This is a genomic window from Halopenitus persicus, from assembly GCF_900107205.1.
Classification (GTDB): Archaea; Halobacteriota; Halobacteria; order Halobacteriales; family Haloferacaceae; genus Halopenitus; species Halopenitus persicus.
Genome location: NZ_FNPC01000002.1, coordinates 335649 through 390434, shown reverse-complemented (window position 1 = coordinate 390434; position 54786 = coordinate 335649). Strand labels below are relative to the sequence as shown.

Here is a 54786-nt window from a genome sequence, read left to right as displayed (position 1 = left end):
CGAGGTGGTGCTCATCCGACCGCTCCGGGACCGCGAGGAGTTCGGGATCCCCTCGATGGTCGTCACGCTCGGGCTCGCGTTCTTCCTCGAGAACGCCTTCATCGTCTGGATCGGGACACAGCGCCAGTCGTTCCCGCGGTTCACCGACGTGATCTGGAACGTCGCCGGGATCACGCTGAGCGCACAGCGCGTGCTGATCTTCGTCATCTCGCTCGTCGCGCTCGGGCTACTCTTCGTCGTCATCTCGCGAACCGAGCTCGGACTCGCCATCCGCGCCGTCTCACAGGACCACGACACGGCCCTGTTGATGGGCGTCCGACCGAACCGGGTGTACGCGATCACCTTCGGGATCAGCGCCGCGCTCGCGGGGCTCGCCGGCGTCCTGTTGGCCCCGCTGTTCGCGGTCTATCCCTCGGTGGGATGGTACCCGTTCCTCCTCTCGTTCGTCGTCGTGATGGTCGGCGGACTCGGGAGCGTTCGCGGAACGCTGCTGGCGGCGATGGGACTGGCGGTCGTTCGCAGCATCAGCATCATCTGGGTGTCAAGCCAGATGGCGATGGTCATTCTCTTCGCAATCATGATAGTCGTGCTCGTTGCGTATCCTGACGGCATCGGGGGGTATCTCGAATGACCGTGCTCGAGACGCTCCGGTCCGGGATCGCCCGGACCGGCGACCGGCTCGTCGAGGACGCCCGGTCACGAAACGGGATCGTCTTCGCGGTGCTGGCGCTGCTGGCGCTGCTGGCGCCGCAACTGGTCGGCGGCTACACCCTCGACCTGCTGACGCAGCTCATCATCGCGATCCTCGTGGTCACGAGCTGGATCTTCATCGCCGGCTACTTCGGGATGTTCAGCTTCGCACACGCAGCCCTCTACGGGATCGGGGCGTACGCGACGGCCCTGCTCGCCGGCAAGGCGGGCGTGCATCCGGTTCTTGCGGTGCTGCTCGGCGGCGTCGTCGCCGGGATCTTCGCGATCCCGATCGCCCTTCCGGTGTTGCGCCTCTCCGGCGCCTACGTCGGGATGGCGACGCTCGCGTTCGCGGAGATCGTCTACCGGCTGGCGATCCATTTCCGCGGTCTCACCGGCGGACCGACCGGATACACGGGATTCCCGCCGCTGCTCGGCGGGAGCCGACTCGCGCTGTATTACTTCGTGTTCGCGCTCGTGGTCGTCCTATTGGTCGTCCAGTACGGGCTGTTGGTCAACCGGTTCGGCCTCGTCGCGCGGGCGATCCGGGAAGCCCCCGACGCGGCACGGATGCTGGGGAACAACGTCCCCCGATACAAGCTCGTCGGCTTCGTCGTCGGATCCGCCATCGCCGGCGTCGCCGGCGGACTGCAGATATACACCGTCCTGATCATCTCGCCGCCGATGATCGAGGTCAATCGGATGATCGAGTTCATGGCGATGGGCATCATCGGCGGCCTCCGGACGATCGGCGGCGGGATCTTCGGGGCCGTGATCGTCTTCGGGCTCAACGAGGGGCTCCGTGACCTCGGCGAGCTCCGGCTCGTCATCTGGGGCGCGATGCTCATCCTCGTGACGATCTACTTCCCGGACGGGCTCGCGGACAGCTCGCTGGACCCGCGCGACCGGCTCCGTGAACTGCTCAACCGGGAGTGATCGCCCGGGGACGGAGCATCCGGCCGAAGACGGAGCGTCCGGCCGGGAACGGCCGACCGGGACCGGACCTCCCGACCGAAAGCGGTCGGTCGGGACGGAACTCCCGCCCGAAACGCGAGACGCATCGGCGACCGACCGCGATGCCGGGACGGCATCACTCGAAATCCGGACCACACCGAACACACGCAATGACGACCCGAGACACGCTCACCGACGCGATCGAATCGAACGAATCCGACCTCGTCGACCTGGTCGGCGACCTCGTGGAGGCGCCGACCGTCACCGGCGACGAGGCACCGGCCCAGGAGGTCATCATCGACCGGCTCGAGGCGATGGGGCTCGAGCCCGACGTCTTCGAGCCGTCGGCCGACGAGCTGGCGGACCACGAGGCGTACTTCGAGACCTCCTCCTACGAGGAGTACGGCTACGAGGGACGGCCGAACGTCGTCGCCCGCCGCGAGGGCGGCGACGGCCCGACGCTCACGCTGGGCGGCCACATCGACGTCGTCGACGTGACCGAGGCGGAGTGGAACCGCGAGCCGTGGTCGCTGACGCAGGAGGGGGAGACCCTCTACGGCCGCGGAGTCGCGGACATGAAGGGCGGGCTCGCGGCGACCCTGATCGCGATGGAGACGCTCGACGAGCTCGGGGTCGAGCTCGGCGGCGACCTCCTCTTCCAGTCGGTCATCGAGGAGGAGGACGGCGGCGTCGGCGGGACGCTGGCGGTCCTCGAGCGGGGATACGTGCCCGACGCGGCGGTCATCGCCGAACCCTACGACGTACCCAACGTCGGGGTCGCAAGCGCCGGCGTGATGTACTTCCGCGTGGTCGTGCCGGGCAAGAGCGTCCACGCGGCGTGGGGCCACGAGGGCGTCAACGCCATCGGCAACGCCGCCACGGTCTACCGCGCCCTCGAGGAGCTCGACGCCGAACGGAAGGCACGGATCGACTACGAGCCGGCCTACCGGTCGAACCCGTCCCTCGAGGGGAACGTCACGAACCTCAACATCGGGACGATCGAGGCCGGCGACTGGCCCTCGACGCTCCCCTCGCGGGCGGTCCTGCAGGGGCGGATCGGCTGGCCGCCGGGCGAGACCCGCGCCGAGGTCCGCGCACAGGTCGAGGACGCCGTCGCCGAGGCGGCCGCCAACGACGAGTGGCTCGCCGAGCACCCGCCCGAGGTCGAGTGGTTCGGCTGGCAGGCCGAACCCCACGAGGTCGACCCGAGTTGCGAGATCGCGACGCTCGCGAAGGACGTGGGCGAGGACGTCACCGGCCGCTCCGGATCGTTCGTCGGCGGCAACGCCGGCCTCGACGAGCGGTTCTACCCGCTCTATTACGACGTGAACGCCGTCTCGGTCGGCCCCGACGGGGCGAACCTCCACGGGGCGGACGAGCACACCACGGTCCCCTCGTTGCTCGAGGCCGCGGCGACGATCGCCGCGATCGCCGTCGAGTACTGCGGGGTCGAGGAGTAAGCCCGACGGCGGGCGGTCCGACCACGTCACGGTGACCGACCCGACCACGTCACGGTGACCGACCCGACCGCGTCGCATCGACGGAACGAATATCGCCCGCGACACACGACACCATAGCCACCGATGACAGCCGACATCACCGTCTACTGGGACGACCGCATGCTCGACCACGAACCGCCGAGGGGCGCCTTCAAGTTCCCCGACACGCCCATCGTCGCGACCCCCGAGGTCCACCCGGACCGCCGGGAGCGCGTCGAGAACGTTCGGGCGATGATCGACCACGCCTTCGGCGACGTCACGGAGACCGTCTCGCCGGCGCGGGCGAGCCGGACCGCGCTCGAGCGCGTGCACGACCCCGACTACCTCGACTGGCTCGAGGCGTTCTGCGCCGACGGCGGCGGCCGGATCGAGGACACGACGACCGGGATGAACGAGCACACCTACGACGCCGCCCGGGTGTCGGCCGGCGCCGCCATCGCCGCCGCCGGGCACGCGCTCGATGCACCGAGCTCCGAATCCGGGCCCGAATCCCCCCTCCCGTACGCGCTGTGCCGCCCGAGCGGCCACCACGCCCAGCCCGACCGCGCCGACGGGTTCTGCTTCCTCAACAACGCGGCGCTGGCGGCCGAGGCGGCGCTGGCCGACGACGGCCCCGCCGACGTCGCTGCCGACCGGGTCGCGATCGTCGACTGGGACGTCCACCACGGCAACGGCACCCAGGAGGCGTTCGTCGACCGCGAGGACGTGCTGTTCGTGAGCGCGCACAACGACCACGGCTCCTGGCATCCCGAGTACCATCCTCAGGAGGGGTCGATCGACGAGGTCGGCACCGGCGACGGCGAGGGATACACCGTCAACGTCCCGCTCCCGCCGGGCACCGGGAACCGCGGCTACGAGGCCGTCTTCGACCGGATCGTCGAACCGGTCGTCGCCGAGTTCGACCCGGACCTGCTGCTCGTCAGCGCCGGGCAGGACGCCGGGCCGGCGGACATGAACGGGCGGAACATCGCGACTCGGTCGGGGTTCCGCGAGATGGGCGCCCGCGCCCGCCGGCTCGCCGACGGGACGGCCGACGGCGCGCTGGCGCTGATCCAGGAGGGCGGCTACCAGCCGTCGCACCTCTCGTTCGCCACGCTCGGCGTCTTCGAGGGCGTTCTCGACCGGACGGTCGAACTGGAAGGGTACGGAACCGACGATCCCTTCACCTTCCTCGACGAGCCGACCGACCTGGTCGACGAGTGGATCGACGAGGCGGTCGCCCGCCACCGGGAGTACTGGCCGGTCGAGTGAGCCGAACCGGAGCGAGCTGAACCGGACTGAACTGAACCGGATGGAACTGGACGGAACCGGACTGAACACTACCCCACACGCCGTCCGGCGGCGTGCGCTATTTCTCGATGATGCTCTCCTCGACCGACTCGCCGAAGTGCCGCGCGACGTCCTCGTAGTAGAGCGCGATCTCGTCGCCAGCCTCGAGGTCGGTGACCGCGGTCCGGCCCTCGCTCGTGGCGACCTTGATCGTCTCGGCGTTCTGCAGCAGGGTCTCGACGCGGTCGACGCCGTCGTCGGTCTCGACCTCCGCCTCCACGCGGAACATCGGGCGCTTCTCGATCTTCACGCGGCCGACGATCGCCTCCCGCGTGCGTCCCTCGGTGTCGACGACCTGGACCTCGTCGCCCGACTTCAGCCCGGCGAGGTACTTCGTCCCGCCGTCCGGCGTCCGGACGTAGGCGTGGACCGCGCCCGCGTTGACCCGGAACGGCCGCGAGGCGACGTAGGGACTCTCGGCGGTCTCGGCGTGGACGAAGAAGAGCCCGCGGGACATCGAACCGACGAGCATCCCCTCGTCGTGGTCCATCAGGCTCCCGGTGTCGATGCAGACGCGGTCCGCCATCCCGGCCTGTTCGACCTCGGTGACGGTCGCGTACGAGAGCTCGAGCCGTTCCCGCTCGGCCGCGTCGCGGGCCTCGACGGCGCCGCGGATGGCGTCCGGCGAGTCGGCGTCGACGAGCACGCCGTCGGAGCCGGACTCCAGCGTCTCGAAGGCGGTCTGCGCCTCGGCGGCCGACGTCACGCCCGCGACGAGGTGGGTCTCCTCGCCGACGCGGGCGATCAGGTTCTCCAGCGGGATGATCGTCCAGTCCTCGCCGACCACGATCGTGTACTCGGCGTCCGCGGCCGCCGCCTCGGCGAACGCCTCGTATCGCTCGTCGAGGATCCGAGTGTACACGCCCTGCGCCCGGTCGTCGCGGCGGCGGAGCGTCGACAGGTCGGCGGACCCCGAGAGGTCCTCGGGCATCGAAATGGTTCCGTCACCCTCGCCGTCCTTGCCGACGATGTAGGCGTCGGCGCGCTCCCCCGCCGCGTCCTCGGGTTCGGCCTCGTCGACGACGTCGGCATCGGCGCGGAACGCCGCCACGTTCACGTCGCCGAGCTCCCGCACCCGCGGGACGTCGCTCTCGTCGACGAGCACCCAGTCCACGCCGGCCTCGATCCCGGCGGTGATCCGGCGCTTTCGCTGCTCCCAGTCGCCGACCTCGTCGTCGGCCTTGACCCAGACGGTGCGTGTCATTGCCGAAGGGTCGTGCTCTCGGTGCTTGAAAACTGCGAAAGCGCAGCCGGTTGCGGGCGCGGTCAGCGCGACGACCGGTCGCAGCTGCGGTCAGCGCGCTCGCGGCGCCCACGAGACCGGTCAGCGCGAGTCCGCGGTCGGCGACCGGGCCCGGTAGCCGCGGTCGGCGCCTTCGACGAGTTCCCGCGAGAGCGCCTCGAGACGGTCGGCGACCGTCTCGGCCGAGCGGTCCGCCTCGGCGCCCTCGGCGACGATGTCGACGAGCGCCGACCCGACGATGATCCCGTCCGCGCCGGCCGCCACGATCCGCTCGGCGTGCTCGCCCGCGGAGATCCCGAACCCGACCGCCTTCGGGACGTCGTACTCCCGCAGCCGGTCGAGGCTGGCCGCCGTCCGGTCGGAGACGTCGTCCTGCGCGCCGGTCGTCCCCAGCCGGGCTTGAACGTAGACGTACCCGGAGACTCGGCTCATGATCCGGTCGAGCCGGTCGCCCTCGGTCGTCGGGGCGACGATGAACACCAGATCGAGGCCGAACTCGTCGCAGGCGTCCCGCAGGGGATCGGCCTCCTCTGCGGGAAGGTCGGGCACGACGAACCCCTCCAGCCCCGCTTCGGCGGCGCGTTCGACGAAGGGACGCGGCCCCGAGGCCTCGCCCCACTGATAAATGAGGTTGTAGTAGGTCATACAGACGAGCGGGACGTCGACGTCGAGCTCCTCGACGAACTCGAAGAATCGATCCGGAGTCATACCGCCCTCGAGCGCGCGGACGACGGCGCCCTGGATGGTCGGCCCCTCCGCGATCGGTTCCGAGAAGGGAAGGCCGAGCTCGATGAGGTCCGCCCCGCCGCGCTCGAGCGCCTCGACGTACTCGAGGGAGGACTCGTAGTCCGGGTCGCCGACCGCGAGATACGGGATGTACGCCGGGCCATCCGCGAACGCCCGCGCGATCGCCTCGCTGTTGCCGGTCGTCGGTCCGTCATCCTCGGCCGGTTCGACGCCTCCGGCTGCCGGCTCGGGATCGACACCCGCGTCGTCGCTCGCGGCGTCGTCGACCATCTAGATCCCCCCCGTGAACGCGGACATGTCCGGCGCGCCGTCGATGTCGCGGGCGGCGGTCTCCTCGATCACTGATTCGAGGTCCTTGTCGCCGCGCCCGGAAACGGTGACGACCACCGCGTCGCCGAGCGCGTCCGCCTCCTGACCGGCGGTCTCGCTCCCGCTCCCGACCTCGCTCTCGGCGTCAGCCTCGCCCTCGTTCTCGGGACCCGCAACGGTTTCGAGATACGCGATCGCGTGGGCGGACTCCAGCGCCGGGATGATCCCCTCGGTGCGCGAGAGGAGGTGGAACGCCTCCAGCGCTTGGTCGTCGTCCACGGCGGCCGGATGGATGCGACCTTCGTCGGCGAGGTGTGCGAGCTCGGGGCCGACGCCGGCGTAATCGAGCCCGGAGGAGACCGAGTGGCTCTCGACGATCTGGCCGTGCGCGTCCTGAAGCAGCTTCGTCCGCGCGCCGTGGAGGACGCCCTCCTCGCCGGCGTACAGCGACGCCGAGTTGGGCGCCACGCCCGCGGCCTCGTCGATCGAGAGGTCCGAGCCGCCCGCCTCGACGGCGTGTAACGAGACGCTCTCGTCCTCGAGGAAGGCGGCGAACGAGCCCATCGTGTTCGAGCCGCCGCCGGCGCACGCGACCACGTCGGTCGGCAGCTCGTCGATCGTCTCGAGCGCCTGTCGGCGCGCCTCCTCGGAGACGACCGACTGGAAGTCGCGGACCATCGCCGGGAAGGGGTGCGGCCCGACGACGCTGCCGATGACGTAGTGGGTGTCCTCGACGGACCCGGCCCAGTCGCGCATCGTCTCGGAGATCGCCTCCTTGAGCGTGCCGCGGCCGGCCGTCACCGGGGTCACCGTCGTCCCGTTGAGCGTCATCCGGAAGACGTTGGGCCGCTGGCGGTTGATGTCGCGTTCCCCCATGTACACCTCACAGGGCATGTCGAGGTGGGCGGCCGCCATCGCCGTGGCGGTGCCGTGCTGGCCGGCGCCGGTCTCCGCGATGACCCGCGATTTACCCATGTACTTCGCCAGCAGGACCTGCCCGAGCGCGTTGTTGAGCTTGTGTGCGCCGCCGTGGAGCAGGTCCTCCCGCTTCAGGTAGACGTCCCGGTCGTACCGTTCGGAGAGACGCTCGGCGTGCTGCAGCGGCGTCGGGCGCCCGCCGAACTCCCGGAGGCGGCGCCGGAACTCGTCCATAAAGCCGTCCTCGTTCTCGAGGACGTACCGCTGGTAGGCGTCGGTCAGCTCCTCGATCGCGGGCATCAGCGCCTCGGGAACGTACTGGCCGCCGTAGCGGCCGAACTTCCCGTCAGTCTCGCCGGGGACCGGAGTCGGGTCGGCCGGATCGGCCGGGTCCACGGCGGTCGATCGCTGCGTCTCGTCTCGGTCGGCGTTCGGTGTCGTCTCGCTCATGGGGTAGCTGTGGGTTCGATCATCGTGAGGGTTGGCGTTCGGTGGCGTCCGCGTGGTCGACAGCCGCGTCGTCGATGTCGGCGTCGACGGTCGCGAATCGTCGGACGTTCGAGCGAACGTCCCCGTCCATTATGGCGCTCCCGATCAGCAGCGCGTCCGCGCCGGCCGCGCGCATCCGGCGCACGTCGGCGGCGGTCGTGACGCCGCTTTCCGCGATCAGGGTGACGTCCTCGGGAGCGTGGGGCGCGACGTCCTCGACGGTCCCGAGGTCGACCTCGAGCTTCGCCAGATCGCGGTTGTTGACGCCGACGAAGCGTGCCCCGGCGGCGAGCGCTCGGTCCAGTTCCGCGCGGTCGTGGACCTCGACGAGCACCTGGAAGCCGCGGTCGCGGGCGGCCGCGAGCATCGGCTCGAGGTCGTCGCCGAGGAACCGGGCGATCAGCAGGACGACGTCGCTCTCGACGGCGTCAAGCTGGGTCTCCCGCAGAAGGAAGTCCTTCCGGAGCACGGGCACGTCGACGGCCTCGCGAACGCGCTCGAGCGTGTCGGTCGACCCGCCGAAGTGCTCGGGCTCGGTCAGCACCGAGAGCGCGGCCGCTCCGCCCGCGACCATCTCCGTCGCGAGATCGACCGGGTCGTCATCGCGCGTTCCGTCGGTGGTCGGGCTGGTCGGTTTGACCTCCGCGATCACCGGCGTTCGTCCGTCTGCCTCCGCCGCGGTGAACGCGGCCTCGAGGTCACGGGGGTCGACGTCGACGCGCTCGTCGCCGCCCGATCGCGACGCGGACGCCTCCAGGATCGACCGGACCGCCGGCGCGAGATCGTTCATCCCATCGTCCATTACTGATCACTAATGTACGTATCTGTTCATAAGGCTTGCGCACCCGGCGACCTGCGGAACGGTCGGCGCCGGCGGTTCCATCGCTGACGGGGTCATCCGGCGGATCCAGCCGTCGGGTGCATCCGTCGGAACCGATCCTATATAAATGAAAGCGAAGCCCCTTATAAATCGACGCCGTACGAACGGCCATGAACGCGCCCGACCGGCGTGAGGATCTCGATCGAAGCGAGGAACCGCGGAGGAGGTCCGGACGGAGCGACCAACGTCGCCCGCGATCGGCCCGGAGGCGGTCGCGATGGTGAGCCTCGACGGGACGACGGGCGTCTACGCGCGCTCGTACCCGGCTCTCGACCGGGCCGTCGAGGTGGGGTTCGCGAGCGGCCACGTCATCTCCGTCTCGTTCCCGGCCGACGTCCCCGCGGACGCCGCGGAGGATCACGAGCTGCTCGACCGGATCGACGCGTACCTCGCGGGGGAAGAGGAGTCCTTTGCGGACGTGGAGCTGGGGCTCACCCTGCCGACCGACCGCCGCGAGGTCCTGGAGGCGACCCGGAACCTGCCGTACGGCGAGTCGGCCTCGCTCAGCCGGATCACGCGGCTGGCCGGGCGGGACGACAACGACCCGGAAGACCTCGAGTTCGTGCGGGAAGCGCTGAACGAGAATCCGGCGCCGTTGGTGATCCCCGATCACCGCGTCGAGGGCGGCCCGTACGCGACGCCCGGGTCCGTCCGCCGGACGTTCCGGGACGTGGAAGGGCTTCGTTGACCGATCGCTCGAACGTCGACGGTCACGATCGATGGAATACTTTTAAACGACGAACCCCGAAGCCGGGGTATGACCGACGCCGAGATCCCCGAGGATCATCCGCGCTACGAGTCGCTGCTGACGCGACACCGGATCGAGGCGGGCGTCGAGAAGGGGATCACGTCGAGGCAGGGCCTGATCGCGCAGGGACGCGGCGAGGCCTTCGACTACCTGCTCGGCGAGGAGACGATCCCGTCGGCCGGCGACGCCGAACGCGCCGCGGCCGCCTACCTGCTTGCCGCCGACCACCCCGTGCTCTCGGTCAACGGGAACGTCGCGGCCCTCGTCCCCGAGGCGATCGTCGAGCTGGCGGCGGCGACCGGGGCCGACATCGAGGTCAACCTGTTCAACCGCACGACCGAGCGGATGGAGCGGATCGCCGCCCACCTCCGCGAACACGGGGCCGAGGGGATCAAGGGGTTAACCGCCGACGGGCGGATCCCGGGGCTGTCCCACGAGCGCGCGAAAGTCGACGCCGACGGGATCGGCGACGCCGACGTCGTGCTCGTCCCCCTGGAGGACGGGGACCGCGCCGAGGCGCTCGGGGAGACGGGGAAAACGGAGATCGTGATCGACTTGAATCCCGGATCCCGCTCGGCGCGGGCCGCGACGGTGCCGATCATCGACAACGTCCTCCGGGCGGTGCCCAACATCACGCATCACGCCCGCAGGATGGCCGACGCGCCGCCGGAGGAGCTGGCGTACGTCATCGACTCCTTCGACCGCGAGGAGGCGCTCGCGGCCGCCGAGGCGGCGATCCGGCAGGGGTCGTTCGCGGCGGAGGGTGAGGCGGACGGGGAGAAAGCGGAGACGGACGAGGCGGACGACTCCGAAACCGACGACGATCAGTAGCGAGCACCACCTATCGGGCGGGTTCCCGGCACGGTGCGCGTCGTCCGGTCGCGATTCGATCCGGCCTACTCGGCCTCGACGGGAGCGACCGGCGTCGGGTCGTCGGCGAGTCGCTCGCGGTCGTGGGGAGCCTCGAAGTCGAGGTCCGGACCGCGGGCGATGATCCGCGAGGGGGTGACGTCGGGGTGGGTCGTGTAGTAGTGTTCCTTGATGTGGTCCAGGTCGACGGTCTCGGCCACGCCGGGCAGCTGGTAGAGGTCGCGCAGGTACGGCCAGAGGTGCTCGTACTCGTGGATCGCCCGGACGTTACACATGAAGTGGGTGTGGTAGACGTGGTCGAACCGGATCAGGGTGGTGAACATGCAGAGGTCGGCCTCGGTGAGCTCGTCGCCGGCGAGGAACCGCCGGTCGGCCAGGACCTCGTTCCAGTGGTCGAGCGCGTCGAAGAGCTCGTCGATGGCCTCGTCGTAGGCCGACTGCGAGGTGGCGAAGCCGGCGCGGTAGACGCCGTTGTTGATCGGCTCGTAGATCGCGGTGATGATCTCGTCGACGCGCTCGATCCCCGCCTCGTCCTCGGGGAGCAGCCGGCGGCCGTTCCCGAGGTCGGCGAAGGCCGTGTCCAGCATCCGGAGTATCTCGCGCGACTCGTTGTTGACGATGGTGTCCTCGACGGTGTCGTAGAGGACCGGGACGGTCACCCGGCAGGTCGCGTCGGGGTCCGCGCGGACGTACAGCTCCCGGAGGTAGTCGCTGTCGTGGACCCGGTCGGGGGTACAGCCGTCCTTCTCGGGCGTGAACTGCCAGCCGTCCTCGCCGCGCCAGGGGTCGACGACCGAGACGTCGATGACGTCCTCGAGCCCGAGGATCGACCGCGCGAGGAGGGTCCGATGGGCCCACGGACACGCGTAGGAGACGTAGAGGTGATACCGCCCCGGCTCCGGGTCGAAGCGCTCGTCGGGCTCGGCGTCGACGTGGGCGGGGATCTCCGACCCGACCATCCAGTTCCGGAACGTGGTCGTCTGGCGCTCGAAGGCGCCCGACTCGTCGGTCGTCTCGTAGGCGTCGGTTCGCCACTCGCCGTTCACGAGTTGATTCATACGCGCTCATAGGGTCGCGACGCTGATAACGGTTCGTGGAGGTGACGGACGCGTCACCGGGTGAGACGCCGGTCATCGGGTGAGTGATGGGACCACGAGACGATCGTTCAACGACGCCACCGTCTCCGTCGCTCCCGCATCGAACGTCGACCGAGCGTCGGCGACCGGCGCCGATCGTCAGCGATCGTCGATGCGTTTATCAGTCCGACCACGGTACGGTGACGTATATGGCCGCACAGGCGATGGATCGCGTTCCGCGATCGTGATGGAGACGCCCGTTTTTCCGAGACCGAGCGCCGTTCGTTCATTGACGAGGCACGCCGTATCGTGACACCCACGTCCAGCCTCGCGACCGATCGAGACGAACGACGCAGCCGAAACGGTCGAAACAACCGAGACGAACGACGCAGCCGAGACGACCACCGTCGCCGAAACGACCAGGAGCGCATATGTTGAACGAAGCCACGACACATCCCGTCACACGAACCGGACTCGACGCCGCCGCGTTGAAGCCCGCGGAAGTCGACGTCGCCCGAGGGGCCGAGCTGCCCCTCGAGACGATCGCCATCGACTACGAGGGCCGTGAACACCTCCCGTCGACCGAGACGCTGCGGGAGCTCGCGGCCGACCGGGAGGTCTACCTCACCACGCCGGTCCGGGCCGACGGGTTCGATCCCCTCGGCGACGACTCGCTGCTCGCGAAGCTGCCGGCGGGGATCAACCGGGTGCTCGTGGCCGGTCACGGCGCGTACCTCGAGGAAACCGAGGCTGAGAAGGCCGTCTCCCCGCGGATCGGGGCGGCCGTCGAGGAGGCGCCGGACGCCTGGGTCGGAACCGAGGGGATCGAGCGCGTGGCCCTCGCGACCGGCGGGGCGCAGTACGAGCTGCTCTCGCGGACGACCGACCGCGACCTGCGTGGCCTCCGCGCCGCGGGGTTCGACGGCGAGATCGTCGTCTACGCGCCGACCGTCTTGTCCGACGACGAGGACGCGATCCTCGATGCGGTCGGCGAGTACGTCGCGCGGCGGCGCCCCGTCGCCCGCGCGCTGCCCGACGGCGCAACCATCGGGGCCGACGCGACGGACCGTGCTCGGGAGGTTCTCTCGGCGGCCGTACGGGACTTCGCGATCGTCGGCGACGTCGGGACGGTCCGGGAACGCGTGCAGGAGCTGAAGGACGCCGGCGCCACGCGCGTCGTCGGCTATCCCGCCCGCGGGATCGACGACTTCCTGGCGAGGTGAACGACTTCCTGACGGGGTGAACGCCCTCCTCGCGGCGTGACGTCCCGGGAAAGGAACTCCCCGCGGGACGGATTCCGTTCGGGAGGCGATCGAGGCGCCGCCGGCTCCACCGTTCTTAAGCCGGCGGCGACCCAACCGACGGGTATGCCAGCGACCAAGGAGATCACCTGCGACGACCCGAACTGCGAGCTCGACATGTTCGAGAACCACTACACCTACGACGTCCCCGAGGACCACACCGTGGATGACCTCCGCTGTCCCTACTGCGGCGGCCGGGACCTCTCGCTCATCGAGGTGTGAGATGGCGGGGGTGCTCGGCGTCGGCCGCACGGCCCTCCGGAGCGCGCTCGAACGGGTCGGCCGTGGCTGGGGGTCGATCCAGGAGCGACGGCCCCTCGATCACGACCTGCTGGAGGGTCCGGACGCCTACATCGTCGTCTTCGACGCGCCCGGGGTTCGCGGCGCCGACGTCGACGTTCGGTTCGTCGACCGGACCGTCGAGGTGCGGCTGGAGCGCGACCGCGAGGACCGCGACGGGTTCGAGTGGATCTTCCCCGGGCGCGGCCGGGAGCTTTCGGGGTCGGCCACGCTGCCGGCCGACGCCGAGGTGACCCCGACCGGCGCGGACGCGACCCTCACCCGATCGGGAACGCTTGAGGTCACGATCCCGAAGGACGCCGCCGAGGGGTCGGTCAGCGTGAGCGAGGAGGAGTCGGCGGCGGAGACGGACGACGCGGAGTAGGACGACTCAGGTCCCGCGTTCCGAATCGGCCGTCGAGTCAGCTGAGGACTCCTCGTCCGGCTCGTCCGGCCGCGTCGCGCCGTCCGACTCCGCATCCGAGCCGCCGTCCGACTCCGCCTCCGAATTCTCATTCGAGTCGTCGTCCGGGTCCGCGTCCGTTTTCTCGTCCGGCTCCGACCCTGAATCATCGCCCTCGGGCCGGACGACGACCGTCGAGACGCGCATTCCCTCGACGTCGGTGACCTCGAAGTCGTAGCCGGCGAGCGTGACGCGGTCGCCGACCGCGGGTTGCCGGTCGAGCTGCGACAGCACGATCCCGCCGATCGTTTCGACCGCGTCGTGGTCGAGGCGGGTCCCCAGCTCCGCGTTGACCGCGGCGATCGTAACCCCGCCGTCGACCACGATCGAGCCGTCCTCGCGGCGCGTGAGCCCGGGTTCGGGCTCGCCGCCGGCGACGTCGAACTCGTCGCGGATGTCGCCGACGACGACCTCCACGATGTCCTCGATCGTGACGATCCCCGCCAGGACGCCCCACTCGTCGATCACGGCGGCCATCTGTGCGTTCCGGCCCTGTAGGTCGGAGAGGAGCGTTGCGACGTCGGTGGTCTCGGGCACGGCGTGGATCTCGCGGGAAATGTCGCCCGCGGTCGGCTCCGCGTCGGACGTCCCGGTGGTCTCGGTCGCGCGCAGAACGTCCTTGGCGTCCACGAGGCCGACGACCTGGTCCGGGTCGTCGGCGTCCACGACCGGGTATCGCGTGTGCCCGGCGTCGACGACCACCGACCGGAGGGCCGGGATGGTGAGGTCGTCGGTCACGGTTCGGACGTCCGGCCGCGGGACCATCACCTCCCGAACGGTGACGTCGTCGAGCTCGAAGACGCGGTCGATCATCTCCACCTCCTCGGCGGCGACGTGCCCCTCGTCGCCGGCGTGGGACAGCGCCATCCGAAGCTCACGCTCGGTGAGCGTCTCGTCGGTCTCGGAGGCCGGCGGCACGCCGAGCAGGCGCGTGAAGGCGTTGGCCGTCCCGTTGAAGACGACGATGCCGGGGAGGAACGCGTAATAGAAGAACTGCATCGGCGCGGCCACCAGCAGCGCGACCCGCTCGGCCTGCGCGATCGCGATCGTCTTCGGCGCCAGCTCGCCGAAGACCACGTGCAGGAACGTGATCACGCCGAACCCGACCGCGAACGCGACCAGGTGGACGAGCTCGGTCGGCAGGAACCCGCCGAGGATCGGTTCGATGAGCGACGCGATCGCGGGTTCCCCGATCCACCCCAGTCCGAGCGAGGCGATCGTGATCCCGAGCTGGGTGACCGCGAGGTAGTCGTCGAGGCTCTCCATCGCGTCCTGCAGCAGCGTGGCGCCGGTTTTTCCCTGCTCGACCATCGAGTCGACCGCGGTCGAACGGACGCGAACGTACGCGAACTCCGCGGCGACGAAGAAGCCGTTCAGGGCGACGAGCACCAGCGCGAGAAGGACGCGCCCCAGCGAGAGCGCGACGTCTACCATCGCTCCCCCGCTGAAATGGACCGGTCCGGGCGACGGTTCCGAAGGATTCGCGGAACGATCAGCGACGCCGGTGGCGTCGATGGCACTGATGACGCCGGTGACGCCGGTGACGCCAGTGACGGCAGTGACGCCAGTGACGCCAGTGACGCCGGTGACGGCGGCAGGGATCCGTGGATCATACCACACTTACTCCGGGTCATCACTAAACGCTACTGTCCGAGAGCCCGATCCCGCCGGCGACCCGGGCGATGTCCGCAACGCCCGAGACCCTCCCGAACGACTTTCGGGCCCCGACGAAAACGAAGCGGTATGTCACCGCTTGACGCTCCCATCCAGGCCGGCGGGTCGATCAGCGGACGGATCCTCACCGAGTTCGTCGACGGACTGATCGCCGCGATCCCGCGGATCGTCTCGGGAGCCGTCTTCCTGCTGTTCGCGTACCTCGTCATCAGGGTCGTCCTGACGGTCACTCGAACCGTGCTTGACCGGATCTATCCGGACGAGGAGCGGCTCATCGTGGACCTCTCGGTGGCGGTCGTCGGGCTGTTCCTCTGGTTCGGGGCCGCGCTCGCGCTGTTGACGATCGTCGGGCTGGGAGAGGTGGCGGCCAGCCTCGGGACGGCCGGCGGGTTCATCGGACTCGGCGTCGCCTTCGCCCTAAAGGAGATGATCGCGGACACGGTTTCCGGCGTCTACCTGCTGAAGGACCCGGACTTCACCCCGGGCGACCGCGTCGAGACGGCCTCGGTGTCGGGAACGGTCACCGAGATCGGCCTCCGAAAGACCCGGATCCGCGACGACGACGGGGAGCTCGTCGTCCTCGCGAACCGTGACGTCGAGAAGAAGTGGACGAATCGCTCGCGGACGCCGACGTCGAGCACCGACGGAGCGGCGGACTCGACGTCGTCGAGCACCGAGTAGCGTCCCACGGGCGTCCGGGGACCATCGGAACGCCGCAGGTCACGCATCCGCGCCGTTTTACCGTCTCGGGCGAGTACCACGGCCTATGACCGATCCGTCCACGCGCGGCGGGGGCCCGGCCGACCCCGCCGACCTCGCCGTCACGATCGTCGACGGGTACGTGGACGAGCCGGCGCACTTCGGCGTGCCGCCGTACCTCTCCACGTATCCCCGCTACACGGCCGGCGCGCTCGTCGACGCCGGCGTGCCGGAATCGTCGATCACCTATCACACGATCGACGAGCTCCGTGATGACCGACGCAAGCGGGCCGACGTCGCGAACGCGGACCTGTTCATCTACGTCGGCGGAATGACCGTCCCCGGCAAGTACGTTGGCGGCACGCCCGCGGAGCCGGACGAGGTCCGCGAGCTCGGCTGGACCGCCGACGGGGTCACCCTGCTCGGCGGTCCGGTCCGGTTCGGCGTCGGCGAGGAGAACGCCGGCGCCCAGGAGACCGAGCGCGACGACCTCGATTACGACTTCGTCGCGAAGGGCGACGTCGAGGCGGCCGCCCACGACCTCGTGGCAAACGGCCTCGAGGGGTTCGGGAATCGGATGCGCGAGACGCAGGAGGGCGACCGCTGGGCCCGTCGCGGGGCGTTCGTGGTCGAACAGCATCCGAACCACCCCGATTACCTCATCTGCGAGCTGGAGACCGCTCGCGGCTGTGCGTACCGGTGTTCCTTCTGCACCGAGCCCCTGTACGGCAACCCGTCGTTCCGCGAGGCCGAGGGGGTCGTCGGCGAGGTCGCGGCGCTTGCGGACCGGGGCGTCGACCACTTCCGGCTGGGCCGGCAGGCGGACATCCTCGCGTTCGGCGGCGACGGGGAGGCGCCGAACCCGGACGCGCTCCGCCGGCTCTACGGCGGCATCCGCGAGGCCGCGCCGGACCTGCAGACGCTGCACCTCGACAACATGAACCCGGTGACGATCGTCGACTATCCGGAGCGCTCCCGGGAGGCGATCCGGATCATCGCCGAGCACAACACGCCCGGCGACACCGCCGCGTTCGGCCTCGAGTCCGCCGACCCGGTCGTCCGCGAGCGGAACGACCTGCTCGTCTCCGCCGAGGAGTGTCTCGAGGCAGTCCGGGTCGTCAACGAGGAGGGCGGCTGGCGGCCGGGCGACGATCCCGGGACGACGCCCGGGAGCGACGACCGCGTCCGCGGCCCGTCGACCGGACCGAACGCCTCGCCGCGGCTCCCGAAGCTGCTGCCCGGGATCAACCTCGTGCACGGGCTCAAGGGGGAGCGCGAGGAGACCTTCGACCACAACCGGCGGTTCCTCCAGCGCGTCTACGACGAGGGCCTGCTGCTGCGTCGCATCAACATCCGGCAGGTGATGGCGTTCGCCGGCACGGAGATGTCCGAAACCGGCGCCGAGATCGCCGAGGACCACAAACGGCAGTTCAAGCAGTACAAACGGGAGGTCCGGGAGACGATCGACAACCCGATGCTCGAGCGCGTCGTCCCCCGCGGGACGGTCCTGCCGGACGTCCACCTGGAGTATCACCAGGACGGGTTGACCTTCGGTCGCCAGATCGGGACCTACGCGCTGCTCGTCGGGATCCCCGGCGAGCGCGAGCTCGGCCGGACGCTCGACGTCGCGGTCGTCGACCACGGCTACCGGTCGGTCACCGGCGTCCCCTATCCGCTCGACGTGAACGACGCCTCGATGGACGAGCTGACGACGATCCCTGGGATCGCGAAGTCCACCGCCGGCGACGTGGTCGTGGGGCGTCCCTACGCGACGCTCGAGGAGGTTCCCGTGGACACGATCGACCTCTCGGCGTACTGCGTCGCGACCGAGTCCGAGCCGGCCACGATCCCCGGCGTCGGCGAGTCCGGGATCCCGGCCGCCGGCAGGAGCGACTGACGAATGGCTCGAGATGGCGCGACCGACGCGGACGTCGCCGCGGCTCCGCTCCGGCGAGTGTCCCTCGAGGTGCCGACGCGCGCGCCCAGCGGCGCGACCAACGCGTACGTCGTGGGCGACTGCCTCGTCGACCCGGCGGCCCGGAATCCGGAGCTCGACCGGCTCGCCGAATCCGGCCGGATCGACCACATCGCGGTCACGCACACGCACGCCGACCACGTGGGCGCGGTCGCCGACTACGCCGCCATCGCGGACGCGACGGTCTGGGCGCCCGAGGCGTTCGCCGACCGGGTCGCCGACGCGGCCGGCGTGACGCCCGACGCGACGTTCGCGGACGGCGACGCGATCGGCGAGGACGGGCCGATCGCGCTTGAAACGCCCGGCCACGCGGTCGACCACGTCGCGTTCGCGGTCCCGGATCGACGTCACGGCGAGATCGGGGATGCCGATGGGACCGGAGAGGCGGGCGAGGCGATCCTCTGTGGCGACCTCGCCGTCGCCGAGGGTAGCGTCGTGGTCGGTCCGGGCGGCGGGGGACTGACCGCGTACCTCGAAAGCCTCCGCCGACTCCGCGACCGGACGCCGACCGCCCTACACCCCGGACACGGTCCCGCGATCGAGGGTCCGGAGTCGGTCACGGCGACCCTCGACCGACTGATCGACCACCGACTCGACCGGGAGGCTGCGGTCCTCGAGGCGGTCGAGGCGGGCGCGAGCGACGTGGACGCCGTGGTCGAGGCGGCCTACGAGAAGGACCTCACGGGCGTGGCCGACCTCGCCCGCGCGACCGTTCGCGCCCACCTCGGGAAACTCCTCGCAGAGGGTCGGATCGACGAGGAGTGGCGGGACCGGATCGACGGGGACTGACGGCATCGATCGACGTCACTCCCCGGCGTCGACGGACCGGGTCGCGGACTGCTGACCCGGCTCGGGGTCGGAGTGGCGACGATGGAGGACGTACTCGAGGACGGTTCTGGCGAGAACGGCCGCGAGGACCAGCAGGCCCAGCGCGACGCCGACGAAGAGGACGCCGATCGCGCCCGGTCCGGGCAGGTTCTCCGGCAGGGTCGCGATCAGGACGACGAATGCCGCGCCGGCGGTCACGACCAGGACGATCTCGAGCACCCGAGCGACGCGGTAGATCGGCCGGTCGCCGAACCGGCCCAGCGGCGCCTCGTCGGTCAGCAGGGCCCGGTAGCCGACGACGAGCGTCTCGGCGAGCACCACGAGGCCGAGGAGCGGTCCAAGGAAGGCGACGAGCAGGAACACGCGAAGCGGTCCGACGGGACTGAAACCGGTCAGCGCCACGACCGTCGCGAGAACCGTCACGAGGACGGCGGCGAGCTTGCAGGCCTGGAGGGGCGCGGCAGCGAGGAACTGACGTGACATTCCGGATCGACGTACGCGTCGTTCCTTATAAAGGTCGGTCACCGTCGGCCTCGGGGATCGACGTCACCGTCGCGCGACCGTCCGTCACGACCCCGTGCTCGGCGTCCGCGACGGCGGTCGGAATCCCGTCTTCGGTCCCCGTCGACGCTTCCGACCCCGTCAGCTCACCCGACTCGTCGCCATACCGTGATCGAAGCGAGGCCGCGATCGCGTCGCGCACGCAGACGCGCGTCGCTCGCCCGACCGGCGTGGCGCTCCCGGAGAAGGTCGCGAGCTCCCCGTCGGGATCGTCGGCGACGACGACCGCGTCGGAGGTCGTCCCCGGGAACCCGGTCAGCGCGAGCAGCGTCGCCGCCTTCGCCTCGGCAACGACCGTGAGCAGGTTCGCGAGCGCGCCGTCCGCGAGCGACCGCGTCGTGCCGGCAACGAGGTTGACCGTGCCGGCGTGGTGCTGGTCGCCGGCAGTCGTCCTCGCGAAGCCGTCCGACTCGTCCGGGTGCGGATCGATCGTGTCTCCACCGACACGCTCAACCGGCAAGGCGGCCGGGTTGGAGAGTCCGGCGGTCGCGAGGACCGCAACCGGGCCACGCCGTGCGATCCGGGCGTGGGTCTGGTCGACGCCGGTGAGGAGGGCCGGGGCGGCGTCGGGACCGACCGACCCGTCGAAGCCCGCGCGGTCGAGCCGGCCCGCGACGTACGCGCGCAGGTCGCGAGCGTCGAACCCCTCTGGCACGGTGACGTTGTACGCGGCGTCGGCGACGCGACGGCCGCCCTCGAAGCCGGTCGAGAGGAACCGCGTCCCCGGCCGCAGAAGTCGACAGACGCCGTCGGAGACGGTCGCCTCGAAGACCGGATCGGAACGCGACCCCACAGCCGGCCGGGGCGGATCGGGGCGCCGGTCAGACATCGAGCGCCTCGAGGACGCCGTCGTTCTCCGCCGGGCGCCGAACGGCGATCCGGACGTGGCTCTCGAGCGTGCGGAACGTGCGGGCGTCACGGAGCGCGTAGCCGGCCGCCCGAGCGTTCGCGAGCAGCGCGTCCACGCCATCCACGTCGGCATCGGCGCGGTCCTCGGTATCGACGCGGTCCTCGGCATCGACGTCCGCCCCGTTGACGGTCGAGACGTCGGCGGTCGAGACGTCAGCAGCCGAGACGTCGACGAGGAGGAAGGGCGCGTCGGACGGACGAACCGTGAACCGCGACGCGAGCCGGTCGGCCATCCGATCGCGCTCGCTCGCGACGCGCTCGCGCGTTCGCTCGAGGAACGCCGCTTGCCCGAGACAGTGCGCGCCGACCGCCGCGGCGGGCGTCGAGAGCCCCCACGCCGGCCGCGCGGTCTCCAAGGCGTCCCGCCACTCGCCGGTCGCGACGAGAAAGCCCGCGCGCAGCCCCGGGAGCCCGAAAACTTTCGTCAGCGATCGGGCGACGACGACGCCCGGCTGGGGGGCGAGACTCGACGCGTCGGTGAAATCGAGGAACGCCTCGTCAACGAGCAGCGGGGTGTCGGCGGCGCGACAGCGCGCGGCGAACGCTTCGCGGTCGCAGCGGGGGAGCAGCTCGCCGGTCGGGTTGTTCGGGGTGCAGACGATCGCGAGCGCGTAGCCGGCCGGATCGGCATCGAGAACGGCGTCGTGCGGGACGAACTCCGGCGTCCCGCCCTGTAGCCGAACCTCGCGGGCGTACTCGCCGAAGGAGGGCTCCGGAAGGAGGACGCGGTCGCCGGGATCGACGGCGAGCGCACAGACGAGTCGGATCCCGGCGAGCGCGCCGGCGGTCGGGATCACCCGTTGCGGATCACAGTCGAGATACTCGCCGGCCGCCGTCCGGAACTCCGCGTAGTCGTCGGACGGATACCGGCGTGCGGCGGCGCGGGCGGCGTCGTACACCGGGGTGACCCCGGCGGGGGACTCCGGGTTCGTGTTCGCGCTGAAGTCGACGACCGACCGGTCGCTCACCCCGCCGTGGGGGACGCGATCGGTCCGGGCGAGGGCCTCGCGGTCCATACGCCCGGAACCGACGCCGCGGACACAAAGGTTCCGTTCGCGGCGACGGCGGGCGGCGGACGATGGGCAGTGGGTCGATCAGGGCCTCACGACCGCCGCCGGGCAACCCGGAGATCGCCGGGACGGTTGACGTTGACCGCGAGGGCGGGGTCGTCGACGATCCGGACGGCCTCGTCCTCGGCGGCCTCGTCCGCAGCCGCGCGCCCGACGACGTTCAACCCGGTCGGCGCAACCCGCGCGTCAGCAACCGTCATCGTCGTGTCGACGCTGACGCCGAGATCGCGTTTCGTCGCGACCGGCACGCAGACGGTGAGCGATCCGTTCTCGGCGTTCCGACGCGCGTGATCGACCGCCGCTGAGACGTGCTCCGCCCGGAGCAACGGGAGATCTGCCACGACGGTGATCGCCGGCCGGCCGACGTCCGCGAGGGCCGCCTGCAGGTCGGCGACGTAGCCCTCGCCGGACCCCTTCCGGGGGATCAGGGCCGTCCGATCCGTCCCCGTCGCGAGCCGATCGGCAACCGACCGAAGGTGCGCGAGCGTCCCCGGGGTGTGCGGCGACGCGACCGCGTGAATCGTCCCCACCGCGTCCGACTGCCGAAGCGCCCGGATCACTCGATCGACCATCGGCTCGTCGTCGACCCGAACCAGGGGCTTCTCCGCGCTCGCGTCGATCGGGCCGCCTGGAGGCGTGTCGGCCGACTCGGATTCTCCATCGCCCGCGAGTCTGGTTCCGCGGCCGCCGCACAGGAGGATCGCGGGGAGGGGTTCGGGGACGCGATCGCCCGGGTGAGCGGCGACGCGATCGACCGAACGCTCGGCCACGCGATCGACCGAACGCTCGGCCACGCGATCGACCGAACGCTCGGCCACGCGATCGACCGAACGCTCGGCCACGCGATCGACCGAACGCTCGACTACGCGATCGCCCATACGATCACCCCCGCGTGAAGCGCCACCGCGCGGCCGACTTCGTTGATCGCTCCGAAGACGTCGCCGCTGACGCCGCCGAGCCACGTCCGCGTCCGGATGCCGACCACGAGCGCGACGACGGGGGCGGCACACAGCGCGGCGAGGACGGCGGGCAGGGCGCCAGCCGGAACGCCGAACAGGACCGGAAGCGCGACCACGACGGCCGGGAGCGCGCCGGCGGGCGTCGCCGGGTCCGCCAGGCTCGACCCAAGCCCCTCGTGGGCCGCCGTGCCGAAGCAGGCCGCAAGCGCCATCGCGAGCTTCGCGCCGACCTCGGCGGCGAGGACGATCCGGGCGGCGACGACGGGATCCGTCGTCGGCAGCGCGAGCGCGGCGACGCCGAGCGTCACGGCGAGAAGCGTCACCCCCAGAGCGAGGACGCCCCCGACGCCCAGGTCGGCGTCAGCCAACACTGCCCGTCGTCGGTCCGGATCGTGAGCGGCGACCGCATCGCCGAGGTCCGCCAGTCCGTCGGCGTGAGTGACGCCCGAGAGGACGTACAGGAGACAGAGGTAGCCGGCAACCGCAGTCGGCCAGGGAGCCGACGCGCGGCCGGCGACGAGGACGAGCGCGGCGAGCGGGAGGCCGATGACCCAGCCAACGACCGGAATCGTCCACGGAGCGGCCCGGAAGTCGTGCCAGTCGCTCGGGCAGCCGCCGGGCACCGGGATCCGGGTCAGAAACGTCACCGCGCCGCGGAGCGCGCCGATCCGTCGGCGGATCGGTCCGGTCGCGGCCGCCGGGGATGGGTCAGTCGATCCGCTGGAGTCAGTCGGTCCGCTCGGGTCAGTCGATCCGCTGGAGTCAGTCGATCCGCTGGGGTCAGTCGATCCGCTCGAGTCGGTCATCCGACGGTCCACACCCCCGTCCCCGCAGCGATCGTCTCGACGACCAGACAGCAGCCGACGGACAGGGCGATCCCGAGCCAGGCCGCACGGTTCACGACGCGGACGCCGCGGCGTGCCGCAGTCGTGGACGGAAGGTCGGCCGCGGCCTGGAGCGTGTAGGTTCCCGGTTTCTCGAGCCGGACGTCGAGGACCGCGGCGAGCGTCGCCATCGGCCAGCCGGAGTTGGGCGAGTCGGGGACGCGAGCCCACCGGCGGGCGCCGAGCATCGCGGCCGGTCGGCCGGCGGCGATCGCGATCAGCAGCGCCGAGAGGCGGGCGGGCACCCACATAGCGAGGTCGTCGAGGCGCGCCGGCGCCCACCCGACCCGGCGGGTTCGGTAGCCGAGCATCGAGTCGAGGGTGTTGACGCCCTTGATCCACGCCGCGGCGCCGGTCGCGACGACGAGGGGAAACGCCGGCGCACGCGGCGCGGCGGGACCGAGCACGACCGCAGCGCCGAGCGTGAAGGCTGCGAGGGGAGCGATCAGTCCGTCGGCGAGGTTCTCGGCCGCGCTCTCGACCGCTGCGGACCGGACCTGGCCGGCCGAGAGCGCGTCGGCGTCGCGTCCGGCGAGCGCGCGGAGCGCATCACGGGCTGCCGGGAGGTCGGAGTCAGCTAGCGAACGGACGCGTTCCGCGGTCTCGACGAGCAGCCGTCGACTGATGCACGTATACAGAACGAGCCCCGCAACGGCGGCGGCCAGTCGGGGGCCTGCACGCCCGGCGAGCGCGACGAGGCCCGCCGCGGAAGCGGCGAATCCGAGGGGAACGACGGCGGCGATCACGACGCCGACCGGTCGGGAATCCGGGATCGCTCGGTCGAGCCGGTCGACGAGGGATCCGAGCAGGGCGACCGGATGGATGCGTTCGGGCGGTTCGGCGAACGTCGAGTCGAGAGCGGCCGCCGCCACCACGGCGAGGGCGGCCGCCCCCGTCACCGCCTGGCCTCCAGCCGGGTCGGGAGGTCGGTGAGGGGCGTTTCGGTGACGTCGATGAACCGGCCGCCCAGGGCCTCGATCCCGCCGTCCACGGCCGGCTCGTCGCCGACGTGCGTGAGGTCCTCGAGGGAGGCGTCGAGCGCCTCCGCCGCGGCCTCGAAGGCGCGGCGGTCGGGCTTTCGCCAGCCGCAGCCGATGCTGGTCGTGACGGCGTCGAACTCCCCGCGGAGGTCGCTCCGGATGAGGGTTCGCGGAACGAGCTCCGGAACCGAGCAGTTCGAGAGAATGCCGACGGGGCCACGGTCGCCGGCGGCCCGAACCGCCTCGCGGGCGCCCGCGCGGAGGGTCACGTCCGGATCGAAGGCCGCGACGACCGCGTGGCGGGCGACGTTGTCGGACACCTCGACGTCGCGGGAGGCCAGCGCGTGCGCCACGTGGGCGGGCAGCGGGATCTCGGCCCCCTCGGGTGCGTCGACGTGGACTTCGCCGTAGGCGACGTGCCAATCGTCCGGCACCGTGACGTCGCGCGACTCGAGCTCGCGGGCGACGGCCTCGGCCGGGTCGATCGGGTAGTCGATGTCGACGAGCGTGCCGAAGAGGTCGAAGGTGAGGGCCACGTTGGCGGCCGTACGCCGAGGACCGGATTGAACCTGTCGGTCGGGGCGATCAACGGCATCGACGAAGCAACGGGCGAATCGTGCGGGTAATCGGCTCTCAGACCTGTCGCGCGAACGCGAGGTTGCCGGAGACGTTCTCGATGTAGGCCCGGACGGTGTCTCCTTCCTGCGCGCCGGGAACGAAGATCGTGTAGTCGCCGCGCTCGGCGACGCCGTCGCCCTTCCGGCCGGTGCCGACGATCTCGACCTCGTAGGTGGTTCCCTCCTCGACGGTCTCGGTTCGGCGCTGGGTCGTGGAGGTCTGTTTGGCGACCGGTCGGAAGGCGCCGCAGGCCTCACAGCGCAGCATCGGCGTGCGGTCCTCGGTGACGAGCCGCGTGTCCGGAAGGCCACACTCCGAACAGGTCACGTAGGAGGCGACGTAGGCGTCGATGGCGGCCTGGAAGTCGTCGGCGCGGAAGTTGCCGTTGTACCGGGCGACGCCGTTCTCGTACTGGCCCGCCGTCCCCAGCTCGCGCTGGATGTTGGAGTGGACGTGTTCGGGGTCACGCGAGAGCGCGTCGGCGATCGCCGAGAGGTTCGTCAGACGGGTGAACGCTCCGTCCTTCTGCGCGGTCGGGTCCGGGACCTGGAGGCGCTCGTCCGAGCCGCCGAGATCCGGCAACTCGTCGATCGCGCGGTCGAGACTGGCCTGGTAGTCCATACGGCCGGGAGGCGGTCGCGACGGAAAGCGCTTCCGGGTTCGCCGATCCGCGGAAATCGACGGGGACAGCCCCACGACCGCCGATCCGCATCGACGATCGACGTCGGTCCATATCGGACGATCGCGTGTCGGACGATCGTGCGGCGACCGACTGACGATCGTCAGACACGGAGGAAGATACTTATACGACCCGGAAATATCGGTATTCGAGCGATGAGCAAGATCACGTTCCGCGCCGACGACGACCTCGTCGAGCGGCTGGAGGAGTACGACGCCTCCAAAAGCGAGGTGATGCGCGAGGCGCTGCGCACCTACCTCGAGTCGGTCGACCCCGGAGACGGGAGGGCCGGCCGGAACGTGACGACGGAGTCCGACGCCGGGACGGACGGACCGACGGACCCGGAAGCCGGGATCGACGCCGCGATCGCCGACCGCGTCGACGAGCTGATCGACGCGCGGCTGGAGGCGGCGCTCGACGACCGGCTCGGCGGACACGGACCGGCCCGGCGCGGAGCGTATACGCCCGAATCAGGGCGTGACATCAACGTAAACGTCACACTCGACGGGGTTCGCGCCGACGAACCGGTCGTCGAAACCGACGACGAGACGGCACCGTCGGCGGACGCCGAGGATCGTAAGACACGCGAGGATCCGGTTCCCGAAGGGGCGCAAACGGACCGTAAAACGTGCACGAGCTGTGGCGAGGATATGCCCGGAGAACACGTCTACTGCCCGAATTGCGGGGAGAAGCGGTCTCACCGGGTGTTCTGTGAGTGCGGCGACGAGATCCGGTCGGACTGGTCGTTCTGCCCCGGTTGCGGCCGCCGAACGCCGGCAGCGGACGTCCTTGACAACCCATAACACCGCGTAAACGGGCGTTTCAGCCTAGTATACGCGTGTTCTCGTAACTCGTCTTACAACGGCCGGTACTTTTAAGTACCTCGCATCTGTGCGTTCATCTGCGTAAGACGGTCGTCTTACAGACGGCCGCCAGGACGGTGATACCGATTCCGTCCGGCGGTTTTCGTGTGTAAGACGGATGGCACGCCGTGTCACCGTCTTACCGGGGGAATGACAATGGAGCGTGTGACACTACGAATCCCGAAACAGCAGATCGAGGAGGTCGAACAGATGGTCGAAACGGGCGAGTTCCCGAACCGGAGCGAGGCGATCCGGTCGGCGGTCCGTGAGATGTTGAACGAACAGGACGGCGAATACAACGGCCGTCGGCGCACCGAGCGCAGCTGGGCGAAGGTGTAACGATGCAGGACATCGTTCAGGACGCCTTGGCCAACGCGGAAGCGGAACAGCGCGAGATGGACGTCGACGCCGATGAGGACGACGAGTTCGGCGATCCGCGGATCGTCATCGTCGGCGCCGGCGGAGCCGGGAACAACACGATCAACCGGCTGTACAACATCGGCGTCGACGGCGCCGACACCGTCGCCATCAACACGGACAAACAGCACCTGAAGATGATCGAGGCCGACACGAAGATCCTCGTCGGCAAGTCGCTCACGCAGGGGCTCGGCGCGGGCGGCGACCCCAAGATGGGCGAGCGCGCCACCGAGATGGCGCAGGGTACGATCAAGGACGTCCTCGGCGATGCGGACCTCGTGTTCGTCACCGCCGGGATGGGCGGCGGGACCGGCACCGGCGCCGCGCCCGTCGTCTCGAAGATCGCCAAAGAGCAGGGCGCGATCGTCGTCGGGATGGTCTCGACGCCGTTCAACGTCGAGCGTGCCCGGACCGTCAAGGCCGAGGAGGGGCTCGAGGAGCTCCGCAACGAGGCCGACTCGATCATCGTGCTCGACAACAACCGCCTCCTCGATTACGTCCCGAACCTGCCGATCGGGAAGGCGTTCTCGGTGATGGACCAGATCATCGCCGAGACCGTCAAGGGGATTTCCGAGACGATCACCCAGCCGTCGCTCATCAATCTGGACTACGCGGACATGTCCACGATCATGAACCAGGGCGGCGTCGCGGTGATGCTGGTCGGCGAGACCCAGGACAAGAACAAAACCCAGGAGGTCGTCAACGACGCGATGAACCATCCCCTGTTGGACGTCGACTACCGCGGCGCCTCGGGCGGGCTGGTCCACATCACCGGCGGCCCGGACCTGACGCTCAAGGAGGCCGAGGGGATCGCGAACAACATCACCGAACGCCTGGAGGCCAGCGCCAACGTCATCTGGGGCGCGCGCATCCAGGAGGAGTACAAGGGGAAGGTTCGCGTGATGGCCATCATGACCGGCGTGCAGAGCGCGCAGGTCCTTGGCCCCTCGACGCAGAAGCAGGCCGACCGGTCCCGCGCCAGCATCGACGGCGGGGACGTGAGCGACGTGCCCGGCGGCGCGAGCGCGAACGGCGGCGCCGACGCCGCGAGCTGGGAGTCCGACGGCGGCGTGGAGCCGACCGAGAAGCAGAACGGTCTGGACGTCATCCGCTAGCCCGGACGGCAGCTCCGCGACCGCGACGTCGAACCGGGACACACGATCGACGTGCCGCCCGACCTGCTTTTTATTCACAGTCCGCGAGTGGCGCAAGCGGATCCGACTTACGTGAACGATCGACAGACACAGGTGGTCGGGGACGGAGATACGGACGATGCTCGGGTTGGAACACGGATTCCGGATCGTCGACGTGCACGCGACGCTCGATCCGGACGAGGAGTCCGTGGCGACCCACGGCCGCGACATCACGCCCGAGCGGCTCGAACGGGAGATGCACCAGGCCGGCGTGGTTCGCGCGATCGTCTCCCCCGGTAAGCGTCCGGCCGGGGAGAGCTACCTCCGCGTGAACAACGCCGTCGCCCGGCTGAGCGTGGACCGGCCGTTCCTCGCGTTCGCCCGACTCAACGGGCCCCGCGATCCGGGAGCGACGCCGGTCGGGCGCCTCCGAAACCTGCGGACCGAGCGCGGGGACCACCACACCCGTCCGGACGACATCGAGCAGTACGCCTACGACGACCGGTTTCACGGCTTCACGCTGGCGCCCGCCGCGGACGGGATCCCGGAGGCGGACGTCCTCGAACGGCTCGCGGACGCCGACCAGCCGGTGCTCGTCGACGGCGGCGTCTCCTTCCCGCCCGACCGGCTCGAGGAGACGTTGCTCCCGTACGGGTTCCCGGTGGTGCTCGGCAGCTTCGGGGGCTACCCGCTCGAGGAATCGCTGATGCGCGAGGCCTTCGAGCTGCTCGCGGAGTACGACCAGCTGTACCTCGACACCAGCGCGGTTCGGTTCCGGGACGTCCTCGAGACGGGACTGCTCGAACACCCGGACCGGATCCTGTTCGGAAGCGGCGTGCCGGACGTCCATCCGAACGTCGCGGTGATGGAGATCCTCACCCTCGACGTCTCCGAGGACTTCATGCGCCGCGTGTTCACGAAGAATCCCTCGCGGGTGATCCCCGGACTGGCGGCCGGCGCGGACCTGTAGCGGACCCGGACACGATCCGTAACCGTGGATCGATATGTGAATGAGCGAGTCAAAAACACCACGTTCCTGGGTCCAGTTCCGATCCGTTTTTGAGTCGGTCGCTCCAAACCGGCGTATGACGCGCATCGTCGTGATCGACAACCACGGGCAGTTCACGCATCTGGAGCGGCGCGCGCTCCGGGACCTCGGCGTGGACACCGAGTTGATCGACAACGACACCCCGCCCGCGGAGATCGACGCCGACGGCATCGTGCTCTCGGGCGGCCCCGACATCGACCGCATCGGCCGCTGTCCCGACTACCTCGATCTGGACGTCCCGGTCTTCGGGATCTGCCTGGGGATGCAGATCATCGCCGACGAGCTCGGCGGCGCCGTGGGCGACGGCGAGTACGGCGGCTACGCCGACGTCGACGTCGATATCACCGACCCGGACGACCCGCTGGTCGGGTCGCTCGCGCCGGAAACCCGGGTGTGGGCCTCACACGCCGACGAGGTGACGGAGCTTCCCGACGGCTTCACGCGGACCGCTAGCTCCGACGTTTGCTCGATCGAGGCCATCGCGAACGCGGAGACCGACCGGTACGGCGTGCAGTGGCACCCGGAGGTCGCCCACACCGAACGCGGCGAGGAGGTCTTCGAGAACTTCATCGCGATCTGCGAGTCGGCCTGACGGCTCCCGAACCGCGGCGCCGCGAACCGTCGGACCGCGGCGGGACGGGTCGTCGACCCGTCGACCTCACAGCCGGTAGGTTCGTCGGGCGAGCGCGCCGCAGCTATCACAGCGACGCCGGTACTGGATCCGGTCCCCGGTGGTGACCGCCTCCCAGGACGGGTCCGGATGGACGTACCCACACGCCGAACAGACGTGACCGTCCTGATCGAGCCGGTCACGCAGCCGGTCGAGCGCCGTCGTTCCGCGTGCCGTTTTTGACATACGTTACCAATACACACTACGAGGACAAATACGTATCGGCGGCTGCTGGGGCTGGCGATCGGATCGATGCGACGGATCACCGGCCGATCCCGCGGCCGACTGACGAAAACGGCTTCGACGGACGAGCCCGACGCGAGCAGACCCGCCGAACGCGATCAGGCGTCGAAGAGGTCGTCGACGGCGTCGCCCGCGGCCGCGACGGCCTCCTCGGCGACCGCCTCGGGATCGACCTCGTCGTCGGGTGCGTTCAGGTAGACGTCGACGTCGAGCACGCCGTCCTCGAAGGTCACCGTGACGTCGAGGTCCGTGACGGCCGACTGGCGATAGTGGGAGAAGACGACGCCCTCGGCCGCCTCGGCGGCGGTTCGAACGACCTCGTCGTCGGACGGGTCCGACGACCGGTCAGCGCCGTCCCGGTCGGTCATCTACGCGCCGCCCGCGCCCGGACCGCCGGGACCCATCGGGCCGCCGCCGGCGCCGCCCTGCAGGAGCTGCTGGAGCTCCTCCTGGAGGCTCTCGAACTGCTCTTGGACGCGCTGTTCCTGCTTTTTGAGCTGCTCGACGCGAACCTCGAGGGAGTCGACCTTCTCCTCGAGGTCCTCGTGGGCGCTCTCGTAGTCCGTCTCGACGAGGATCTCGCCGACCTCGCGGTACATCGTGGCGTCGTCCTCGACGTCCTCGAGCGCCTCGAGGGCGGTCTTCGAGTCGTTGAGCGCGGACTGGGACTGCTCCTTCTGCTGGGCGACCTGCTGGGCGGTCTCCTGTAGGTCCTGCAGCTCCTCGATCTTCTCCTGTGCCTCCGGCGGCATATTACCCTGCATGGACGGGAGGAGACGTCCCGGACTGAAAAACCCCCGTCTTTGTCCTTCACCGGACTACTCGTCCGAACGAACCCGTGAGCGGCCCGTTGCGGCCGCCTCGGCCGCCGACTCCGCCACGTCGACGAGCCGCACCCAGCTGTTCGTGCCGGCACGGAGCGCGACCAGATCCCGGGCGCAAACCCGAACGATCACCGTTTCCCCGTCGCGGTCGAGGAACGCCCGTGACCGGGGATCATCGACCCCGCCGATCTCGGGCGCGAGCGCGTTCGTGACCGCTCGCGATCGATCCCGCGAGGGATACCGAAACCGGAGCGTGGCCGCGTGGGCGAACGACGGATCCGATTCGGACGTGGGGCCGTCCGACGTCGTGGACTCACCCGATGTCGTGGGGCCGTCCGACGTCGTGGGGTCGTCCGACTCGGCCCCGGATTCGTCCGGCGTGGACGTGGATCGGTCGGCCATCGGTTCGGAGAAGGGACTCGGGACCGCGGCGCTATTCGACGGAGACTTCCTTGACGTCGCCGCCGCGCTCCTTCAGAAGCACGCGGTGGCCGCAGTAGGGACAGCGGACGCCGCCGTACTCGTCAAGCGTGACGTCTCGCTTACAGCGGGAGCACCGGTAGCTCATCGGTTCACTCCTCGTCCGACAGGGCTGCGCGGATCGACCGTCGGACGGTGCGGCCGCCGGGCGTCTCGGGACGGTAGGCACCGCCCGTGAACGTCTCGCCCGTCTCCTCGTTGACCCAGATGCCGGTTCCGATCCGTTTGACGGAGTCGCCGTCGACGGTCGCGGAGCGCATATCTCCCTCGATCTCCTTGACGCGTTTTCGGGCGACGCGTCCGTAGCGTGCGCCGAAACGACCCGAACTGCCGGTCGATCGTGCCTTCTGCTCAGCCATAGTACCGTTCGATACTGCCAGCACGAGTAAAAAGGCTACGAGTCGGCTCCGCCGATGCGGGCGTCCCCGATCGCCGATCGAGCCGACACCGACGGGCTGACAAACCCGGCGCGCGAGTCGCCGGTATGGACGAGATCGCCGTCGAGCCGGTCGAGAGCGTCGAGCCGGAGTCGCGAACCGACGTCGACGCCGACCTCCCGGCCGGAGTCGACGCGCCCGAGTACGTGCTCTACGGGGGCAAAGGCGGAGTCGGAAAGACGACGATGGCGGCGGCCACGGGTCTCTCCTCGGCCGCCGGCGGGGTCGACACGCTCGTCGTCTCGACGGACCCCGCCCACTCGCTGTCGGACACCTACGGCGTCGACGTGCCCGCGACGCCGGCCCGGATCCGCGAGGACGTCCCGCTGTATGCGGTCGAGATCGATCCCGACGACGCGATGGAGGACGGCGTGTTCGGCGCCGAGGGCAACCCGCTCGGCGGGCTCGGCGACCTCGGGGAGATGGCGGGCGGTCCGATGGCGGGCGACGGGAACAACGGCGAGTCGGAGTCCGGCGGCCCTGGCGGCGGGCCGGCGGGCGGACTCCTCGGCGGGACGATGCCCGGCGCCGACGAGGCGGCGGCGATGCGACAGCTGCTCGAGTACCTCGACGACCCCCGATTCGACCGCGTGATCGTCGATACGGCGCCGACGGGACACACCCTCCGGCTGCTGGAACTGCCGGAACTGATGGACTCGATGATCGGCCGGGTGATGCAGCTCCGGCAGCGGTTCTCCGGAATGATGGACGGCCTCACGGGACTGTTCGGCGGCGACGCCGACGACGCGGACCCGAGCGAGGACCTCGACGAGCTTCGCGAGCGGATCGAACGCCTGCGGAGCGTCCTCCGCGATCCGAGCCGGACCGACTTCCGTATCGTGATGATCCCCGAGGAGATGAGCGTCGTGGAATCGGAGCGGCTTCTCGACCGGCTCACGGAGTTCGGGATTCCGGTCAACACGCTGGTGGTCAACCGAGTGATGGAGGACCTCGACGACGTGGCCGACGTCGACCCGGAATGGGTCGTCTCGCCGAACCTGGCGGACTGCGAGTTCTGCCAACGCCGGTGGGAGGTCCAGCAGAACGCGCTCGAGCGGGCCGGCGACCTGTTCCGCGGCCGCGAGGTGAAGCGCGTCCCGCTGCTTGGCGATGCGGTCCACGGGGACGCCGCCCTGCGCGTCGTGGCCGCCTGCCTCGAATAACGGCGGCGAGCCGGAGCGGTCGACGCGCGGAGACGGTCTATGACGTCACTTTGGTGAGAAAGCCGTACGCCGCGTCGAGCATCGGGTCGGGAAGGAACCGGGCGAGCACGGCGATCCGGGGAAGCGTCCCGGGCTGGACGCGGGCCGGCGGCTGGGTCGCGCTCGCGGCGTTGCAGATGGCGTCGGCGACCACCTCGGGCTCGACCGATCCGGGGCCGTCGCCGGCGATGAGCTGAGTGTCCTCGAAGACGCGGTAGAACTCCTCGTAGGCGCCCGACCGGTCGATCCCGGCGTCGTCCTGCTCGTTCCCGTCGCTGCCGTCGACCTCCCGGCTCGCGCGGTCGGCGAAGTTCGTCCGTACGGGACCGGGTTCGACGACGACGACGTCGACGTCGTACTCGGCGACCTCGTTCCGGAGCGCGTCCGACATCGCCTCGATCGCGTGTTTCGAGCCGGCGTAGGCGCCGGTTCCGGGCAGGGCGATCCGACCGAGGACCGAGGAGACGTTGATGATCGTCCCGTCGCGCTCGCGGCGCATCGCGGGCAGGACGGCCCTGATCAGCCGGTGGGGTCCGTAGACGTTCACGTCGAACTGCTCGTGGACGCGGGCCGTGGAGACGTCCTCGAGGGGACCGAACTGTCCGTAGCCGGCGTTGTTCACGAGACAGTCGATCGCTCCCTCCTCGTCGAGGACCCGATCGACGACGCGCTCGACGTCGTCGCCGTCGGTCACGTCGAGGGTGGCGAGCTCGCAACCCGCCTCGCCGAGCGTCTGGATGTCGGCCGGATTCCGCGCCGTCGCGTACACGGTCCAGTCCTCCTCGAGGAACGCCCGCGCCGTCGCGCGCCCGATGCCCGAGGAACACCCCGTGATGAGTACCGTCCGTTGCACGTTCGACGTCTCGGACGGGAGCGCCATAACTTCCACCGTTCCGTCCGCGCGACGACCGGGTGCCCGACGATCGACGGCGGACCGTCAGTGCTCAGGAGTCACCGATCGACCGCTTGACCGCGTCAGCGTACGCGTCCGCGAGCCGCGTCGGCTCGGGAAGCTTGTACCCGGCACACAGCGCGTCGACGATCGCGACCGTGGTCGTCGCCGACACCCGGTGGCCCGGGCTGACGTAGAGGGGGTTCACCCGCCGGCTGTTCGGGTACTGCCGCGACTGGAACGCGTGGCCGATCACGGTCCCGGCGACGTCGTCGGTGGTTCCCTCGGGGGATTCCACGTGCCCGTCGGCGCGGATCGGGGTCGACCAGCCCGCCGGACGCTCGTCGACGTCCGCGTCGGGCGTCCCGCAGAGGAGGCTCTTGGCGACGCCGACGCTCGGGAGGTCGAGCGCCACGCCGACGTGGGTCGCGATCCCCGCCTGCCGGAAGTGGATGCGGCCGGAGCCGTCGAAAACGGCGAGGTCCGGGTCGACCGACAGCGTCGCCAGCGCGTCGAGGATCGGTCCGCCCTCGCGGAACGCGAGCAGTCCCGGGATGTACGGGATCGAGAGCGGCGAGACGGCGTGGGTCCGCTCGACGATCCGTCCACCCTGGAGGGCGACGATCGCCGAGACGACGGCGTCCTCGAGGAACGCCTGATCGATCCCGACGACGACCGGGGGAGCCGCTCCCGACGAACTGGACGACTCGTCGGATCCGAACGTTTCGAGCGTGCTCTCGAACGCGTCGCCACGCTCGGGACCCGGAACGCCCTCGGTGAGATCGAACGGGTCGTCGATCGCCACGGCGTCCGGTCCGAAGGCCGGAGCGTTCCCGTCGCCGAGGTCATCCTCAAAGACCGCGGCGGCGGCGATCTCGCGCTGGAGGTCCTCCATCGCCTCGCGGGACAGACCGGGATCGGGAACGAACTCGGGACGTGCGAGCTCGAGCGAGGACCGAGGACGGTCATCCGTTGACGCTGGATCGTCGTCCACGGGCGTCGCATCATCGTCCACGGGCGTCGCATCATCGTCCGGCGGGGGTGGGGAGTCCACGGCGATCACCGCCGACGTCCGGGACCGCCCGGACCGCCAGGACCGCCAGGACCACCCGGGCCGCCGAACTGGAGCCGGGTCGGCGCGCGCATCTCGTCCTTGACGTGCTTACCGTACGCGAGCCCGACGAGGAGGCCGGCGAGGTGCGCCCAGTGGGCGATCCCGCCGGCCACGCCGCCGAGACCGAGAAAGACGCTGACGACCGCGAACCCGATGGTCAACAGCCACAGCGGCATCGGGATGAAGAAGTAGAGGTAGACGCGGAGCTTCGGGTTCAACACGGTGAGGACGCCCATAATCGCCATGATCGCTCCGGAAGCGCCGACGACGCCGGGACCGACCGGGCCGACCAGAAAGCCCATCCCGATCTGAGCGAGCCCGGCGAGAACGCCGGCGCCGAGGAACAGCGCCGCGAACCGCTTCGACCCGATCCGTCCCTCGACCGGCGGACCGAAGAAGTAGAGAACGATCGAGTTGAGCGCGATGTGCGTGAAGTTGCCGTGGGCGAAGACCGCGGTGACCCACGTCCAGACGTACTCTAGGTGCTCCGGGCGAAGGACGAACAACGACCGCGAGAGCTCCTGGCCGAGGAAGCCCCCGATGAGCACCTGCAGGAGGAACGTCGTCCACATCAGCCCGAGGAACAGGAACGTCAGGTTCCCGCGGAAGTAGCCGAGGAGTCCCCCGGTCGAGGTCGCGCGGTCGACCCGTGCTCGGAGCCGGTCGGTCATCGACCCGGACCGCGACGGGCGTGACTCGTCCGACAGGGAATCGTCGAACCCGCTTTCGAACACTCCCGAGGGGTCGTCCCAGTCGCCGATCCCGGGGCAGTCGTGATTCTCCGGCAGCCGGTGGTCCGCACAGAACGTTTGCCCGCACCGGTGACACTGGTACGGGAGGTTCTCGTAGGCACCACACTCGTCGCACGTCGCCATTGCCGTGGCGTTGTGGCGGCGCGGGTAAAGCGGTTTGGCCTCGCGGTGGCGTTCGGGAGACGCATACCGCGACTGTCGGTCGTTCCGCGGCCGGTCCGGTCGGTCGTTCCGCGGCCGGTCCGGTCGGTCGTTCCACGGCCGGTCCGGTCGGTCGTTCCACGGCCGGTCCGATCGCCCGTATCGAAGCGATTAAGCGGCGGACACGCGAACCGCAGCCCATGCAGCACCTCATCATCCGTGGCGACCCCGGGATCCGCCGCGACGCGGTGATCAACTACGACGGCCGGGAGATGATCTGCTTTTCCGTGAACCGGCAGGGCGACTGGCACGGCCCCGATGAGCCCCAGCTGTGGTGTACGATCGGCACCGAGGACGAGTACGAGACCTACGCGAAACGCGAGTACGTACCCCACCGTCTGGAGACCGAATCGATCGACGCCGAGGACTTGGACGTCGTCAAGGCGAAGGGCGACCTCGCTGTCTGAGACCGGTCGACGGAGTCCGAGCCGACGCGAAACAACGGGCCAGCCGGGCACGACCCGACCGGACTTATAACAGATCGTCCAGATCGTCGTTGTCGAACGCCGAGACTCGATCGACCCGATCGCGGTCCTCCGTCTCGGTCTCGGCCGCGGCCTGGCGTGCCCGTTCGAGGAACCGCTCCACGCGGTCCGACCGCTGGACGCCGCCGAGCAGAACGATCGTCGCGAGCCGGTCCGACTGCAGCGGGAAGTCGCCGCCGCGGACCTCCATCGATCCCGTCTCGTCCTCGAGCCAGCGTCGCGACTTCTCGACGCCCTTGCGTGGAATGCGGTCGATATCGCCGGCCGCGATCAGCAGCGCCCGGTCGGCGTCGGTCGCCTCGGGGAGGCTGAGCCCGGTCATTACCGCCTTCCGCGTCGTGCTCATCAGGGCGGTGACGTTCTCGGCGGGGTCCTCCGCGGCGGGGGCGCTCGCGTAGCCGACCGCCGCGATCCCGCCGGCGCCGAGCGTGTTGATCACCTCGCTGGTGTCGACGACCGACTCGCCGACGCCGTGGGTTGCCTCGCCGGCCGCCAACAGCAATCCGACGCGCTTGGCCAGCTTGCGGTTGAGGCTCCCGTAGCCCCCCTCGACGCTCTCGTCCGTCGAGCGCCACGCGTCGTTGTCGAGCAGGAGCGTGGCGTCCGCCTCGCGGAGGAGCGTCTTCAGCGACCGCCCCGCGTTCACCTGGTAGAGCGCCCCCTCGTCCCGTGCGGGAAGGACGCCGAGCGCGTACACCGGAACGTCGTAGACGCGGCGCAGTTCGCGAACCAGCACCGGGGCGCCGCCCGACCCGGTGCCGCCGCCCAGTCCCGCGATGACGACGATCGCCTCCGCCTCGGCGGTGATCCGGTTCGTCAGCGCGTCGAGGACCTCGACCGAGTCCTCGGCCATCACCGTCGCGCCGAGCTCGTTGTCGCCGCCGACGCCGTGCCCGTTGACGCGCGACTGGCCGATCAGGACGGTGTCGACGGGGAGGGGATCGAGGTCCGCCACGGCGGTGTTGACCGCGAGGGCCTCACGCACCGCGTCGAACCCCATCTCGGCGTCGAACTCGGCCAGGGCGGTCGTCACCTTCCCGCCCGCCTGCCCGACGCCGACGAGGACGGCCTTCATACCTCGTACGATGAACGCACCGGCGTATGAAGGTTTCCCCGGTGACGTCCCGTGATTCCGACGGAACGACGGCCGAGCGGAGCCGAAACGGAGGTCGAGGTCGAACCGAGCGCGGGCCGAGATTTATATACGGAATCGACACAGCGACCCTATGTCCGAACACGGTTCGGCAACGGGTGGACGCCCCGCTGCGACGACCGATCAGGATCGGGAGCGAGCGATCGGAGCCGACGGGAGCGTCGTGAACGGTGACGGCGGCTTCGACCGAATGAACGGGAGCGACGGGACGGGAGCGGCCGACAGGACGCGCGAGGTCGGCGAGGACGATCTGGCGGAGCGCGTCGACGCCATCGAGCGCGCCATCACCGGTGACGCGGCGGCGACCGATCTCTCCGATCGAGCCGCGATGGATGCCCGGATCACGGATCTGGAGGCGGCGATCGAGACGATGGACCGTCGCATCGAGGACCTCGACGCGGCGACCCAGGCGGTCAGGGGGTACGTCGGGGGCGTTCGAGCCGTCAATCGGGAGGTCGAGCGTCGAGCCGATCTCGCGCTCGCGAAGGCAAGCCGCCTCGAAGGCGATCAACCCGCGACCGGGCGAAAGGCGGATCGCGATCACGACGCGCCGACCGACGCCGATGCCGGCGCGGTCGATGTCGGACCGACCGTCGATAACGCGGATGACGACGACTCAGCGGGTTACGGTCCGGCGGACCACGACCGGATCCGTTCCGACGGGGCCATCCCGGACGGAAACGGCGACGGCGAGGCGCCGTGGGGGAGGGACGACGACGCCGGAACCGACGACGGGAGGAACGAATCGACGACGGGACCGAGCCGGTCGGCCACGAGACGTGCCGACGGCGGCGCACCGCGAACCGATCGACCGCCGGCGGCGGCTGCCGCGGTTCCGGACGCGGACGAGATCGGTCGGATACCCGATGCCGCAACCGATCACGCTGATTCCGCAACCGACCGCCCCGACGCCGGCGTTCTCGCGAAGCTCCGTGACGTGTTGTGATCCGAACGGTCCTCGCCGTCGTGGTTGCCGTGGTGCTGCTGGCGACGGCGTCGCCGGCGCTGTCCGACGCCGGCCACCAGACGACGCGAACCGAACTCGGAACCGTCGCGGAGCGGCTCGACCGGATCGCGACAGGGATCGCGAGCGACTCGACGGCGCTCGCCGACCCGACGCTGGCCGCACGGACGACCGTCTCGATCGCCGTTCCCTCGGGATTCGGATCGGCTCCGGTGGAGCGGGCACGCATCGGTTGTCTGCGGGACGACGGGTCCACGATCGATGTCGGATCCCGGTCCGGGGGAAACTGCCGACTGACGCTCGCGTACCGTTTCACCGGCGCTCCGGTCGAGACGCACACGATTCCGGGCGCCACGCTGGCGCCGGCGACGCCGCCGATCGAACTCTCCGCGACGGGGACGACCGTCCAGCTCCGGTACGTTCGTCGCGACGGAACGGCCACGGTCGAACTCCTGCCCGTCGAGACGGAACCGTGACGAAACCACACGACGGCCGCTCATTTATATACGATACCGCGGCAGCCGACGTATGTCACCGCTCGATCGCCTCGGCGACCGGCTTCCCGCCGATGTCGTCGACGGTCTCGGAAGCGTCCACGACCGGTTCGTCGGTTCGGCCGACGAGTCGAGGTCGATCGTTCCGGCCAGCGAGGGCTGTGCGTGCCGAACCGCGATCCCCGACCCTGACGTCGGCGACCGATCCGACCGAACGATGCTGACCGTCGACGCACGCGACTGTCCCGGCGAGGGCGCCCTGGCGTCCGAACCCGCGTGTCGGTCGACCGTCGTTCGCGCCGTGGCCGACCGCGACGTCGACGCGATCCGCGTGCGTGCTCGCGAGCGGCGGTTCACGTACCGCGACCGGGCGGCCGCGCTGTTGCTCGCCGCCGGCCGGTTCCACGAGCGCGTCCGCGGATTCGAGCCGCGAACGGCCGCGACCGCGGCACGGGATCCGCTTCGGGCCGCGACCGACGCCATCGGGCGTGCCGGACCGGTCGCTCTGGCAGCCGCCGAAACCGGACTGATCGAAACGACGCGGCCGGTGGAGGGCTACGAGGAGGTACTTCGACCGTACGTGACGCCGGATATCGCGACCGCCGAGGTCGCGACCCGACCGCCGCCAGGGGCACGGCTCGCGGACCGGTGGGTCACGGATACCGGAGCGACGGTCCGGATCTATGACCACGACGGTGCGTTCCGGACCTACCACCTCACGCCGCCGGAGGCGTCGTTGTCGACGCGGGAGTTGGACATCGTCGCCGCAGCCAGACGACGTCTCCTCGAGGGCGAAGCGGACGGTTCCCGTGAACCCGCAGGAGCGATCAGAGCGACCGTTCGCGAGCGCGAAGCGAGCAGCGACCGTGATCGCGGAGCGGAACGTCACCGGGGTGGAGCTGATCTCGAAACGGCGGACGATCTCGTCGACGTGCTTCGCCGACACACGCGAGGCTACGGCGTGTTGGAGGACGTCCTCGCCGACGACCGCGTCTCCGACGCGTTCCTCACGCCGCCGGTCGCGGAGACGCCGCTCCGGGTCGTGGTCGACGGGGACCGACTCCCGACGAACGTTCGGCTGCCGCCGCGGGGCGCCGGAACGCTGGCCTCCCGCCTCCGACGGGTGTCCGGCGAGGGGCTCTCGCGGGCGTCGCCGACGCTCGACGCGACCATCGAGACCGAACACGGTTCCGTCCGGGTCGCGGCGACGACCCGACCCGCGAGCGACGGCTACGGATTCACGTTCCGCCGCGGCGGCACGGAGGCGTGGACGCTGCCGCGGCTGCTCGAGTCCGGAACGATGACGCCGGCCGCCGCGGGCCTGCTCTCGGTCGCGGTCGAGCGCGGGGTCGCCGGACTCGTCGCCGGCGGGCGGGGTGCGGGAAAGACGTCGACGCTCGGCGCGTTGCTGTGGGAGCTTCCGGCGTCGACCCGCGGGATACTGATCGAGGACACTCCGGAACTCCCGGTCGATCGACTTCGGGCGGCAGGACGCGACGTCCAACGCCTCTCGGTGGGAGACGGTCGCGAGCTGGCGCCGGCCGAGGCCGTCCATACCGCGCTCCGTCTCGGTGACGGGGCGATCGTCGTCGGGGAGGTGCGCGGCGAGGAGGCCGCGGCGCTCTACGAGGCGATGCGTGTCGGTGCCAGCGGAGAGACGGTATTGGGAACCATCCACGGAACCGATCCGGAGGCTGTCCGGGAACGGGTCGTCACCGACCTCGACGTTCCGTCGACCGCGTTCGCGAGCACGGACCTCCTCGTCCTTCTCGATTCCCACCGGGTGGTCACGATCGCCGAACTCCGGACCGGACGGGACGGCGTCGTCTTCGATCGTCTGTTCGAGCGGGACGGCGACGACCTCGTCGCGACCGGCCGGATCGACCGCGGGACGAGCCGGCTCGTGGACGGATTGGCACGCGGATCCGAGTCGTACGCGGACGTGCGGGCGACGATCCAGGCACGGGCGGAGACGATCGCCGCACACGCCGCAGCGGGACGAACGTCTCCGAACACGATCGGGAACCGGGACGCGGAAACCGACGGGGGGAAACGATGACCCCGGAACCCCGAAGCGATGACCGGCTCGGTGGTGAGTCGGGACCGGTCAGTCCGACCGAACCGACCGACTCGGTCGAAACGGCGAGCGACGCGGAACTCGAACGAGCGCTGTCGTTTCTCGACGACGACCGGACGCCCGCGGGGATCGAGGGATCCGCACGGCGATGGGGCCTGGCGGTCGGGGCTGCGGCGGCGTTGCTGGGAGCGGCGCTGCTACGCGGCCCAAGCGGCGTCCCGATCGCCGCCGCCATCGGCTACGGCGTCTATGAGATTCGACGTCGATTCCCGTGCTGGCTGGCAGCCCTCCGACGAACGCGGGCGCTCGGGGCGGCGCCCGGAATCGTGGGCCGGCTCGTGCTTCGGATGCGGTTGGAGCCGTCGATCGAGCGGGCGGTCACGTTCGCGGCGGAGACCGGGAACGGTCCCCTCGCGGAGAGCCTCGCGGACGCGGCCGTCCGGTCGCGAGCGAGTCCCGATTCCGGATTGCAGTCGTTCACCGCGGAATGGAGCGCGTGGTTCCCCGCGCTCGAACGGGCCGGAACACGGATCCGGGCGGCCGCATCGGCCCCGCGGGAGCGACGCGAACGGGGACTGGACCGCGCACTCGAGGCGGTCACGGCCGGAACGACCGATCGAATGGCCGCGTTCATCGGGGACGTTCAGGCGCCGGTGTCGGGTATCTACGCCTTCGGCGTCCTGCTGCCGCTGGCGCTCATCGCTCTGCTTCCGGCGGCACGGGCGACCGGGCTCCCGCTCGGCGCCGCCACGATGGCGGTCGTGTACGTCGTCGTCCTCCCCTCGATCCTCCTCGTCGCCAGCGGCTGGTTGCTGTTGCGTCGCCCGGTCGCGTTCCCGCCGCCACGAATCGACGCGAGCCATCCCGACGTTCCGTCCGGATACCGACGTCCACTCGCCGCCGGCGTGATCGCCGGCATCGGCGGCTGGGTTCTCGGCGGCGCCGTCGTTCCGTGGAGTGCGCCGATCGCCGCCGTCGGGTCCGGATTCGGCGCCGGGATCGGTATGTTCGCGCTCCCACGTCGCCGAGTGCTCCGGCGGGTTCGGTCGATCGAGGCGGCGCTTCCGGACGCGCTCTCGACCATCGGCGGCGCGGTCGCGGACGGCGTCGCGGTCGAGCGCGCGGTTCGACGCGCCGGCGAGACGATGGACGGTCCCGCCGGCGCGGCGTTCGTGGCGGCCGGCCGGCGGAGCCGAACCCTCCGCGTCGACGTCGAGTCGGCGTTGGTCGGCGAGGAGGGACCGTTCGCCGACGTACCGAGCCCGCGGGTGCAGGGGGCAGTGGCGCTGCTGTCGATCGCCGCCCGGGAGGGACGGCCCGCGGGCGACGTGGTCATCGAGCTCGCCGACCAGCTCGAGGAGCTGCGGACGCTCGAACGCGACGCAACCAGACAGCTTCGGACCGTCACTCGGACGTTGTCGAACACCGCGACGGTGTTCGGGCCGCTCGTCGGCGGCGCGACGGTCGCGCTCGCTGCCGGGATGGACGGCGGCGCGATCGCCGGCGGTGGCGGACTCGATCCCGTGGTGGGAACGATGCTGGCGGGGGATCCGACCGCCGGAGCCGGAGGCGGAGCGTCGGCGTCGGCTGCAGCACCGGCGGCCGCCGGTTCGGAGGCGGGAACGGAGGCAGGTGGCGGTCCGGGTGTCGGTCCGAGTTCCGGGCCGATCGTCGACCCGATCCCGGTTCCGGTGCTCGGCCGCATCGTCGGAACGTACGTGCTCCTGCTGTCCGCGATCCTCACCGCGCTATCGACGACGATACAGCGGGGGCTCGACCCGACGCTCGTGGCGTACCGGGTCGGCATCGCCGTTCCGACAGCGACGGCCACCTACATCGTCGCGTTCGTCGGCGCGGGGACGCTGCTGTGAAGGTTTATACCGCATACCGGGGCCACTCCGTGCTATGATCGACGCACCGATCGAAACGTGGTACACGTGGCTGGGGATCGCGGCCGTCAGCGTGCTCACGCTCGGAACGGCTGCAGGAATCCCCTCGGGGCCGACACCGGACGCGAACGGCGTCGCGGACACGATCGACCGCGTCGCCGCCGACGAACTCCCGGCGACGGCCGAACACGGGCTCGCCGCAGACCGAATCCGGCTGTCTCCGACCCGCGTCTCGCTTCGCGGTCCGGGCGGATCGACGACCGCGCCGCTCCGGTTCGGCCCCGTGACGCCGGCCACGAACGCCGGAAGCGACGACCGGCTTCGGAGGGTGCTCTCCGGCGAGCCGCCGGACCGCGTCTTCGACTCCCCCGAGGCCCTGGACCGAGCCGCGGTCGAGTCCCGTGGCCGATACCGGCGGAACCCGCGATGGGAACGCGCGCCGAACCGACTTCGGATTCGATCGATACGCTGGGAGGGAACCCGTGTCACGCTCGTCGGCTGACCGTCGCGACACGACCGCCGTCCAAGGCCGGGTCGACACGAGTTCCGACCGAGGACAGACGGAACCGATCGCCGCGCTCGTCGCCCTGCTCGCGGTGGGCGCCGGACTCACGATGTACGCCGGCGTGATCGCGGACGCCGACCCGGGAACGCAGCCGCGCGAAACGGCCGGGATCGTCCTCGATCGCGTCGAAGATCGGGTCGTCGTTGCCGGCGTCGCACATCCGGACCGGCTGCGGGTCCCGAACGACGTCGGCGTCGATCGCCGGCGGGTAGCCATCGAGCGGCGGCGGATCGGCGTCGCGATGGTCACCGCCGATCGGCGATGGCTGGCCGGCGATCGGAACGCGACCCGACCGCTGCCGGCAGGGACGACAGTCGCACGGCGATCGGTCAGCGTCCGGATCGCGCCGGGTGAACAGGTTCGTGGAGAGCTCCGGGTGGTCGTGGGACGATGACGAGCACCGTCCTCGACGTCGGACTGTTCCTCCTGTGCGTCTCCGCGAGCGTCGGGACCGTCGTGGGCGTCGCCCCACCCGACACCGGCCCGGAAACTCACGTCGACGATCTCGCCGATCGGATCGCGACGGAAACGGCGACCGTCAGCTACGGGACGAACGACGGCGACCGTCGACGCCACCACGCAACCCTGGTCGAACACCTCGCGCTCGCGGCGCTCGTCCCCGAGGACGCGGGTCGCTCGGAACGAACGTACCGACACGCCGTTTCGAACGCCGTCGGCAAGCGGCTCGATCCCCGGACTGGCGTCACGGTTCGCGTTCCAACGAGGATCGAGAGGTCGTCGAACGACGATGACGGACACCGAACCGCGATGACGGTCGGCGGCTCGCCGCCGTCGACCGCCCGCGTGTGGACAACGGTCGTCGACGTGCCGGTCGATCGGGGCGAGACGACGGTCCGAGTCGTGGTTCGGAGGTGGGACCGTGCGGCCGTCTGACCGTCCCGCACTGTCGATCGCCGACGACCGGCGCGGGCGCGTCCCGTTCGCGCTCGTCGGCGTGCTGTTGCTCGTCTCGAGCGGGGCGTACGCGAGCGGGCTCGCCACGACGGGCGTGACCATCGACCGGTCGGTGGAGCGCGCGATGGACCGCGCAAGCGCCGATCTGACGCCGGCGATCCGGAGCGCGACCGCCGACGCAGCGCGAGCGGCGGCCGCACAGCCGGTGACGCGCCCCGGCGGAGACGTCCCGAGGACCGTGATCCGGAACGACTCGGCATTCGAGGACGCGCTTCGGATCCGGGTCGGGCTTGCCGTCGAGGCATCGGTCGAGACGGTCACGGCCCGTGATGGCGACATCCGGGCCACGACCACGGTCCCGTTCGAGGATCCGGCCCCGCCGACTCGGGGCGGCTACAGCCCCGGAAACGACGATCCGACGACGCTCGCGGACGTCCGTGACGGCGTGACGATCGCGCCGGCCGCGAACGGCACGGCGCTGGAGGTGACCGTACAGAACGTGACGACGACGGCCAGACGGAACGGCCGGATCGTCGGGGAACGGACCCGCGACGTCACGGTCGTGGTCGCGGTCCCGGTGCTTGCTGCCCACGAGCGGACCGAGCGGTTCGAGGCCGCCCTGAACCGCGGCGCCATCGAGGGGACGGGACTGGGACGTCAGCTGACCGGCCGGCTCTACGCGATCGCGTGGGCACGCGGATACGCACAGCGGTTCGGCGCGCCGGTCCAGAACGTCGTCGGGAACCGGCACGTGGAGCTCTCGACGAACGCCGGGATCACCGCGGTACAACGGGAGGCGTTCGGCGCGGCGGATCCGAACGCGAGCGCGGGCGTCCGGCGCGCGGCCGTTCGAACCGGTCTCACGGATCTCCTCGAACCGACCGGGGTCGACGAGAACGAGTGGAGCCGGTTCGTGCTCGAGACCTCGGTTCCCGATCCGAGCGACGCCGCCGCAGCATCCACCGAAACCGCCCCAGTCACGGCTGGCAACGGTGACGAAAGCGATGCGACCGACGTGACCGAAACCGTCACCGCCGGTCCGGCGGCGGACGCGGCACTCGTCGAGACCCTCGATCGAACCGACGCGATCGCCGAATCCGCCTATCGCGTCGAGGCGACGAGGCGAATTCGCGTCGATCGGACGGGCGGACGGACCCGACCGCCGTTACGCGAGTCCCCCGGCGCGAACTGGACGTACGTCGGCGAGCGGACCACGAGTACGGCGGACGCGAGGGGGTCCGGCGGCGAAAACGGGTTCGACACGGCGACGAGGCGGGTCACGGCCGATCACCGAACGACGCGGTACTGGACGGACGGCTCGAGTCGGCGAACGACGACCGTGCAGTGGAGCCAACGATACCGCGTCACCGTCGCCGTGGACGGACGGTACGCACCGGCGGCAGGGGCACCCGACCGACCGACGTCGCCGACGTTCGAACGCGGCGGCGCGATCGACGGTCCGAACCTGCGCGACACGCCCGATGCGGCACGCCGGAAACTCGACGCGGCGAACGCCGACGCGGTCGCCGAACGGGCGGTCGAGTCGAGCGCCGAGAGACGACGACGGACCGTCGTGTACGGCGATCGGCCCGCGGATCTCCGGGGATGGATGCGCGACGATCTCGCCGCGATACACGGGGAGGTCCGCGCGACGGAAACCACGGTCGAGATGCGTGCAGTCGCCGCCGGGACGGCGAACCCCTACGGTGAATTGGCGGCGACGCTTCGGGACGAGCGCGACGAGCTGGTCGACGCGCCGCGGACCTACGACGGGGCTGCCGACCGCGCCCGCGTGGCGGCCCGACGCGCCTACGTCGACGCGACGATCGAGGAACTCGAACGCCGGGCACGGACGGCGCAGGACGTACAGGACGGAGTCGAGAACGCTGCAAGCGAACGCGACCGAGGCGGCTCGACGGACGGGACGTCGCTCGGACAGTACGTCGCTGCGGCTGGCCGGACGACCGACCCGGAGCCCGACGAGGTTGGGGTGGAAGGGCCGGGAGGACCGGTCTCGTTCCGGCCGGCTGGGTCGCCCGGGTACCTCCCACGAACGACGATCGACGCCGCCTCGCCGGCGGTCGAGCCGGGGAGCCGGACCCGACCGCTCGTGACGCGGAACGTGAACGTCTTCACCGTTCCCTACGGGGACGCCGCGAGCGGGATCGTCGACCGGGCGCTCGCGGCCGGCGACCGCGTTCCGCTCCCGCAAGCGGGACGGACGCTCGCGGCGAGCGAACGAACGCTCCGGGAGACGGGCGACGAGGCGGACACGCCCGACGGGACGACCGCGTCCGACGCCGGATCGACGGCGACCACGGACGAGGAGCAAGCAGCCGAGCTGCGACGCTCGCACGACCGGCTCGAGTCCGACGTCAGCGGATCGATCGACCGGGTCGAACGTCGCGTCGAACACCGGATCGGAGCGGTCACGGACCTGCCCGGAGCGGAGCGGAAAGCGGTCGTCGATGCGGCAAGCGATCGCTACGCGACACCGGGGCAACTCGCGACCGCGATGGGGGACGGACGATACGCCGAGGCGATCGTCGCGGAGACCGGGAGGCGAACCACCCTTACGGACGGCGACCGCGCTCGCCTCGGGGCCGAGATCCGGACGACGCTGCGGTCGGCGATGGAGTCCGACCGAACGAGTGTGTCGAAGTCGCGAGTCACTCGGGCGGGCGAGATCACCCGAACCGTGGCCCGCAAGCGGATCGAATCCGTGGTCGAGAACGAGCTTCGGCGGGCGGGCGGCAAGGCCGTCGATCGCCTCGGTGAGGAGCACGAATGGGCGACTGACGTGACGAAGCAGGTCGGTGCCGGCCTTCCGGTCGCGCCCGTTCCCGGATATTGGTACGCGACGGTGAACGTGTGGCACGTCGACGTCGCGGGGACCTACCCCCGGTTCGAGCTGCGATCGAACACGGGGCCGCCCGGCCAGCCGTTCAGGTACGTCCGTGGGTCGGGGCGATCGACGGTCGAGGTGGACGGTGAGCGGGTCACGCTCGGCTACACCGAGCCCGTCCGGTTCGAAACGGGGACGACGGTCGTCGTCGCGGTCCCGCCGGGACCGCCCGGCGTGGGCGACGTCGACGGGACGTGGAGCGAGCGGTCCGCCGGCTGGCCCTGTCCGGGGGCCGAACGCCGGACGTGCTCGGCGAAGTCGGAGTCGAGGTGAGAGTCGCGGGGACCGCCACGACCGCAGTCGTTTTCCGCGCCGACGGCGGAGGATCGATATGCTTCACGAAGTCGCGCCGGCTGAAGGCGCCGACGCCGAGACGGTACTCGACGCCTACCGCCGGCTGCTGCAGGAGTCGGTCGACGACGCGAGCGTCGAGACGATCCGGGCCGAAACGGAGCTCGGGGACGACCGGATCGACGCGATCGCGGGGGGGGCCGTCACCGGGATCTCGATCGAGGAGGCGGCGTCGGTCCTCGCGGTCGCGGACGACCGGGACCCCGACGCGATCGTCTACGAGCTCCGGGACCATCTCCTGATGGGGATGACGACCGCGGTCGTCGACGTCGATACGCTCGCGGGAGCGATCGACGCGGATCTCACGGGACAGGAGCTCCAGCAGGCGCTCGAGGGGCGCACCCGGATGACGATCGGACAGCTCGCGGAGATCACGGCGGCGCTCGAGGCGCGGAGACCGTAGATGCGCGTCGCGATCGTCGGCTGCGGATACGTCGGGCTGGAGCTCGGCCGCGGACTCGTCGCGAACGGACACGACGTCGCCGGCGTTCGTCGGTCGGAGCGCGGCGCGAACGCGGTCGAGGCGGCCGGCCTCGTGCCGATTCGAGCGGACGTCACCGAGCCGGACTCGCTGTCGGCGCTCCCGGACGCCGACGCGGTCGTCTTCGCGGCCAGCTCCGGGGGGCGCGACGCGGCGGCCGCACGATCCGTCTACGTCGAGGGGCTCGAGAACGTGATCGCCGAGTACGAGTCACGCGAGGCCGTGCCCGACCGGCTCGTCTACACCTCCTCGACCGGCGTTTACGGCGATCACGGCGGCGACTGGGTGGACGAGACGACGCCACTCGACCCGCAGACGGAGAAGACCAGCGTCCTGGCGGCGGCCGAACGCGTCGCGCTCGAGGCGAGCGCCGAGGCGGGGATCGACGGAACCGTGACCCGATTCTCGGGGCTGTACGGCCCGGACCGCTACCGGCTCGAGCGGTATCTCGAGGGACCGGTGACCGAGGGGTACCTGAACATGGTGCATCGGAACGACGCAGCGGGAGCGATCCGCCACCTCCTCGAGACGGACCGGGCTCGCGACGAGGTCGTGCTCGTCACCGACGACGAGCCGGTCGCGAAACACGCGTTCGCCGACTGGCTGGCCGACGAGTGCGGCGTCGACCGCCCGCCCAAGCGCTCGAAAGCCGATCGGCTCTCCGATCCGAACCTCTCCGAGCGCGCCGAACGGCGGATCCGGACGAGCAAGCGGTGCTCGAACGACTACCTCCGGGAGCTGGGGTACGAACTCGAGTACCCGACCTACCGCGAGGGCTACCGGGCGGCGATCGAGGCGTACCGGACCGGGACTAACGGGGCGCAACCCGTCCGCGACTGACCGGGCGCAACCCGTCCGCGACTGACTGAGCGAAAACCGTCTGGGGGTTTCTTGTAGACCGAGTCGGTGATGAGTGGTGTATGGCCCAGGCCACGGCGGGCGAGGAGTGGATCGCCGACGCGGAGCTGTTCGTCCGTGAGAACCCCGAGCTGGCGGTCGCGACGGCGATCGCGTTGGTGGTCGTGCTCGGGAGCGTCTACGCGTTCGTCCGGCTGCGCCGGGCACGCGGCGTCACGTTCCGGCGGCTGATCGCCGACGCCGAGGAGATCGCGGTGCTGATGCATCCGAATCCGGACCCCGACGCGATGGCGGCCGCGGTCGGCGTCGTCGAGCTGGCCGACCAGGTCGACGTCGACGCGACGATCCAGTATCCGGGCCAGATCCGCCATCAGGAGAACCGGGCGTTCCGGACGGTCCTCGACCTGGAGCTGGACCGGATCGACCACGTCACCGATCTCGCGGCCGAGTCGATCGTCCTCGTCGATCACAACGAGGCGCGGGGGTTCAGCGGGGCGGACGGCGTTCTCCCGCTCGCGGTGATCGACCATCATCCCGGCGACGGGGCCGGCGAGGAGTTCACCGACGTCCGGACCGACTACGGCGCGACGGCGTCGATCGTCGCCGAGTACTTCGAGGACAACGACGCGACCCCGGTGCCGCCCGACAGGCACGCGAGCGAGACCGACGGGAGCTACACCCTTCCCACCAGCGCGGCGACGGGGTTACTGTACGGGATCCTCGCCGACACCAACCACCTCACCGTCGGCGCGAGCGAGGCCGACTTCGCCGCGGCGAGCTACCTCTACCCCGGCGTCGACCAGGACCGGCTCGACCGGATCGCGAACCCGGCGGTCGACGCCGAGGTTCTCGAGGTGAAGGCACGGGCGATCGCGGGCCGACAGGTGGAAGGATCGTTCGCCGTCGCCGACGTCGGGTCGGTCAACAACGTCGACGCGATCCCGCAGGCGGCCGACGAGCTGATCCAGCTCGAGGGCGTCACGGCCGTGGTGATCGTCGGCGAGCGGGACGGGACGATCCACCTCTCGGGACGGTCCCGGGACGACCGGGTCCATATGGGGAAGGCGATCGAGGAGGCGCTCGCGGACGTTCCCAACGGCGACGGTGGCGGCCACGCCCGGATGGGTGGCGGACGGATCACGCCCGACATCGACCCGACGGACGACTCGATCGAGGAGGCCGTCGACCGGGACGATCTGTCCGACGGGCTGTTCCGGGCGATGGCCGGGGACGTCTGAGCACGCCGACGGTCGCGCGACCGGGATCGGAACGTCAAAACCGCGTTCGGCTCGAGGAGGCGTCCTCGCGTCCGAGCGCCTGCTTGAGGAAATTCATCCAGCGTTTCGTGTCGACGGCGTCCTGCCGTTCGGCTTCGGCCTCGACGTCCGCGGGCTCGAGGGACTCCAGGGCGTCGAGCGCGCGGTCGATCCCGATGATCGCGTCGGCGAGCTCGGCGCCGGTCTCGTAGGAGACCTGCCCCGCCTCGATGCGGTCGAGCCGCTCGATCCGCTCGCGACGAAGGTTCCGTTTCGCTCGCTCGACGCGCTCGCGCTCGCCCGGGGGGACGGTCTCGCGGCGTTTGATCTCGAAGACGAACTCGCGGAGGTCGATCGGCTCGCCCTGCACCTCGATCGTCTCGGGGATCGACGCCCCGATCGTCGCCGCCTCGCGGTTGACGCGCTCGAGCAGCTGTTTGCGGCGATACTCCTTCACACGCGTGCAAAGCGGCTCGCAACACTTCGCTCCTTCGTCCGACCGCGGGGGTTTAGCACGTGCACACGAATGACGACGTATGGAGAGCCTCGAGGCCGAACTCGACCGTGCCCGTGACCTGACGGTCGCCGATCTCGCGGACGCGATCGAGTCGATCGGGTTCGAGTGTACGCGCTGTGGGGCCTGCTGCAAGGGGTACACGCCGAAAGCCGACGACGACGTTGCCGATGGTGATGGCGCTGGAGTCGAGACGGAAGACGATCGATCGCACGCGGAGCCACACACGGCGACCGTCTTCCCCGACGAGGTTCGGGAGTTGCTGGCGACCCTCGAGAGCAATGCGGCCGGCGATGGAAGCGCCGGCGGCGAAGCCGGCGAGGACGACGCGGACGACGTCTCGGGCAGCGAGTACGACTGGCGCGACGTCGCCCGCCCGATGCCGTACGGCCTCGAGGAGTCGGCGGAGGGGGAGCCGGCCGGCGAGACGTTCGAGTGGGCCCTGCAGACGGACGCGTGCGGGAACTGCACCTTCTACCGGGAGACCGACGGCCGCGGCGCCTGCACCGTGCACGAGGACCGGCCGCTGGTGTGTCGAACGTACCCGTTCAGCGTCGCGCTCGGCGGGACGAGCCAGCCGATGGGCGAGGCGGTCGACGAGGCGGGGATGGTTCGGGCCCACGAGTGTGAGGGATTGGGTCGGAACATCTCCCGGTCCGAGGCCGAGGACCTCGCGGAAGCCCTGAAGCGGCGAGCGGTCCGGGAGCTCGAGGAGGCGATCGAGGTTCGGGACGCCTATCGCCCGTCGGGGGATATCGACGGCGTCGTCGTCCACGACTCGGAGGGGCAAAAGCGACCCGACGGAACGCCGATCGACGGGGATCGGACCGAACGGTCGTGAGCAGCTCGGGACGATGAACCGCCGGATGCCGAGGACGACGAGCCGCTGGCGGTACAACTATTATACTCGCTCGTGAGTATCCGGTAGAGGTCTACTATGGAAATTTCCGAGAAACTCCTCTGTCTGTTCAGTGCGGACGTCCGAGAGACGGACGACTCCTACGTCGTCGAGGTGCCGAAGCGGGAGGTGGAAACCGGCACGGTCGACGTCGGCGAGACGTATCGCGTCGCGCTCATCGCGGGCGCGGGCGCGGACGGCGGCGTCGACGGGATCGGCGGCGCGGACGCGGAGACCGGCGAGGGTCCACAACCCCCCGTTGAACCCGGCGAGATGCGGTACGTCGAGATCGAGGACATCGGCAAGCAGGGCGACGGCATCGCTCGCGTCGAGCGCGGGTACGTGATCATCGTCCCGGGCGGCGACGTCGGCGAGCGGGTGAAGATCGAGGTCACGGAGGTCAAATCGAACTTCGCGGTCGGCGAGATCGTCGACGAGGACGTCTGACGGCGGCCTGCCGTCGGTTTCGGGAGGCCGGACTATTCGTCGGCGGGGACGCGAGCGTCCCAGTAGGAGACGGACGCGACGTAATCGCCCGGGATCGTCCGGCCGATCGCCTCGTCGACGGCCCGGAATCCCTTCGCGACCGCGCTCGGCAGGTTCCGGTAGAACCCGTACGGGAGCACGAAGTCGTGCTCCTCGCCGGCGAGGGTGAGATCCGCGGCGGACAGCATCGAGACGACCTGGTCCTCCGAGTAGAGCCGCGACCCCATCGGCAACAGCCAGGTGTAGAGCACGCGTGCACTCCGGCGGTTGAACGTGTCGAAGACGATCTGGTCGCTGCTCACCCGGGCCAGCTCCGAGAGGAACGGAACCGGGTCGTCCATCAGGTGGAAGAACCGCATCGCGAGGACGGCGTCGAAGTGGTCGTCGGGGAACGGGAGCCGCGAGGCGTCGCCGCGCATGAACTCGACGCGGTCGTCGATGCCGCGGTCCCGCACCTTCCGACGACCCTGTTCGAGCATCTCACGGGAGATGTCGAGCCCGACGATGTCGGCACCCTGATCGGCGAGCATCGTGGTGAAGCGGCCGGTTCCGCAGGCGACCTCGAGAACGCGTGTTCCCTCGACCGGACCCAGGGCCGACAGCACCGCCTCCTTCTCCCGGCGGTCGATCACGCGCCCGCCGTCGGCGAACCGGATGTCGTCGTACTCCTCCGCGACGTCGTCCGCCTGATACCAATCCTGTCCTTTCACGCTAGGATGTCCTCACGCCCCGAACGACAAAACCGTACTGGATGTCGACCCGGGAGCGGCGGTTCGAGCGCCCGACGCGGGGACCGTTCCGGACGCGCTCGAGAATGGAAAACGGATCGCACAAGGGTAGTGGGGAAACCGAAGTGACACGGACACATATTAAGACATTATATTGTCGATATCGAATTGTCCTATATATAGCCAACCTTTACGATGGACCGCTGGCACCCACCCGATATGAGCACTCGTTCCGCGGAGACCCACGAGCCGACGATCCTGTCCGAATCGGAGTATCGCGACCGCCTCCGCGAGCTGCCCCCGAGCGCCAAGCTCGTCGCGAAGGTCCTCGAAGGCGACGCGCCGCTCTCGCAGGGCCAGCTCGCCGAGGAGTCGCTGCTGCCCGACAGGACGGTCCGGTACGCGCTCAACCGGCTCGAGGAGTCGGGGATCGTCGACTCGCGGTACAGCTTCAAGGACGCCCGCAAACAGGTCTACTACCTCCGGACCTGACCCGGATCCCCCGGTTGAGCCGTGCGTGACCCGTCGCAGCGCCACCCGGCGGGTCACAAAGAGTCTTTTATGCGCCGCGCCGTACGGATCGAGGTATGAACCTCTCGGTCGTGGTCCCCACGCTCAACGGACGGGACCAACTGGCGGACGGACTGGACGCGCTGTCCGCCCACGCGCCCGCGGCCGAGGTGATCGTCGTGAACGGGCCCTCCGCCGACGGCACCACCGGGATGGTCCGCGACCGCGAGGACGTCGACGTGCTCGTTGAGATCTCCGACCGGAGCGTCAACGTCGCCCGTAACGCCGGCATCGAGGTCGCGACCGGCGAGGCGGTCGCGCTCGTCGATTACGACAACCGGATCGGTCCCGACTGGATCGAGGGCGTGGAGGCGGGCCTCGAGCACGCCGACGTCGTCACGGGCCCCGTGGCGCGTCCGCTCCGTGCCGGGCAGACGGCCGACAGCGCCGAGCGGCGACGGATCGCCGGCCGGAACGTGACCTACTTCGCCGGCGGCAACGTCGTCTTCCGGGCCGGCGTGCTCGAGGACCTCGACGGATTCGACGAGTACCTCGAGACCGGCGGATCACGCGACGCCGCCCACCGGCTCGCGGGGCTCGACCACGAGGTGCGGTGGGAATCCGACCTCTCGGTCGAGCGCGACCCGGACGCCTCGCCCGCGGCGGACGGCGGCCGACCGGACCGCGATTGGGGGTGGAAGTACCGGGCGTTGGCCTATCGGCTGGCGAAGAACTACGGGTTCCGGCCGACCGTGATCCGGCGGGTCGCGGCGCACGCGCTCGGCGACTCGACGTCGGTCGCCCGCGACGTCGTCCGCGGGGCGGCGACGCCGACCGGCTGGGTCGCCAACGGCCGCGACGTCCTGCTCGGGACCGCGACCGGCTTCTCCGACGGGATGGTCGCCCGCGCACGCGATCGGACGCCCACGCGGAATCCGTACGGCCTCTCGACGCGCGCCGACAGGGCGGTCGCCAAGTACGACCGCCGCAAGGACGACGAGACGGACGAGGACGGCGGGGACGACGAGACGGACGGGGGCAGCGGAGACGACGGGACCGCATCGCAGCCCCCGTGACGTAACCGGTTTCACCGCGGACGACGAACCGACGGTAATGGACCGTACTGACGCCATCGACCGGGTGGAGACCATCCTCGAGACGGTCGAGTCCGACCCGATGCCGGTCCCGGTGCGCGAGGTCTGGGTCTACGGCGACGTCGCCTTGGGGCTCGATCCGATCGACCGCCTCGACGTCTACGTGACGAAGGACGTCCTGCTCGGCGACGATCGGGAGGACACGGACGCCGGAGAGCCGGATCCGGACGCGCTCGAGGGCGTCCGCGGGATCGGC

The 54786-nt window shown here is 70.4% G+C and carries 61 protein-coding genes (2 of these 61 running past the window's edge); 35 read left to right on the top strand and 26 right to left on the bottom strand.

Annotation, left to right across the window (positions count from 1 at the left end):
- From BLV25_RS04965 to BLV25_RS04950, 4 genes are all read left to right on the top strand, one after another.
- Positions 1-631 carry the 3' portion of a branched-chain amino acid ABC transporter permease gene (locus BLV25_RS04965; protein WP_021072549.1) on the top strand. Its footprint begins 242 nt before the window's first position, so 631 of the gene's 873 nt are visible here — the last part of the coding sequence; its start codon lies beyond the left edge, outside the window; its stop codon occupies positions 629-631.
- The gene (locus tag BLV25_RS04960; RefSeq protein ID WP_021072548.1) at positions 628-1626 is read left to right on the top strand and encodes a branched-chain amino acid ABC transporter permease; all 999 of its coding nucleotides are present in this window, start codon (positions 628-630) and stop codon (positions 1624-1626) included. The genes BLV25_RS04965 and BLV25_RS04960 overlap by 4 nt, the downstream gene beginning before the upstream one ends.
- Before the next feature lie 188 nt (positions 1627-1814).
- Positions 1815-3104 carry an ArgE/DapE family deacylase gene (locus BLV25_RS04955; RefSeq protein ID WP_021072547.1) on the top strand — a complete coding sequence of 430 codons (1290 nt, stop codon included), beginning with the start codon at positions 1815-1817 and terminating at the stop codon, positions 3102-3104.
- Positions 3105-3227: 123 nt separating this feature from the next.
- The gene (locus tag BLV25_RS04950) at positions 3228-4394 is read left to right on the top strand and encodes an arginase family protein (RefSeq protein ID WP_092731166.1); all 1167 of its coding nucleotides are present in this window, start codon (positions 3228-3230) and stop codon (positions 4392-4394) included.
- A 97-nt stretch (positions 4395-4491) separates the two neighbouring features.
- Here BLV25_RS04950 and BLV25_RS04945 read toward each other — a convergent pair whose 3' ends face one another.
- From BLV25_RS04945 to trpC, 4 genes are all read right to left on the bottom strand, one after another.
- Positions 4492-5676: a 3-dehydroquinate synthase II gene (locus BLV25_RS04945; RefSeq protein ID WP_021072545.1), complete on the bottom strand. Its 1185-nt coding sequence runs from the start codon at positions 5674-5676 to the stop codon at positions 4492-4494.
- Positions 5677-5796: 120 nt separating this feature from the next.
- Complete coding sequence (gene trpA / locus BLV25_RS04940) at positions 5797-6732, bottom strand: tryptophan synthase subunit alpha (RefSeq protein WP_021072544.1); 936 nt, start codon at positions 6730-6732, stop codon at positions 5797-5799.
- Positions 6733-8139 carry a tryptophan synthase subunit beta gene (trpB, locus tag BLV25_RS04935; RefSeq protein WP_092731164.1) on the bottom strand — a complete coding sequence of 469 codons (1407 nt, stop codon included), beginning with the start codon at positions 8137-8139 and terminating at the stop codon, positions 6733-6735.
- A gap of 19 nt (positions 8140-8158) precedes the next feature.
- Positions 8159-8980 carry an indole-3-glycerol phosphate synthase gene (trpC, locus tag BLV25_RS04930; protein WP_092731161.1) on the bottom strand — a complete coding sequence of 274 codons (822 nt, stop codon included), beginning with the start codon at positions 8978-8980 and terminating at the stop codon, positions 8159-8161.
- Between the two features lie 298 nt (positions 8981-9278).
- On the opposite strand from trpC, the gene BLV25_RS04925 reads away from it, so the two are divergent.
- Both BLV25_RS04925 and BLV25_RS04920 read left to right on the top strand, forming a co-directional pair.
- Entirely contained in the window at positions 9279-9746 is a 468-nt protein-coding gene (locus BLV25_RS04925; RefSeq protein ID WP_039400092.1) for an MGMT family protein, read from the top strand.
- A 69-nt stretch (positions 9747-9815) separates the two neighbouring features.
- Positions 9816-10637, top strand: a complete 822-nt coding sequence (locus BLV25_RS04920) for a 4-phosphopantoate--beta-alanine ligase (protein WP_021072540.1) — start codon at positions 9816-9818, stop codon at positions 10635-10637.
- A gap of 65 nt (positions 10638-10702) precedes the next feature.
- Here the strand turns inward: BLV25_RS04920 and BLV25_RS04915 are convergent, their stop codons facing one another.
- Positions 10703-11734 carry a glutathione S-transferase family protein gene (locus tag BLV25_RS04915; protein ID WP_021072539.1) on the bottom strand — a complete coding sequence of 344 codons (1032 nt, stop codon included), beginning with the start codon at positions 11732-11734 and terminating at the stop codon, positions 10703-10705.
- 449 nt (positions 11735-12183) lie between these two features.
- On the opposite strand from BLV25_RS04915, the gene BLV25_RS04910 reads away from it, so the two are divergent.
- The 3 genes from BLV25_RS04910 (at position 12184) to BLV25_RS04905 (ending at position 13717) form a co-directional block, all read left to right on the top strand.
- Positions 12184-12975: a DUF7388 family protein gene (locus BLV25_RS04910; RefSeq protein ID WP_092731159.1), complete on the top strand. Its 792-nt coding sequence runs from the start codon at positions 12184-12186 to the stop codon at positions 12973-12975.
- 144 nt (positions 12976-13119) lie between these two features.
- A complete protein-coding gene (locus BLV25_RS17275; protein ID WP_021072537.1) occupies positions 13120-13275 on the top strand; it encodes a DUF7559 family protein in 156 nt (51 codons plus the stop codon).
- A 1-nt stretch (position 13276) separates the two neighbouring features.
- Entirely contained in the window at positions 13277-13717 is a 441-nt protein-coding gene (locus BLV25_RS04905; RefSeq protein WP_021072536.1) for an Hsp20/alpha crystallin family protein, read from the top strand.
- 6 nt (positions 13718-13723) lie between these two features.
- Here the strand turns inward: BLV25_RS04905 and BLV25_RS04900 are convergent, their stop codons facing one another.
- A complete protein-coding gene (locus BLV25_RS04900; RefSeq protein WP_081758100.1) occupies positions 13724-15229 on the bottom strand; it encodes a hemolysin family protein in 1506 nt (501 codons plus the stop codon).
- A 309-nt stretch (positions 15230-15538) separates the two neighbouring features.
- Between BLV25_RS04900 and BLV25_RS04895 the strand changes: the two genes are divergently transcribed.
- From BLV25_RS04895 to BLV25_RS04885, 3 genes are all read left to right on the top strand, one after another.
- Entirely contained in the window at positions 15539-16150 is a 612-nt protein-coding gene (locus tag BLV25_RS04895; protein WP_092731157.1) for a mechanosensitive ion channel family protein, read from the top strand.
- A gap of 85 nt (positions 16151-16235) precedes the next feature.
- Positions 16236-18065, top strand: a complete 1830-nt coding sequence (locus BLV25_RS04890) for a radical SAM protein (protein WP_092731155.1) — start codon at positions 16236-16238, stop codon at positions 18063-18065.
- Positions 18066-18068: 3 nt separating this feature from the next.
- Positions 18069-18932 carry an MBL fold metallo-hydrolase gene (locus BLV25_RS04885; RefSeq protein WP_092731153.1) on the top strand — a complete coding sequence of 288 codons (864 nt, stop codon included), beginning with the start codon at positions 18069-18071 and terminating at the stop codon, positions 18930-18932.
- A gap of 15 nt (positions 18933-18947) precedes the next feature.
- Here the strand turns inward: BLV25_RS04885 and BLV25_RS04880 are convergent, their stop codons facing one another.
- The 8 genes from BLV25_RS04880 to BLV25_RS04845 form a co-directional block, all read right to left on the bottom strand.
- Complete coding sequence (locus BLV25_RS04880; RefSeq protein ID WP_092731151.1) at positions 18948-19454, bottom strand: hypothetical protein; 507 nt, start codon at positions 19452-19454, stop codon at positions 18948-18950.
- Between the two features lie 25 nt (positions 19455-19479).
- Positions 19480-20361, bottom strand: coding sequence for an adenosylcobinamide amidohydrolase (locus tag BLV25_RS04875; RefSeq protein WP_039400080.1), 882 nt, complete (start codon positions 20359-20361; stop codon positions 19480-19482).
- Positions 20354-21457, bottom strand: coding sequence for an aminotransferase class I/II-fold pyridoxal phosphate-dependent enzyme (locus BLV25_RS04870; protein ID WP_092731149.1), 1104 nt, complete (start codon positions 21455-21457; stop codon positions 20354-20356). The genes BLV25_RS04875 and BLV25_RS04870 overlap by 8 nt, the downstream gene beginning before the upstream one ends.
- An 86-nt stretch (positions 21458-21543) precedes the next feature.
- On the bottom strand, positions 21544-22389 hold the full coding sequence (locus BLV25_RS04865; RefSeq protein ID WP_092731147.1) for an NTP transferase domain-containing protein: 846 nt from the start codon (positions 22387-22389) through the stop codon (positions 21544-21546).
- Positions 22374-23276, bottom strand: coding sequence for an adenosylcobinamide-GDP ribazoletransferase (cobS, locus tag BLV25_RS04860; protein WP_092731246.1), 903 nt, complete (start codon positions 23274-23276; stop codon positions 22374-22376). Before cobS ends, BLV25_RS04865 begins: the two co-directional genes overlap by 16 nt.
- Entirely contained in the window at positions 23273-24253 is a 981-nt protein-coding gene (gene cbiB / locus BLV25_RS04855; protein ID WP_092731145.1) for an adenosylcobinamide-phosphate synthase CbiB, read from the bottom strand. The genes cobS and cbiB overlap by 4 nt, the downstream gene beginning before the upstream one ends.
- Positions 24250-24870 (bottom strand): HAD family hydrolase, encoded by a 621-nt coding sequence (locus BLV25_RS04850; RefSeq protein ID WP_021072524.1) that lies wholly within the window; start codon positions 24868-24870, stop codon positions 24250-24252. Before BLV25_RS04850 ends, cbiB begins: the two co-directional genes overlap by 4 nt.
- A gap of 97 nt (positions 24871-24967) precedes the next feature.
- On the bottom strand, positions 24968-25573 hold the full coding sequence (locus BLV25_RS04845; protein ID WP_021072523.1) for a translation initiation factor IF-2 subunit beta: 606 nt from the start codon (positions 25571-25573) through the stop codon (positions 24968-24970).
- A gap of 213 nt (positions 25574-25786) precedes the next feature.
- On the opposite strand from BLV25_RS04845, the gene BLV25_RS04840 reads away from it, so the two are divergent.
- The 5 genes from BLV25_RS04840 to BLV25_RS04820 all read left to right on the top strand — a co-directional run bounded on the left by BLV25_RS04840 (position 25787) and on the right by BLV25_RS04820 (position 29684).
- On the top strand, positions 25787-26434 hold the full coding sequence (locus BLV25_RS04840) for a double zinc ribbon domain-containing protein (protein ID WP_092731143.1): 648 nt from the start codon (positions 25787-25789) through the stop codon (positions 26432-26434).
- A 216-nt stretch (positions 26435-26650) separates the two neighbouring features.
- A complete protein-coding gene (locus tag BLV25_RS04835) occupies positions 26651-26833 on the top strand; it encodes a ribbon-helix-helix domain-containing protein (RefSeq protein ID WP_039400069.1) in 183 nt (60 codons plus the stop codon).
- 2 nt (positions 26834-26835) lie between these two features.
- A complete protein-coding gene (ftsZ, locus tag BLV25_RS04830; RefSeq protein WP_021072520.1) occupies positions 26836-28026 on the top strand; it encodes a cell division protein FtsZ in 1191 nt (396 codons plus the stop codon).
- A 157-nt stretch (positions 28027-28183) separates the two neighbouring features.
- Positions 28184-29014, top strand: a complete 831-nt coding sequence (locus tag BLV25_RS04825) for an amidohydrolase family protein (RefSeq protein ID WP_021072519.1) — start codon at positions 28184-28186, stop codon at positions 29012-29014.
- A gap of 115 nt (positions 29015-29129) precedes the next feature.
- Complete coding sequence (locus BLV25_RS04820) at positions 29130-29684, top strand: GMP synthase subunit A (protein ID WP_092731141.1); 555 nt, start codon at positions 29130-29132, stop codon at positions 29682-29684.
- Between the two features lie 66 nt (positions 29685-29750).
- On the opposite strand, the gene BLV25_RS04815 is transcribed toward BLV25_RS04820, so the two are convergent.
- The 6 genes from BLV25_RS04815 to BLV25_RS04790 form a co-directional block, all read right to left on the bottom strand.
- Positions 29751-29948: an HVO_0649 family zinc finger protein gene (locus BLV25_RS04815; RefSeq protein ID WP_021072517.1), complete on the bottom strand. Its 198-nt coding sequence runs from the start codon at positions 29946-29948 to the stop codon at positions 29751-29753.
- Positions 29949-30103: 155 nt separating this feature from the next.
- Positions 30104-30373, bottom strand: a complete 270-nt coding sequence (locus BLV25_RS04810) for a DUF3194 domain-containing protein (RefSeq protein ID WP_092731139.1) — start codon at positions 30371-30373, stop codon at positions 30104-30106.
- The gene (locus BLV25_RS04805; RefSeq protein ID WP_039400064.1) at positions 30374-30757 is read right to left on the bottom strand and encodes a prefoldin subunit beta; all 384 of its coding nucleotides are present in this window, start codon (positions 30755-30757) and stop codon (positions 30374-30376) included.
- A 66-nt stretch (positions 30758-30823) separates the two neighbouring features.
- Positions 30824-31231, bottom strand: a complete 408-nt coding sequence (locus tag BLV25_RS18130) for a KEOPS complex subunit Pcc1 (RefSeq protein ID WP_092731137.1) — start codon at positions 31229-31231, stop codon at positions 30824-30826.
- A gap of 31 nt (positions 31232-31262) precedes the next feature.
- The gene (locus BLV25_RS04795; protein ID WP_021072513.1) at positions 31263-31397 is read right to left on the bottom strand and encodes a DNA-directed RNA polymerase subunit P; all 135 of its coding nucleotides are present in this window, start codon (positions 31395-31397) and stop codon (positions 31263-31265) included.
- A 4-nt stretch (positions 31398-31401) separates the two neighbouring features.
- Complete coding sequence (locus BLV25_RS04790; RefSeq protein WP_021072512.1) at positions 31402-31668, bottom strand: eL43 family ribosomal protein; 267 nt, start codon at positions 31666-31668, stop codon at positions 31402-31404.
- Between the two features lie 125 nt (positions 31669-31793).
- On the opposite strand from BLV25_RS04790, the gene BLV25_RS04785 reads away from it, so the two are divergent.
- Positions 31794-32909 carry an ArsA family ATPase gene (locus BLV25_RS04785; protein ID WP_092731135.1) on the top strand — a complete coding sequence of 372 codons (1116 nt, stop codon included), beginning with the start codon at positions 31794-31796 and terminating at the stop codon, positions 32907-32909.
- 37 nt (positions 32910-32946) lie between these two features.
- Here BLV25_RS04785 and BLV25_RS04780 read toward each other — a convergent pair whose 3' ends face one another.
- From BLV25_RS04780 to BLV25_RS04770, 3 genes are all read right to left on the bottom strand, one after another.
- A complete protein-coding gene (locus tag BLV25_RS04780) occupies positions 32947-33828 on the bottom strand; it encodes an SDR family oxidoreductase (RefSeq protein ID WP_092731133.1) in 882 nt (293 codons plus the stop codon).
- Positions 33829-33892: 64 nt separating this feature from the next.
- Positions 33893-34735 (bottom strand): endonuclease V, encoded by an 843-nt coding sequence (locus BLV25_RS04775; RefSeq protein ID WP_092731244.1) that lies wholly within the window; start codon positions 34733-34735, stop codon positions 33893-33895.
- A 164-nt stretch (positions 34736-34899) separates the two neighbouring features.
- Positions 34900-35829, bottom strand: coding sequence for a rhomboid family intramembrane serine protease (locus tag BLV25_RS04770; RefSeq protein WP_092731131.1), 930 nt, complete (start codon positions 35827-35829; stop codon positions 34900-34902).
- Between the two features lie 218 nt (positions 35830-36047).
- On the opposite strand from BLV25_RS04770, the gene BLV25_RS04765 reads away from it, so the two are divergent.
- Positions 36048-36314, top strand: a complete 267-nt coding sequence (locus tag BLV25_RS04765) for an HAH_0734 family protein (protein WP_021072507.1) — start codon at positions 36048-36050, stop codon at positions 36312-36314.
- A 64-nt stretch (positions 36315-36378) separates the two neighbouring features.
- On the opposite strand, the gene BLV25_RS04760 is transcribed toward BLV25_RS04765, so the two are convergent.
- Entirely contained in the window at positions 36379-37467 is a 1089-nt protein-coding gene (locus BLV25_RS04760; protein ID WP_092731129.1) for a tubulin/FtsZ family protein, read from the bottom strand.
- Between the two features lie 151 nt (positions 37468-37618).
- On the opposite strand from BLV25_RS04760, the gene BLV25_RS04755 reads away from it, so the two are divergent.
- The 11 genes from BLV25_RS04755 (at position 37619) to BLV25_RS04705 (ending at position 50282) form a co-directional block, all read left to right on the top strand.
- The gene (locus tag BLV25_RS04755; RefSeq protein WP_092731127.1) at positions 37619-38491 is read left to right on the top strand and encodes a DUF7310 family coiled-coil domain-containing protein; all 873 of its coding nucleotides are present in this window, start codon (positions 37619-37621) and stop codon (positions 38489-38491) included.
- Positions 38488-38985, top strand: a complete 498-nt coding sequence (locus tag BLV25_RS04750; RefSeq protein ID WP_092731125.1) for a DUF7311 family protein — start codon at positions 38488-38490, stop codon at positions 38983-38985. Before BLV25_RS04755 ends, BLV25_RS04750 begins: the two co-directional genes overlap by 4 nt.
- A 52-nt stretch (positions 38986-39037) precedes the next feature.
- Positions 39038-41062, top strand: a complete 2025-nt coding sequence (locus tag BLV25_RS04745; RefSeq protein ID WP_092731123.1) for an ATPase, T2SS/T4P/T4SS family — start codon at positions 39038-39040, stop codon at positions 41060-41062.
- Complete coding sequence (locus tag BLV25_RS04740) at positions 41059-42951, top strand: type II secretion system F family protein (protein ID WP_256335646.1); 1893 nt, start codon at positions 41059-41061, stop codon at positions 42949-42951. The genes BLV25_RS04745 and BLV25_RS04740 overlap by 4 nt, the downstream gene beginning before the upstream one ends.
- Positions 42952-42985: 34 nt before the next feature.
- Complete coding sequence (locus BLV25_RS04735) at positions 42986-43471, top strand: DUF7283 family protein (RefSeq protein WP_021073169.1); 486 nt, start codon at positions 42986-42988, stop codon at positions 43469-43471.
- On the top strand, positions 43452-43928 hold the full coding sequence (locus tag BLV25_RS04730; protein WP_092731121.1) for a DUF7285 family protein: 477 nt from the start codon (positions 43452-43454) through the stop codon (positions 43926-43928). The genes BLV25_RS04735 and BLV25_RS04730 overlap by 20 nt, the downstream gene beginning before the upstream one ends.
- Positions 43925-44428, top strand: coding sequence for a DUF7284 family protein (locus tag BLV25_RS04725; RefSeq protein ID WP_049817639.1), 504 nt, complete (start codon positions 43925-43927; stop codon positions 44426-44428). The genes BLV25_RS04730 and BLV25_RS04725 overlap by 4 nt, the downstream gene beginning before the upstream one ends.
- Positions 44415-47627 (top strand): DUF7286 family protein, encoded by a 3213-nt coding sequence (locus BLV25_RS04720; RefSeq protein ID WP_092731119.1) that lies wholly within the window; start codon positions 44415-44417, stop codon positions 47625-47627. The genes BLV25_RS04725 and BLV25_RS04720 overlap by 14 nt, the downstream gene beginning before the upstream one ends.
- A gap of 58 nt (positions 47628-47685) precedes the next feature.
- Entirely contained in the window at positions 47686-48108 is a 423-nt protein-coding gene (locus BLV25_RS04715; protein ID WP_021073166.1) for a DUF5791 family protein, read from the top strand.
- Positions 48109-49026 (top strand): SDR family oxidoreductase, encoded by a 918-nt coding sequence (locus BLV25_RS04710; RefSeq protein ID WP_092731118.1) that lies wholly within the window; start codon positions 48109-48111, stop codon positions 49024-49026.
- An 80-nt stretch (positions 49027-49106) separates the two neighbouring features.
- Positions 49107-50282, top strand: coding sequence for a DHH family phosphoesterase (locus BLV25_RS04705; protein ID WP_021073164.1), 1176 nt, complete (start codon positions 49107-49109; stop codon positions 50280-50282).
- Between the two features lie 34 nt (positions 50283-50316).
- On the opposite strand, the gene BLV25_RS04700 is transcribed toward BLV25_RS04705, so the two are convergent.
- Positions 50317-50757 carry a DUF5788 family protein gene (locus BLV25_RS04700; protein WP_021073163.1) on the bottom strand — a complete coding sequence of 147 codons (441 nt, stop codon included), beginning with the start codon at positions 50755-50757 and terminating at the stop codon, positions 50317-50319.
- A gap of 79 nt (positions 50758-50836) precedes the next feature.
- On the opposite strand from BLV25_RS04700, the gene BLV25_RS04695 reads away from it, so the two are divergent.
- Positions 50837-51655 (top strand): YkgJ family cysteine cluster protein, encoded by an 819-nt coding sequence (locus tag BLV25_RS04695; protein ID WP_092731116.1) that lies wholly within the window; start codon positions 50837-50839, stop codon positions 51653-51655.
- 96 nt (positions 51656-51751) lie between these two features.
- On the top strand, positions 51752-52159 hold the full coding sequence (locus BLV25_RS04690; protein WP_021073161.1) for a TRAM domain-containing protein: 408 nt from the start codon (positions 51752-51754) through the stop codon (positions 52157-52159).
- Between the two features lie 32 nt (positions 52160-52191).
- On the opposite strand, the gene BLV25_RS04685 is transcribed toward BLV25_RS04690, so the two are convergent.
- The gene (locus BLV25_RS04685) at positions 52192-52908 is read right to left on the bottom strand and encodes a class I SAM-dependent methyltransferase (RefSeq protein ID WP_092731114.1); all 717 of its coding nucleotides are present in this window, start codon (positions 52906-52908) and stop codon (positions 52192-52194) included.
- Positions 52909-53145: 237 nt separating this feature from the next.
- Here BLV25_RS04685 and BLV25_RS04680 point away from each other — a divergent pair, with 237 nt between their 5' ends.
- The 3 genes from BLV25_RS04680 to BLV25_RS04670 form a co-directional block, all read left to right on the top strand.
- Positions 53146-53418, top strand: coding sequence for a helix-turn-helix domain-containing protein (locus tag BLV25_RS04680; protein ID WP_092731112.1), 273 nt, complete (start codon positions 53146-53148; stop codon positions 53416-53418).
- Positions 53419-53513: 95 nt separating this feature from the next.
- Positions 53514-54512, top strand: coding sequence for a glycosyltransferase family 2 protein (locus BLV25_RS04675; RefSeq protein ID WP_021073158.1), 999 nt, complete (start codon positions 53514-53516; stop codon positions 54510-54512).
- Between the two features lie 37 nt (positions 54513-54549).
- Positions 54550-54786 carry the beginning of a DUF7095 family protein gene (locus tag BLV25_RS04670; RefSeq protein WP_021073157.1) on the top strand. The gene runs 420 nt beyond the window's last position, so the window shows 237 of its 657 coding nt (coding positions 1-237); its start codon is at positions 54550-54552; its stop codon lies off the right edge, out of view.

Excerpts from the sequence above, each read along its gene's own strand:
- BLV25_RS04725 (WP_049817639.1), top strand. The coding sequence starts at position 43,925 with ATGACGAGCACCGTCCTCGACGTCGGACTGTTCCTCCTGTGCGTCTCC.
- BLV25_RS04760 (WP_092731129.1), bottom strand. The coding sequence starts at position 37,467 with ATGAAGGCCGTCCTCGTCGGCGTCGGGCAGGCGGGCGGGAAGGTGACG.
- BLV25_RS04915 (WP_021072539.1), bottom strand. The coding sequence starts at position 11,734 with ATGAATCAACTCGTGAACGGCGAGTGGCGAACCGACGCCTACGAGACG.
- BLV25_RS17275 (WP_021072537.1), top strand. The coding sequence starts at position 13,120 with ATGCCAGCGACCAAGGAGATCACCTGCGACGACCCGAACTGCGAGCTC.
- BLV25_RS04780 (WP_092731133.1), bottom strand. The coding sequence starts at position 33,828 with ATGGCGCTCCCGTCCGAGACGTCGAACGTGCAACGGACGGTACTCATC.
- BLV25_RS04790 (WP_021072512.1), bottom strand. The coding sequence starts at position 31,668 with ATGGCTGAGCAGAAGGCACGATCGACCGGCAGTTCGGGTCGTTTCGGC.
- BLV25_RS04805 (WP_039400064.1), bottom strand. The coding sequence starts at position 30,757 with ATGCCGCCGGAGGCACAGGAGAAGATCGAGGAGCTGCAGGACCTACAG.
- BLV25_RS04840 (WP_092731143.1), top strand. The coding sequence starts at position 25,787 with ATGAGCAAGATCACGTTCCGCGCCGACGACGACCTCGTCGAGCGGCTG.
- BLV25_RS04770 (WP_092731131.1), bottom strand. The coding sequence starts at position 35,829 with ATGGCGACGTGCGACGAGTGTGGTGCCTACGAGAACCTCCCGTACCAG.
- BLV25_RS04710 (WP_092731118.1), top strand. The coding sequence starts at position 48,109 with ATGCGCGTCGCGATCGTCGGCTGCGGATACGTCGGGCTGGAGCTCGGC.
- BLV25_RS04890 (WP_092731155.1), top strand. The coding sequence starts at position 16,236 with ATGACCGATCCGTCCACGCGCGGCGGGGGCCCGGCCGACCCCGCCGAC.
- BLV25_RS04820 (WP_092731141.1), top strand. The coding sequence starts at position 29,130 with ATGACGCGCATCGTCGTGATCGACAACCACGGGCAGTTCACGCATCTG.
- trpA (WP_021072544.1), bottom strand. The coding sequence starts at position 6,732 with ATGGTCGACGACGCCGCGAGCGACGACGCGGGTGTCGATCCCGAGCCG.
- cobS (WP_092731246.1), bottom strand. The coding sequence starts at position 23,276 with ATGACCGACTCGAGCGGATCGACTGACCCCAGCGGATCGACTGACTCC.
- BLV25_RS04920 (WP_021072540.1), top strand. The coding sequence starts at position 9,816 with ATGACCGACGCCGAGATCCCCGAGGATCATCCGCGCTACGAGTCGCTG.
- BLV25_RS04905 (WP_021072536.1), top strand. The coding sequence starts at position 13,277 with ATGGCGGGGGTGCTCGGCGTCGGCCGCACGGCCCTCCGGAGCGCGCTC.
- BLV25_RS04825 (WP_021072519.1), top strand. The coding sequence starts at position 28,184 with ATGCTCGGGTTGGAACACGGATTCCGGATCGTCGACGTGCACGCGACG.
- BLV25_RS04745 (WP_092731123.1), top strand. The coding sequence starts at position 39,038 with ATGTCACCGCTCGATCGCCTCGGCGACCGGCTTCCCGCCGATGTCGTC.
- BLV25_RS04895 (WP_092731157.1), top strand. The coding sequence starts at position 15,539 with ATGTCACCGCTTGACGCTCCCATCCAGGCCGGCGGGTCGATCAGCGGA.
- BLV25_RS04950 (WP_092731166.1), top strand. The coding sequence starts at position 3,228 with ATGACAGCCGACATCACCGTCTACTGGGACGACCGCATGCTCGACCAC.
- BLV25_RS04755 (WP_092731127.1), top strand. The coding sequence starts at position 37,619 with ATGTCCGAACACGGTTCGGCAACGGGTGGACGCCCCGCTGCGACGACC.
- BLV25_RS04815 (WP_021072517.1), bottom strand. The coding sequence starts at position 29,948 with ATGTCAAAAACGGCACGCGGAACGACGGCGCTCGACCGGCTGCGTGAC.
- BLV25_RS04870 (WP_092731149.1), bottom strand. The coding sequence starts at position 21,457 with ATGGACCGCGAGGCCCTCGCCCGGACCGATCGCGTCCCCCACGGCGGG.
- ftsZ (WP_021072520.1), top strand. The coding sequence starts at position 26,836 with ATGCAGGACATCGTTCAGGACGCCTTGGCCAACGCGGAAGCGGAACAG.
- BLV25_RS04810 (WP_092731139.1), bottom strand. The coding sequence starts at position 30,373 with ATGACCGACCGGGACGGCGCTGACCGGTCGTCGGACCCGTCCGACGAC.
- BLV25_RS18130 (WP_092731137.1), bottom strand. The coding sequence starts at position 31,231 with ATGGCCGACCGATCCACGTCCACGCCGGACGAATCCGGGGCCGAGTCG.
- BLV25_RS04795 (WP_021072513.1), bottom strand. The coding sequence starts at position 31,397 with ATGAGCTACCGGTGCTCCCGCTGTAAGCGAGACGTCACGCTTGACGAG.
- BLV25_RS04765 (WP_021072507.1), top strand. The coding sequence starts at position 36,048 with ATGCAGCACCTCATCATCCGTGGCGACCCCGGGATCCGCCGCGACGCG.
- BLV25_RS04875 (WP_039400080.1), bottom strand. The coding sequence starts at position 20,361 with ATGTCTGACCGGCGCCCCGATCCGCCCCGGCCGGCTGTGGGGTCGCGT.
- trpC (WP_092731161.1), bottom strand. The coding sequence starts at position 8,980 with ATGGACGATGGGATGAACGATCTCGCGCCGGCGGTCCGGTCGATCCTG.
- BLV25_RS04680 (WP_092731112.1), top strand. The coding sequence starts at position 53,146 with ATGAGCACTCGTTCCGCGGAGACCCACGAGCCGACGATCCTGTCCGAA.
- BLV25_RS04865 (WP_092731147.1), bottom strand. The coding sequence starts at position 22,389 with ATGGGCGATCGCGTAGTCGAGCGTTCGGTCGATCGCGTGGCCGAGCGT.
- BLV25_RS04735 (WP_021073169.1), top strand. The coding sequence starts at position 42,986 with ATGATCGACGCACCGATCGAAACGTGGTACACGTGGCTGGGGATCGCG.
- BLV25_RS04740 (WP_256335646.1), top strand. The coding sequence starts at position 41,059 with ATGACCCCGGAACCCCGAAGCGATGACCGGCTCGGTGGTGAGTCGGGA.
- BLV25_RS04845 (WP_021072523.1), bottom strand. The coding sequence starts at position 25,573 with ATGGACTACCAGGCCAGTCTCGACCGCGCGATCGACGAGTTGCCGGAT.
- BLV25_RS04695 (WP_092731116.1), top strand. The coding sequence starts at position 50,837 with ATGGAGAGCCTCGAGGCCGAACTCGACCGTGCCCGTGACCTGACGGTC.
- BLV25_RS04885 (WP_092731153.1), top strand. The coding sequence starts at position 18,069 with ATGGCTCGAGATGGCGCGACCGACGCGGACGTCGCCGCGGCTCCGCTC.
- BLV25_RS04835 (WP_039400069.1), top strand. The coding sequence starts at position 26,651 with ATGGAGCGTGTGACACTACGAATCCCGAAACAGCAGATCGAGGAGGTC.
- BLV25_RS04675 (WP_021073158.1), top strand. The coding sequence starts at position 53,514 with ATGAACCTCTCGGTCGTGGTCCCCACGCTCAACGGACGGGACCAACTG.
- BLV25_RS04715 (WP_021073166.1), top strand. The coding sequence starts at position 47,686 with ATGCTTCACGAAGTCGCGCCGGCTGAAGGCGCCGACGCCGAGACGGTA.
- BLV25_RS04955 (WP_021072547.1), top strand. The coding sequence starts at position 1,815 with ATGACGACCCGAGACACGCTCACCGACGCGATCGAATCGAACGAATCC.
- BLV25_RS04775 (WP_092731244.1), bottom strand. The coding sequence starts at position 34,735 with ATGGAGGACCTCCAGCGCGAGATCGCCGCCGCCGCGGTCTTTGAGGAT.
- BLV25_RS04690 (WP_021073161.1), top strand. The coding sequence starts at position 51,752 with ATGGAAATTTCCGAGAAACTCCTCTGTCTGTTCAGTGCGGACGTCCGA.
- BLV25_RS04910 (WP_092731159.1), top strand. The coding sequence starts at position 12,184 with ATGTTGAACGAAGCCACGACACATCCCGTCACACGAACCGGACTCGAC.
- BLV25_RS04900 (WP_081758100.1), bottom strand. The coding sequence starts at position 15,229 with ATGGTAGACGTCGCGCTCTCGCTGGGGCGCGTCCTTCTCGCGCTGGTG.
- trpB (WP_092731164.1), bottom strand. The coding sequence starts at position 8,139 with ATGAGCGAGACGACACCGAACGCCGACCGAGACGAGACGCAGCGATCG.
- BLV25_RS04945 (WP_021072545.1), bottom strand. The coding sequence starts at position 5,676 with ATGACACGCACCGTCTGGGTCAAGGCCGACGACGAGGTCGGCGACTGG.
- BLV25_RS04880 (WP_092731151.1), bottom strand. The coding sequence starts at position 19,454 with ATGTCACGTCAGTTCCTCGCTGCCGCGCCCCTCCAGGCCTGCAAGCTC.
- BLV25_RS04785 (WP_092731135.1), top strand. The coding sequence starts at position 31,794 with ATGGACGAGATCGCCGTCGAGCCGGTCGAGAGCGTCGAGCCGGAGTCG.
- BLV25_RS04960 (WP_021072548.1), top strand. The coding sequence starts at position 628 with ATGACCGTGCTCGAGACGCTCCGGTCCGGGATCGCCCGGACCGGCGAC.
- BLV25_RS04705 (WP_021073164.1), top strand. The coding sequence starts at position 49,107 with ATGGCCCAGGCCACGGCGGGCGAGGAGTGGATCGCCGACGCGGAGCTG.